Raw genomic sequence first — 55,863 nt, forward strand, 5'->3', positions numbered from 1 at the left:
AAGCGAATTGTTCGGTTATCGCGGTGGCAGCTTTACGGGCGCGCGCAAAGAAGGGATGCAAGGCAAGTTGCAGCAGGCTGATGGCGGCACCTTGTTTCTGGACGAAATCGGCGACATGCCACTGGCCATGCAAACGCGGCTGTTAAGAGTGCTGGAGGACCGCTTGGTGGTGCCGATTGGCGGCGAGCCACAAGCGGTCAACGTGCGCATCATCAGTGCGACTCACCGTAACCTGCTGGAGCGGGTGGCCGAGGGCAGTTTTCGCGAAGACCTGTTTTACCGGTTGAACGGGCTGGAAATCACCTTGCCGGCCTTGCGTGATCGCAGTGACAAGTCGCAGTTGCTGGATTTTCTGCTGGCCGAAGAAGCAGGGCAGGAGCCGCTGGTCATCCAGCACGAGGCGCGAGACGCCTTGCTGAACTTTGCCTGGCCGGGCAACGTGCGGCAAATGCGCAACGTACTGCGCACCCTGGCGGCGTTGTGTGAGGGTGGCGAGATCAAACTTCAGGATCTGCCGGCCAACGTGCGGATAGCGCCTGTCGGAGTGGTTGCGCCTTCAGAGCAGCCGCTGGAAGAGGCCGAGAAAATGGCCTTGCTGATGGCGCTGCAATTGCATCGCTGGCACATGACCCACACCGCGCTGCAACTGGGGGTCAGCCGCAATACGCTGTATCGCAAGCTGCGCAAACATGGGATCGAGCGTTAAGGCCGGCCCTCACCCTGCCCTCTCCCTGCATCAGAGTGCCAGGGTGAGGGTCAGGGGCTAATGCCCCCGAATCATCAGGTGCGAAAAAAAGCCCCCTACGCTACCCTTCGCCGATGATTTACGAGGTCGACTATGCACATTCATATTCTTGGTATTTGCGGCACTTTCATGGGTTCGCTGGCGGTATTGGCCAAAGAGCTGGGCCATCACGTCACAGGCTCCGATGCGAACGTCTACCCGCCAATGAGCACCCAGTTGCAAGCTCAAGGCATTGAGTTGACTCAAGGTTACGACCCGGCCCAGCTCGACCCCGCGCCTGACCTGGTGGTCATTGGCAACGCACTGTCGCGCGGCAATCCGGCGGTCGAGTACGTACTGAACAAGGGCCTGCCTTATGTGTCTGGCCCGCAGTGGCTGGCTGACCACGTACTCCAAGGTCGCTGGGTGCTGGCCGTGGCCGGGACCCATGGCAAAACCACGACCAGCAGCATGCTGGCCTGGGTGCTTGAGCACGCGGGCATGGCGCCGGGCTTCCTGATCGGTGGCGTACCGCAAAACTTTGCGGTCTCGGCCCGTTTGGGCGACACGCCTTTTTTTGTGGTCGAGGCCGATGAGTACGACAGCGCCTTCTTCGACAAACGCTCAAAGTTTGTGCATTACCGCCCACGTACCGCGATTTTGAACAACCTTGAGTTCGATCACGCTGATATCTTCCCGGATCTCCCCTCGATTGAGCGTCAATTTCACCACTTGGTCCGCACGATCCCGAGTGAAGGACTGGTGATTCACCCCACCACCGAGCCTGCGTTGCAGCGGGTCATCGAGATGGGGTGCTGGACGCCGGTGCAAACCACGGGCGAGGGCGGTCAATGGCAGGCGCGCTTACTCAGTGCCGACGGTTCGCGCTTTGAGGTGCTGTTTGACGGCACCGTTCAAGGCACCGTCGAGTGGGACATGACCGGGCAGCATAACGTCGCTAACGCCTTGGCGACCTTGGCCGCTGCGCGCCATGTGGGCGTGGTGCCGAGCATGGCCATTGAAGGCTTGAGTGCGTTTAAAAGTGTGAAACGGCGGATGGAAAAAGTCGCCGAGGTCAATGGCATCACGCTGTATGACGACTTTGCGCATCATCCAACGGCCATTGCCACCACGCTGGACGGCCTGCGCAAACGCATTGGCGATGCACCGCTCATCGCCGTCATCGAGCCGCGCTCCAACTCCATGAAACTGGGCGCCCACCGCGACGGTTTGCCGGGCAGTGTGGTGCAAGCCGATCACGTGGTCTGGTATGCCCCGGCCAATCTGGGGTGGGATCTGGCGGCCACGGTCGCATCCAGCCCCGTGTCCACGCAGGTGTGCGATTCGCTGGAGGCGATCATTGCGGACGTCAAAACCCACGTTAAACCGGGCGCGCATGTGGTGATCATGAGCAACGGCGGTTTCGGCGGGTTGCACGGCAAATTAGCGGATGCATTGCGATGAACGGCCCGGAACGCATCACGCTGGCCGTGACGGGCGCTTCGGGCATGCAATATGCGTTGCGCCTGCTCGATTGCCTGGTGCGCGAAGACCGCGAAGTGCATTTTTTGATCTCCAAGGCCGCGCAATTGGTGATGGCGACCGAAACCGACGTCAACCTGCCGCCTAAACCACAAGCCATGCAGACCTTTCTGACCGAATACACCGGCGCGGCTGCCGGGCAGATTCGCGTCTACGGCAAAGAAGACTGGATGTCGCCCGTGGCTTCCGGCTCTGGCGCGCCTGCTGCGATGGTGGTGGTGCCATGCTCCACGGGCACGCTGTCGGCCATTGCCACCGGGGCTTGCAACAACCTGGTCGAGCGTGCGGCGGACGTGACCCTCAAAGAGCGGCGCCAGTTGATTCTGGTGCCGCGAGAGGCGCCGTACTCCAGCATCCATCTGGAGAACATGCTCAAGCTGTCGAACATGGGCGCCGTGATCTTGCCCGCCTCGCCGGGTTTCTATCACCAGCCGCAAACCATCGATGACTTGGTCGACTTTGTAGTGGCACGGATTCTCAATCTGCTCAACATCCCGCAGGACATGCTCCCGCGTTGGGGCGAGCACCATGTGGGCGGCGATGAGTAAAGCGCTGCTGGCCTTGCTGGCGGTGATGCACATCGGGGGCTGCGCCAGCGTTCGAACGCTGGACGCGGCCAAGCCGGGCGCGCCGGTGGTGTACGCGGGCACGCGGCTGGATTGGTATGCAATGCAGGGCGGTTGTTGTGCGCTGGACCGGTTTGGCGCGCAAGCCCCGCGCTACCCGGGGCTGGATCTGCCGGCCAGCGCGTTGCTCGATACGGTGTTGTTGCCGCTGTCGGTGCTGACCGTTCTGGGCGTCGGGTTTCAGGCCAGCGGCGGGCTGTAGCCAGTGGGGTTACTTGCCCAACTTTCTCAGCTCGTCCGACTCAACCACGCGCACACCGTTGTCTTCTTCCAGTGCCAATCGCCACAGAGCACGGGCAAGCTCGCAGGCTTCAATACCGTGGTATTTGCCGGGCACCAGCTTGGACAGAGTGGCCGCAATTTTTTCCACTGGTCGCTCTTCCACGCGCTCACCAATCAGCACCGAGGGGCGTGCAAGGGTCAGTTGCGGCCAGCCTTGAGCGCGCAAAGATTGCTCCATCTCGCCTTTGACCCGGGTATAGAACACGGAAGATTTGGGGTCGGCCCCGATGGCGCTGACGACGATCAAGTGCCGTGCACCCATCTCCCGCGCACGCTTGCCAAATTCCACGACCATGTCGTGATCCACAGCGCGAAACGCTTGTTCCGACCCTGCCTGTTTGATCGTGGTGCCCAAACAGCAGAAGGCCACGTCGACCGGGCCGCTGAGCTGAGGCAAAAACACCGCAGGCTCACCCACCGGGTTGTCCAGGTGCGGGTGTTCGGCCAATGGCTTGCGCGAGGGGGCGAGCACGCGTTCGATGGTGGGTTCGTTAAGTAAGCGGTCGAGCAAAAGCTCACCGGTCAGACCGGTGGCACCAGCAAGCAAGATGTGCTTAGGCGTCAGGTACATGCGAGTTCTCCCTTAATACAGTCAGCTTAGTCACTCTGGGCGTGCATGCTGTTCAATCGGTTTAGTGCAGCGCCTGCCGGGCCTGGTGCTCGCGCAAGCGTTGCCAATGGTTCAATACACCTTTAGGGGCCCAGATTTGTGGCTCAGAAGGCTCGAAGTTATCGGTTTTTTCGCGTTCGGCGACGTACTGCCTGGCCAGTGCGAAAGCTTTTTGCAGGTCGTCAGTCTGGTTCAGGGCTTGGGCAAACAGGGCATTGCCGAAGTAAGTGAAGTCGGCTTCTTCCGAACACCCAAACGACACTTTGTTGGCCTCGGACGCGGTCATGATCAAGGTTCTTTCATCCTTGAGCGCCGGTATGAAACCGCCGGAGTAGCAGGCGGAAACCACAATGATTTTGTCGCGATGCTTGAGGGGGGCCAGAGCGGCTGCCAAATCTTCGGCGGGCAGATCGGCCAGTTCAAGGCGCGGCTGGTCCAGCACCAGTTCGTGATCGTGGGTGCCGTGGCTGGTCAGGTAAATGAAGACCAGGTCTTCGGGGCCGGAGCGCTCGGCCAGGGTTTTGGCGGCGCGGTGCAGGTTTTCGCGGGTGGCCATAGGGCGATCCATCAAGTGATCGCGATGGTTGACCAGGCTGATCTGGCCGCGGCTGCCGAAACGGCTGGCGAGCATGTCGCTGACGTAGTCGGCTTCACGCAAAAACACGCTTTGCTTGCCGTCGCCCCCCAGTACCAGGCTGTACAGCTCAATGGCCGGGGTGGACTGCGGCACCGCTTTAAGGGCCTTGTCCAGTAGCTTGCCCTGGTTGAGTAAACCCAGCTCCAGCGGGTCGGGCAACAGGTTGCCTTTATCGTCGCGTACCCGCAGGCCGTTGATCCAGTAGCCCTTTTCGACCGAGCCGTCGCTCAGCGTCAAGGTGCCGTAGCCCTGATAGGTGTCGTTGGCAAAGTCCCCGACGTAGGTGCTGCCGTCCGCAAGGCTGAGATGGCCGGGGCCGTTGAAGCGCCACTCGCTGAACTGGCCGCGATAATGACTGGCGTCGATGCCAATGAACTCGCCTTTGCCAGTGAGGGCGCCATCCTTGAACTCGCCGATCCACACATCGCCGTCTGCGTTTTCGTAGCGGCCTTTGCCATTGAGCTGGTTGTCTTTGAATTCGCCTTCGTACTGATCGCCTTCGGCACTGTTGAAAATGCCGCTGCCCTCAAGTTGACCGTTCACAAACGTGCCAGTGAATTCATTACCGCTGGCATCGCTGCGCTTGCCCTGGCCGTGGGGTTTGCCGCGCGCGAACTGGCCCTCATACTGGCTGCCGTCATCGAGTTCAAGGTGGCCGTTGCCCCAGAACTGGTCGTCTTTGAACTCGCCGCGATAACTCATGCCGCCTTCTTTAAGCGTGCCTTCACCTTCGCGCCGGCCCTGCTTGAAGCCGCCCATGTAATCGCTGTCGTGGGTGATCAGGCTGCCCTGGCCGCTGTATAAACCTTGCTCAAACGAGCCACGGTACACATCGCCATTGCTGGCGTGCCATTCGCCCTGGCCCTGGAACACCCCATTGCTGAAATTACCTGCGTACCAACTGCCATTCGGGTAGTCGATGCGCCCCGGGCCTTGCAGCAACCCATTGACCACTTCACCGCGATAGCGCCCGCCATCGGGCAGGCGCGCGTCCGGCGGCAACAGCGATTCACCGTCGCCACAGGCCGTCAGCAGCAGGGTCAAAGCGAGGGGGACAAATGGGCGCATGGCAGGATCCGCAAAGTTAGGCCACCGAGTATGCCGCAGCAAAGGAAGCCGCTCTAGAGGGCCACATGAAACATCCTGAGATATTCACCGGCCGATCATGGCGTTAGCCATGCCAGCGGGTTGGGAGCGTGCCTATAATGCGCCGCAAAAAAGATCGCTGGAGATGTGAAATGTTGTTACGCGGCCTGACCTGGCTGGTGCTGTTTCAATTACTCGGCACCGCCCTCAATCATGTGTTCATCCCCGTTTTGCCCGGCCCCATTATCGGGTTGCTGCTGCTATTGGCATTTTTGATGGTGCGCGGCGAAGTCTCCGAGCCGTTAAGTCAAGCCGCCAGTGGTCTGCTGCGCTACTTGCCCTTGCTGTTAGTGCCGCCCGCCGTGGGGGTGATGGTTTACGCGCGCGATATCGCGGCAGATTTTTGGGCCATTGCCGGGGCATTGGTATTGTCGCTTTTAATCTCGATGGCCTTCGTCGGTGTGTTGATGCAGCGTTTGCTCAAACGTCATCAGCACCCTGAGGAGCGGCCATGACCCTGGAATGGCAAGGTGCCTGGTACGCCGTGATTCATCACCCGCTGTTTGGTATCGGCATCACTTTGGGTGCTTATCAACTGGTGCTCGCAGCGTTTGAGAAAACCCGCTGGATCTTTCTACAGCCCGTGCTGGCCTCGATGTTGTTGGTGATTGGCGTGTTGCTCAGTTGTGGCCTGAGCTACGACGAGTACCGCAACAGCACTGACATTCTGAGCATTCTGCTGGGGCCTGCCACGGTAGCGTTGGCGGTGCCGTTGTACTTGAACCTGCGGCGAATCCGGCAACTGTTTTGGCCCATCTTTACTACGCTGGTGATTGGCGGGGTATTTGCGACCGGTCTCGTGGTGCTGTTGGGCGCCTGGTTCGGCACGGAGCACAGAGTGCTGATGACGTTGGCGCCCAAGTCGGTCACTTCACCGATTGCCATGCTGGTGGCAGAGCAAATTGGCGGTGTGGCGGCGTTGGCGGCAGTGTTTGTACTGATTACCGGGGTCATCGGTGCGATCGTCGGCCCAAGCCTGCTGAGCCTGTTACGCGTTCACAGCACCGAGGCGCGCGGCATGGCATTGGGTATGACGGCGCATGCGGTGGGCACATCGGTGGCCTTGCAAGAAAGCGAAGAGTGCGGCGCCTTTGCGGCGTTGGCGATGAGTTTAATGGGCGTGGGTACGGCGGTATTTTTACCGCTGGCCGTCAGCCTCATGGTGTAAGGACGTAGACATGACATTGCCGTTGTTTCCCCTCAATACCGTGCTGTTTCCGGGGTGTGTGCTGGACCTGCAAATCTTTGAGGCGCGCTACCTCGATATGATCGCCTGCTGCATGAAGCAGGGTGCAGGCTTTGGCGTGGTCTGCATTCTTGAGGGCAGCGAAGTGGGCGACGCCCCGCAAGATATCGCCCTGATTGGGTGCGAGGCACTGATCCGAGACTTCAAACAGCAGGACAACGGGCTGCTGGGCATTCGTGTCGAAGGCGGGCGGCGCTTTCAGGTCTTGAGCTCGCAGGCGCAACCCAATCAGTCATTGCTGGCCGAAATTGAATGGCTGGATGAAGTTGCCGAGCAACCGCTGGGTGACGAAGATCAAGACCTGCTGGCGTTACTCAAAGCGTTGGCAGAGCATCCCATGGTGGCGGCTCTGGAGATGAACACCGAGGTGTCGGGGCAGCAGTCACTGGGCAATCAGCTGGCGTATTTGTTGCCTTTTGCCGAAGAGGACAAGCTCCAACTGCTGCAAGTCGATGACCCGCAGCAGCGCCTTGATGGTATTCAAGTGCTGCTCGACGAGATGCAGGGTGAGGCCCTTAATTGAACCGTCGCTGATTTGGCGTGGCTGACGGGGCATAAGAGGCTGCGCCTGAACGCAGCCCCGTACCTCGGTGGCTCCTGCAAAATGAGCTGCGTTTTGGGCTATCAATAGGCGTAGCGCAGCAGCTCTTTGGACAGGTGCCCGAGCATAAAAAAGCCGTACAGCGCGGTGCAGGCGGGCAAAATCACCCACCAGACTTTTTGCGGGACCGGGCTGAGCGGCATAAAGCGTTGGCTCAGGGCGAGTGCAAACGCATTGACCGTAATCGCCAGTAATGCGCCGGCCATGATGTCTGTTGGCCAATGAGCGCCCAGGTAAACCCGTGACATGGCGACCGTGATCGCCAGCAGGCACCCCAGCAACACCCACGTCACGCGCATGCGTTGCGGTTGCTCGCGCCCGGCCAGAATCGCCAGCGCCACAAAAAATGCAAACGCCCCCGAACTGTGCCCGCTGGGCATGCTGTAACTGGTGAGCGGGTCGACCAATACGTCTGGGCGCATCCGTGCAAAGAAGTGTTTGGTCGTGGTGTTGGCCACAGCCGTAAACAGCGTGACCCCACCGAAAAAGAACATGGCGCGCCATTGGCGGGTCACCAGCAAAATGACGCAGACCACGGCGGCAGCCAGGAACTGGGTGCGGAAGTTGCCAATTTGCGTCACCAGGACCGCGGCCATGTCCATCGCGCTGCTGCGATGTTCTTGCACCAGTGCCGAGATGCCCCGGTCCAGAGCGCTGAGGTAGGGGTAGCCGACGAACACTGCCAGCAGCAGGCTCAGGCTCAGGGCACCGATCAGCACCGTGGCCCCGGATTGGCGCCGGATGCTGGCATTGATGCTCAGGCCCAGCAGCGCGGCCAGGCCGACAGCAACCACCGCGGCTTGCGGCCAGAACCCTTCGGGCAAGGGCAGGCGGATGGCGGCCCCGGTCGCCCAACCGGGCAGCAAGTACGCCACTGCCCAACCCATGCCGGCCAGCAGGCTGACACCAATAAAGCGCGGGATGGGCATGTCGCACATGCCCGCCACCATCGGCAGCATCGGGCGCAGCGGGCCGATAAAGCGGCCAATCAGCAAGCTGACAATGCCGTACTTGTGAAAGTAGCTCTCGGCGCCGTTCATCCATTGAGGATGGGTGCGTAACAGCGGTAATCGCCGAATGTTTTGGTGGAAGCGTCTGCCCAGTGCGTAAGACACCACATCACCGAGCAGGCCGCCGAGAAAACCCAATAACAGGGTTTCACCCAATGACAGGGCGCCGCTGCCGGCCATGACGGCAATCGCAAACAGCAAAACGGTGCCGGGCACGATGATCCCGGCAATTGCCAGGCACTCCACGCACGCCACAATAAATACCGCGAGGCCCAGCCACTGCGGGTTGGCTGTTAGCCAGCCAGTTACGCTATCGAGCCATGGGCCCATGTTTCAACTTCCTTTTGATCGTTATTTAATCGGCGGTGCAGGTGTGTTGCAGCGTCACATAGTCCCGGCCCTCAACCTGCCCGCGGCGTAGCGGGTTGCGTGTGCAGTGCGCGGCATAGTCGGCATCGACAAAGCGGTACATCAGGTGCTCGTCACGCCCGTGAGGGATGCCCAAACGCGTGGTTTGAATGATCTGCGAGGGTTGTTGTGCGACGTCATCGACCCGCAAACGTTCATGGTCGAAACATTTTGCATCCCATTCGCGCACTTTCAGCCCCAACGCTTTACACAGCAGCGTTTGCCCGGCGCAGAGCCTGGCAGCGGGGCGCGGATTGCCGTGTGTGTCCGGATTGTTGCGTTGCATCTGCGCCAAGCTTTCAGGGCCTGAGAGCGCGTCAACCCAGGGGTACGCCGACTTGATCAGTACCGCATTGCCGGGGCCGTGGGCGCTGAAGTTCAACGAATCACCGCCGCGAGCGTAGTACATGTAAATGTGCCCGCCATCCATAAACAGCGCTTTGCGTTTTTCGGTATAGCCCAATGACGCGTGGCTGCCCTTATCGACGCAGTAATAGGCTTCGGTTTCGATAATGCGCGCGCTCAGCCACAGCCCGTTGACTCGATGGCGGATGACTTTGCCCAGCAGTTGGCGGGCGACGCGCTGGGCGTCACGGTCAAAAAATGAATCCGGCAGTACGTTGGGCATCTTCGGATCGATTAATGGATGGCTGAAAAGGGGCAGATCATAGCAAGACCTGCTTAATCGAGGCTGAACGCGGTGTATTTACAGCCCATTTCGACCATCCGCCTGCCACCGCTGTGCGTGAGGCGGCGGGACCGCTATAATCGGCCGCTTTCCTCCCTGCCAAGACCATTGAGACCATGACTGAGTCCGTTCTTGACTACATGACCCGCCTGGGTCGCGCCGCTCGCCAAGCGTCCCGTGTGATTGGCCGTGCCAGCACCGGGCAAAAAAACCGTGCCCTGCTGGCGGCTGCCGCTGCATTGGATGCTGCCCGTCCCGAACTCACCGCTGCCAACGAGCAGGATCTGGCGGCGGGGCGGGCCAATGGTCTGGAGCCCGCGATGTTGGAGCGTCTGGCGCTGACCCCTGCGCGCATCGACGGCATGATCGTCGGTTTGCGTCAGGTGGCCAGCTTGCCGGACCCGGTCGGCGCGATTCGCGACATGAGCTACCGGCCTTCGGGCATTCAGGTGGGCAAAATGCGCGTGCCGCTGGGCGTGGTTGGCATTATTTATGAGTCGCGCCCCAATGTGACCATCGATGCTGCGAGCCTGTGCTTGAAGTCGGGCAACGCGACTATTTTGCGTGGTGGCTCCGAGGCCATTCATTCCAACCGTGCGATTGCCGCCTGTATCCAGCGAGGGCTGGCTGAAGCCGGTCTGCCGCCGGCAGTGGTGCAAGTGGTTGAGGTCACGGACCGTGCCGCCGTCGGTGCATTGATCACCATGCCCGAGTATGTGGACGTGATCGTGCCGCGCGGTGGCAAAGGCTTGATCGAGCGCGTGAGCCGTGACGCCCGTGTTCCGGTCATCAAGCACCTGGACGGCATCTGCCATGTATACGTGAGTGCCCAGGCGGACCTGACAAAAGCCCAGCGTATTGCGTTCAATGCCAAAACCTACCGTTATGGCATTTGCGGGGCGATGGAAACCTTGCTGGTCGATCAGGCGGTGGCGGCGCAGTTCTTGCCGGCAATGGCCGAAGAGTTTCGTGCCAAAGGTGTCGAGCTGCGCGGTTGTGAGCGCACGCAGGCGCTGATTGACGTGGTGGCTGCCACTGAAGACGACTGGCACACCGAGTACCTGGACGCGATTTTGTCGATCCGTATTGTCGACGGGCTGGACCAGGCGATTGAACACATCAATCACTACGGCTCCCATCACACCGACTCGATCGTGACCGAACACCAGGGCGACGCACGGCGTTTTATGGCCGAAGTGGACTCCAGTTCGGTGATGCTCAACACCCCAACCTGCTTCGCCGATGGATTTGAATACGGATTGGGTGCGGAGATTGGCATTTCTACTGATAAGCTGCACGCCCGCGGCCCGGTGGGTCTCGAAGGTTTGACCTGCGAGAAGTACATTGTGGTCGGTGATGGGCAGCTGCGCGGTCAGGAGCCGGCTTGAATTGGCCGACCTTGACGCGCCAATGATGGCACCGCTGAACGACGCGTTACCCCGGCGCATTGGCGTGTTGGGTGGAACCTTCGATCCGGTGCACATCGGGCATTTGCGCGGTGGGCTGGAAGTGGCGGAAATGATGGCGCTCGATGAGCTGCGTCTGACCCCCAACGCCAGGCCACCCCACCGCGACACCCCGCAAGTGTCAGCGCACGACCGTTTGGCGATGGTTGAGTGCGCCGTCGCCGGAGTGGCTACGCTGGTGGTTGACGCCCGGGAACTGCAACGGGACAAGCCGTCCTACACAATCGACACCCTGGAACTGATGCGGGCCGAGTTGGCCGCCGACGACCAGTTGTTTTTATTGCTGGGTTGGGACGCGTTTTGCGGCCTGCCCACGTGGCATCGCTGGGAAGAGTTGCTCCAGCATTGCCATATCCTGGTGCTACAGCGCCCGGATGCCGACAGCGAACCGCCGGATGCCTTGCGCAATCTGTTGGCGGCGCGCTCGGTAAGCGACCCGCTGGCCCTGAAAGGGTCGAGCGGACAGATTGCATTCGTCTGGCAGACACCGCTCGCGGTATCCGCCACCCAGATCCGTCAACTGCTGGCCAGCGGTAAGTCGGTACGTTATCTGGTGCCCGACGCGGTCCTGGCCTACATCGATGCGCACGGGCTTTACCGTGCGTCGAACTGAAAAAGGCGTGGTTCAAGGCACGATTTGACGTGTATTGAACCCCCCGAACATACGAGCAAAACGAGTTTTATATGACCAACAAAGATGTAAGCAAAGTAAAACGCAAAGGCACCTTCAAGAGCGCTCCGCTGCCAGAAAAAACCTTTAGCGCCGAGCCGCTCAAAGGCGACGAGCTGGTCAAGGTTGCTGTTGCCGCGCTGGAAGACGTCAAAGCCCAGGACATTCAAGTGATTGATGTGCGCGACAAGCACAGCATCACCGATTACATGATCATTGCCACCGGTACCTCGAACCGTCAGATCGGCGCAATGCTCGACAAAATCCGTGAAGCGGTGAAAGCCCTGGGCGTCAAGCCATTGGGTGAAGAAGGCAAGGGCGACAGCGATTGGGTACTGCTGGACATGGACGACGTGATCGTTCACATGATGACCGCCAGCGCCCGTCAGTTCTACGACCTGGAGCGTCTGTGGGCCGGTGCCGAGCAAAGCCGTGCAGGCAGCGCTGCTCACCACAGCCCGGAAAACACCCATGAGCATTTCCTCAAGCTCAACAAAGACCAGGAATAAGGGTTCGCTGTGCGCCTGCGTTTGATCGCTGTCGGTTCGCGTATGCCCAAGTGGGTGGAAGAAGGCTGGCATGAATATGCCAAGCGTCTGCCATCCGAGCTGGCGCTCGAACTGGTAGAAATACCGCTCAATACCCGTGGCAAGAATGCCGACGTGGCCCGTTTTATCCGTCAGGAAGGCGAGGCCATGCTGGCCAAAGTCGGCCCGGGCGAGCGGATTGTCACGCTGGAAGTGCACGGTAAGCCCTGGAGTACCGAGCAACTGGCGGTCGAACTCGACCGCTGGCGCCTGGACTCGCGCACGGTCAACTTCATGGTGGGCGGCCCTGAAGGGCTGGCGCCCGAAGTGTGCGCGCGTGCCGATCAACGCTGGTCGTTGTCGCCGTTGACGTTGCCGCACCCGTTGGTAAGGATTCTGATTGGTGAGCAGTTGTATCGCGCCTGGACGGTTCTGTCCGGGCACCCTTATCACAAATAGTCAGCGTCCTGAATGTCTCAGCCGATTCGCCTCAAAGACCACGAGAAAGACGCACGCCTTGTGCGCAGCCGCGTCGTGGTCGGCGCCTGTGTCGTGGTGGCGCTCATTTGTGCGCTGATCGCGCGCCTGTACTACTTGCAAGTGGTGCAGTACGAGTACCACTCGACATTGTCGGAAAACAACCGGGTGCACGTGCAGCCGATTCCCCCCACCCGTGGCCTGATTTTTGACCGCAATGGGGTGGTGATCGCCGACAACCGGCCAAGCTTCAGCCTGAGCATGACCCGCGAGCGCTCCGGCGACTGGCAACAAGTGCTCGACGTGATTGTTGAGGTGTTGCAACTCACCCCGCAAGACCGCGCACTGTTTGAAAAGCGCATGAAACAGGGGCGTCGGCCGTTTGAGCCGGTGCCCATTCTGTTTGAGCTGAACGAAGAGCAGATCGCCCGCATTGCCGTTAACCAGTTCCGCCTGCCAGGGGTGGAAGTGGTTGCGCAGTTGGTGCGCCACTACCCGCAAGGCGCGCACTTTGCGCACTCGGTGGGGTACATGGGGCGGATCAACGAAAAAGAGCTTAAAACCCTCGATCCGGTCAATTACAGCGGCACCCATCACATCGGTAAAACCGGCATCGAGCGCTTCTATGAAGCCGAGCTGCACGGGCAGGTGGGTTACGAAGAAGTTGAAACCAACGCCCGTGGCCGGGTGTTGCGCGTGCTTAAACGCACCGACCCGATCCCCGGCAAAGACATCGTGCTCAGCCTCGATATCAAGTTGCAGGAAGCCGCCGAGGAAGCGCTGGCCGGGCGCCGTGGCGCTGTTGTCGCCCTGAACCCGATGACGGGCGAGGTGCTGGCAATGGTCAGTCAACCCAGTTTTGACCCCAACCTGTTTGTGACCGGCATCAGCTTCAAGGCTTACGCCGAGTTACGCGACTCCATTGATCGCCCGCTGTTTAACCGGATTTTGCGCGGCCTGTACCCGCCGGGTTCGACCATCAAGCCTGCGGTGGCGATTGCCGGCCTCGACAGCGGCGTGATCACCGGTGCCTCGCGCGTCTACGACCCCGGTTATTACCAGTTGCCCAATTACGATCACAAATACCGTAACTGGAACCGCAGCGGTGATGGCTATGTGGATTTGGACACGGCGATCATGCGTTCCAATGACACCTACTTCTACGACCTGGCCCACAAGCTGGGCATTGACCGGCTGTCGACCTACATGAACCAGTTCGGCATTGGTCAGAAAGTCTCCCTCGACATGTTTGAAGAGTCGGCGGGGCTGATGCCGTCGCGCGAGTGGAAGCGCGCCACCCGACGTCAGGCCTGGTTTCCGGGTGAAACCCTGATTTTGGGGATCGGTCAGGGCTACATGCAGTCCACGCCTTTGCAACTGGCGCAAGCCACGGCGCTGATTGCCAGCAAGGGCAAGTGGATTCGCCCGCATCTGGCCAAGACCATTGAAGGCGTACCGCCCGTGGACCCGAATCCGATGCCTGATATCGTGCTGCGCGACCCCTCCAACTGGGCCAAGGTCAGCCACGGCATGCAGCAAGTGGTGCATGGCGCACGCGGTACGGCCCGGGTCGCCGGGGTTGGCGCGCAATACCTGATTGCCGGCAAAAGTGGTACGGCGCAGGTGGTGGCCATCAAGCAAGGCGAAAAGTATGACCGTTCCAAGGTTCAGGAACGCCACCGCGACCACGCTTTGTTCGTCGGTTTTGCGCCGGCCAATAACCCGCAGATTACGGTCTCGGTGATGATTGAAAACGGTGAGGCGGGCAGCCGCGTCGCCTCGCCAGTGGTGCGCAAGGTCATGGACGCCTGGTTACTGGATGCAGACGGCAAGCTCAAACCTGAGTACGCCAGCCCTTCAAAGGCGGAGGTTTCGGCCAGTGATGAGTAATTTTGATCGCATGCTCTCCAGTGAGGATGTGATGCGTCGGCGTGCCTCGCTGCTTCAGCGCTTGCACATTGATGGCCCGCTGCTGATTTTGCTGCTGACCCTGGCAGCTGGCAGTTTGTTTGTGTTGTATTCGGCCAGCGGTAAAAGCTGGGACCTGCTGAGCAAGCAGGCGACCTCGTTCGGTATCGGTCTGGTGTCGATGTTTATCATTGCCCAGCTTGAGCCCCGCTTTATGGCGCGCTGGGTGCCCATCGGGTACCTGGTCGGTGTGTTGTTGCTGGTGGTGGTAGACGTGATGGGCCACAACGCGATGGGCGCCACGCGCTGGATTAACATACCGGGGGTGATTCGCTTCCAGCCTTCGGAGTTCATGAAGATTTTGATGCCGGCGACCATCGCCTGGTATCTCTCCAAGCGCACCTTGCCCCCGCAGCTCAAGCACGTTGCTATCAGTTTGATGCTGATCGGCGTGCCGTTTGCGCTGATTGTGCGCCAGCCCGACCTTGGCACCGCGTTGCTGGTGCTGGCGGGCGGTGCGTTTGTGCTGTTTATGGGCGGTTTGCGCTGGCGCTGGATCCTCAGCGTATTGGCGGCCACCATCCCGGTGGCGGTGGCCATGTGGTTTTTCGTGATGCACGACTACCAGAAGCAGCGGGTACTGACCTTTCTCGACCCTGAAAGCGACCCGCTGGGCACCGGCTGGAACATCATTCAGTCCAAGGCGGCCATCGGTTCTGGCGGGGTGTTTGGCAAAGGCTGGCTGTTGGGCACCCAGTCGCATCTGGACTTTCTGCCCGAAAGCCACACCGACTTCATCATCGCGGTGATGGGCGAAGAATTCGGCCTGGTAGGGATTTGCGCATTGCTGCTGATCTACCTGCTGTTGATTGGTCGCGGCCTGGTGATTACGGCCCAGGCCCAGACGCTGTTCGGCAAATTGCTGGCCGGCAGCCTGACCATGACGTTTTTTGTTTATGTTTTCGTCAACATCGGTATGGTCAGTGGCCTGTTGCCGGTGGTGGGCGTGCCATTGCCGTTTATTAGCTACGGCGGAACTTCGCTCGTCACGCTGCTGTCAGCGTTTGGGGTTTTGATGTCGATCCACACGCATCGCAAGTGGATCGCGCAAGTTTGATTAAGGTGAATTATTCAATGCAAGTAATGCGTGGCTGGGCCGCTCGATACGCGTCATGGGTAGGCCTGTTGGGTCTGTTCGGGGCGGCGCAAGGCGCGGTGGCTGGCGACTATGACGGCTCACCCCAAGTGGCTGAGTTTGTCGGTGAAATGACCCGCGACTACGGGTTTGCCGGCGAACAGCTGATGGACGTGTTTCGCCAGGCTCAGCGCAAGCAGAGCATTCTCGACGCTATTTCGCGTCCTGCCGAGCGCGTCAAGCAGTGGAAAGAATACCGCCCCATCTTTATTTCTGATGCCCGTATTGCCCGTGGTGTCGATTTTTGGCGCGAGCACGAAGCCGTACTGGCCCGTGCCGAGCAGGAATACGGTGTTTCGGCACAAGTAATTGTGTCGATCATCGGCGTTGAAACCTTCTACGGTCGCAACACCGGCAATTATCGGGTGATCGACGCGTTGTCGACCCTGGGCTTTGATTACCCGCCACGCGCCGAGTTCTTCCGCAAGGAGCTGCGTGAGTTCCTGTTGTTGGCCCGTGAAGAGCAGGTCGACCCGTTGACCCTTAAAGGCTCGTACGCAGGTGCAATGGGCTTGCCGCAATTTATGCCGAGCAGCTTTCGCGCTTACGCCGTGGACTTTGACGGCGACGGCCACATCAACATCTGGAGCAACCCGGACGACGCGATTGGCAGCGCTGCCAGCTACTTTAAGCGTCATGGCTGGGTGGCCGGTGAGCCGGTGGTGATTCGCGCCGACGTACAGGGCGAGCGGGTCGATGAAGGCTTGACCCAAGGCATCGAGCCGGTGAAAACCGTCGGGGAGTTGCGAGCGCTGGGGTGGTCGAGTCATGATGCGCTGCCTGACGACATGCCGGTCACCGCGTTCCGTCTCGAAGGCGAAAACGGCCCCGAATACTGGATGGGCCTGAAGAATTTTTACGCGATCACGCGCTACAACCGTAGCGTGATGTACGCCATGGCAGTGCACCAACTGTCCGACCTGCTGGTTCAAGCACGGGGCAATAAGTAATGCCGTTTCTAGCGATCCGCACACCTCTTAAAGTCGCTGCCTGCGCCGCCCTTGCGTTGCTGGTGGTGAGCTGCTCCAGCAGCCGCACCGCCGCGCCACAAAAGTCGACCGCCGTTGTTCGCGCCACGCCGGGGCTGGACATCAACCGCGCGCACAAAGACGGCGCGCCGTGGTGGGACGTGGACGTCTCGCGCATCCCCGATGCCACCCCGACCCTGCACACCGGGCCCTACAAGGCCAACCCGTACACCGTGCTGGGTAAAACCTACTTCCCGATTCAAGAGTCCAAGACTTACGTCGCATCGGGTACTGCCTCTTGGTACGGCACCAAGTTTCATGGTCAAAACACCGCCAATGGCGAGGTGTATGACCTGTACGGCATGAGCGCCGCGCACAAAACCCTGCCACTGCCCAGCTACGTCAAAGTGACCAACCTGGACAACGGTAAAGCTGTAGTGCTGCGGGTCAACGACCGTGGCCCGTTCTACTCCGACCGCATCATTGACTTGTCTTATGCGGCGGCCAAAAAACTCGGCTATGCCGAAACCGGCACGGCGCGGGTCAAGGTTGAAGGCATTGACCCGCAAGCGTGGTGGGCGCAGCGCGGTCGCCCGGCGCCGTTGATGCTCAATGAGCCAAAAATGGCTCAGAATGCCCCCGGCCCTACGGTGTCGACCGGCAAGGTTGAACAATGGACGCCACCTGCGCAGCAGCACGCGAGTGATGTCGTACCGGTGCCAGGCATGGCCAGTGGCCACGGCACGTACTTGCAGGTCGGCGCATTTGCCAACCCTGACGCGGCAGAGTTGCTTCGCTCCAAGCTCAGTGGCATGGTCAGCGCTCCGGTGTTCATCAGTTCAATTGTGCGCAATCAACAAACCTTGCACCGTGTACGACTGGGGCCAATCGCCTCGGCCGGTGAAGTACAACAAGCGCAAAACAGCGTGCGTCTGGCCAACTTGGGCCAGCCAAGCGTTGTGACATCGGATCAGTAACACTGATTAACGCGTTGGGCCTTGAACCTTCGAGGCTCAAACGCAGTTGTGGCGGCGAAGAATAAAAGCCCTGCGAGGGCCACGCTGCAACTGAATACGCGACAGCCCGTCAAACGGCTGTCACAACAGTTTTGCCCGCGAGGGTAAGTTTCCATTAACAATTTCGAGAGACGGATGAACATCACCACCTTTGCCAAACGCCTGTGCCTGCTTGTCCCGCTGATCATTACGCCTGCTGCCTTTGCAGCCGAAATGATGCCGTCGCCGCCGCAGCTTGCCGCCAAGTCCTACGTACTCATGGATGCCAGCAGCGGTAACGTGCTGGTTGAGAACAATGGCGATCAACGCCTGCCGCCTGCCAGCCTGACCAAGCTGATGACTGCGTACATTGCGACCCTGGAAATCCGTCGTGGCCAGATCGGTGAAAACGATCCGGTAACCGTCAGCGAAAATGCCTGGCGTACCGGTGGTTCGCGGATGTTCATCAAAGTCGGTTCCCAGGTATCGGTCAGCGACTTGCTGCACGGGATCATCATTCAGTCGGGTAACGACGCCAGCGTTGCGCTGTCCGAGCACATCGCCGGCAGTGAAGACGCGTTCGCCGACCTGATGAACAAAACCGCGGGCGAGTTGGGCATGACCAACAGCCACTTCATGAACCCGACCGGCCTGCCAAACCCCGATCACTACTCGTCGGCGCACGACATGTCGCTGCTGGCTCGCGCGATCATCCACGAAGACCCGACTCACTATGCGATCTACTCGCAGAAGGAGTTCTTCTGGAACGGCATCAAGCAGCCTAACCGCAACCTGCTGCTGTGGCGCGACAAAACCGTTGATGGCCTGAAAACCGGTCATACCGATGAAGCGGGCTACTGCATGGTGTCGTCGGCTGTGCGTGATGGCATGCGTTTGATCGCGGTGGTGTTCGGCACCAACAGCGAGGCGGCCCGTGCTGCCGAGACGCAAAAGCTGCTGACCTACGGTTTCCGTTTCTTCGAAACCCAGACCTTCTACCAGAAGGGCACTGAGCTGGCACAAGCACCGGTCTGGAAAGGCACCACCAACCAGGTCAAAGCCGGTCTGGCCGATGACCTGACCCTGACCCTGCCTAAAGGCCAGTTGAAAAAGCTCGCGGCCAGCATGACCATGAACCCGCAACTGATGGCGCCGATCGCCAAAGGTGACGTGATCGGCAAGGTTGAAGTCAAACTCGACGATAAAGTTGTTCACAGTGCCGACTTGATCGCACTTGAACCCGTTGAGGAAGGTGGAATTTTCCGACGCGTGTGGGATAGCATCCGTCTATTCTTCTACGGGTTGTTCAACTGATTGCACCCACCTGTGTGACCCCGTGCCTACCCGGCACGGGGTCATGTCTGTAGTTCCGGGCTTACGAGGCCAATACGCCATGAGCGATACCGAAGTAAAGGCGCCAAAGATCGAATTCCCTAACGTGGATTACCCGGTTAAGGTGATCAGCGACACGGGTGTGGGCAACAAAGACAAGATCATCGACATCGTGAAGAAACACGCGACGGTCAATGATGAGCGTGTCGACGAACGTCAAAGCACCAATGGCAAGTACACAACGATCCAGTTGCACATCGTGGCAACCGATCAGGATCAGCTCTACAACATCAACAGCGAACTGCGGGCCACCGGCTTCGTGCACATGGTGTTGTGATGTCGCAGGTCTTGGGTATTCGCGAGCTGGGTCAGCTTGATTACGAGCGCACCTGGCTGGCGATGCAGCGCTTTACCGAAGCACGCAAGCAACAACCGGACACGCAAGATGAAGTCTGGCTGGTGCAGCATCCGCCGGTGTTTACCCAAGGTCAGGCAGGCAAGGCCGAGCACCTGCTGTTGCCGGGTGATATCCCGGTGGTCAAATCGGACCGCGGCGGGCAGGTGACGTACCACGGGCCCGGTCAGATGGTCGCTTATCTGTTGCTGGACGTCCGCCGGTTAGGGTTTGGTGTACGTGAGCTGGTCAGCCGGATGGAGCGCTGCCTGATCGAGTTGCTCGCCAGCTATGGCGTAAACGCTCAGGCCAAAGTGGATGCGCCGGGTGTCTATGTCGACGGCGCCAAAATCGCCTCACTGGGCCTGCGGATTCGCAATGGCTGCTCTTTCCACGGTCTGGCCCTGAATGTAGACATGGACCTGGAACCGTTTCGACGGATTAACCCCTGTGGTTATGCGGGGCTGGCGATGACCCAGTTGCGTGACCATGCAGGCCCGATTGAATTTGCCGAGGTGAGTGCCCGACTGCGTGCGCAACTCGTCAAACACCTCGACTATGCTGAGCAGACGACCCTCACGGGCGGAATCGATTGATATGACTACTGCGCAAGACGCTGTTCAAACCCTGATCCCTACGCTGGACATCTCCGAACGTGCAGCCCGCGCCAGCGAGGCCCGTTCCAAGGTTGAGACCGGCGTCAAATTGCGCGGTGCCGAGAAGGTTGCGCGTATCCCGGTCAAGATCATTCCGACCACCGAGTTGCCGAAGAAGCCTGACTGGATTCGGGTGCGCATCCCGGTATCGCCGGAAGTCGACCGCATCAAAGCGTTGCTGCGCAAGCACAAGTTGCACAGCGTGTGTGAAGAAGCCTCCTGCCCGAACCTGGGCGAATGCTTCTCCGGCGGTACGGCGACGTTCATGATCATGGGCGACATCTGCACCCGTCGCTGCCCGTTCTGCGACGTGGGCCACGGACGACCGAAGCCACTGGACGTCAATGAGCCAGAAAGCCTGGCGGTCGCCATTGCTGACTTGCGTTTGAAATACGTGGTGATCACCTCGGTCGACCGTGATGACCTGCGTGACGGTGGTGCGCAGCACTTTGCCGATTGCATCCGTGAAATCCGCAAATTGTCGCCGAACGTGCTGCTCGAAACGCTGGTGCCCGACTACCGTGGGCGCATGGACGTCGCGTTGGAAATCACCGCTGCCGAGCCGCCTGACGTGTTCAACCACAACCTCGAAACCGTGCCGCGCCTCTACAAGGCTGCGCGTCCGGGTTCCGACTACCAGTGGTCGTTGACCTTGCTGCAACGCTTCAAGCAAATGATGCCGCACATCCCGACCAAATCCGGCTTGATGCTGGGCCTGGGTGAAACGGACGAAGAAGTCATTGAAGTGATGAAGCGCATGCGTGAGCACGACATCGACATGCTGACGTTGGGCCAATACCTGCAACCGTCGCGCAGCCACTTGCCGGTGCAGCGTTTTGTTCACCCGGACGTCTTCGCCTGGTTCGCCGAGGAAGGCTACAAAATGGGCTTCAAAAACGTCGCCTCGGGCCCCTTGGTGCGTTCTTCGTACCATGCCGATGAGCAGGCCAAGCTGGTCAAAACCATGTTGATTGGTGAGTGAACGCATGAATAGCCGGCTTACCGCGCAGGTGTCCTACAAGGCCCACAGCGCAGTGCCCGCGCTACCCGCTGGCGGGGTGATCGGCCTGATCGCCCCGGCAGGCCCCGCCGAACTTGACCTGAGCCTTGCTACCCAATGGATACAAGCGCGCGGCTATCAACTGCGTTTGTTTCCTGGCGTGTGGGGAAAGGACGGTTATCTGGCAGGCGCTGATGCAACTCGCTTGCGCGATCTGCACGACGCGTTTACGGATGACAGCATTGACGCCATTTTGTGCATGCGCGGCGGCTATGGCAGCCCTCGCTTGCTCGACGGTATCGATTTTGAGCGACTTAAACGTCATCCAAAACCGTTCATCGGTTATAGCGACATCACCGCGCTGCACTTGGCGATCACCCGTTATGCAGGCTTTGTGACCTTTCACGGGCCGATGCTTAACGCTGACTTGCTGGGTGACAAACAGGCGCCCACCGAATCTTCTTTGCTGGACATGCTCAGCGGCCGTCAAGGATCACAGTTGGCCCACCCGGCTGCCTTTCCCTTGACCACCGTGGCGCCGGGCGTTGCTTGTGGTCGTTTACTGGGCGGCAATCTGGCGATGATCTGCGCCATGATGGGCACAGCGTTCGAACTGGATGCAGACGACATCATTCTGTTTATCGAAGACGTCAACGAGCCGCTGTACCGGATCGACCGCTTCTTGACGCAATTGCGCCTGGCGGGCAAGTTTGCCGGGTTGCGCGGGGTCTTGGTGGGGGATGTGGCGGGTGTTGAACACGAGGCGTTGATCCGACTGGTGGGGCAGACGTTTGAGCCTTTGGGCATTCCCGTGCTGGCAGGTTGGCGGAGTGGGCATTGCGACCCGAACCTTACGTTGCCGATGGGCGCTTTGGTGAGTCTGGATGCTGATCGCCAGCAGTTGGTGCTAGAGCAGTGCGTGGTTACGATCAACAACCATAAGGCTTGAAGCCCCTCACCCCAACCTCTCCAGGGAAACGGTTGGGGTGAGGGCGATGCCTACGGGTTACGCAAGCTTTCAAGCAGCTTATGGGATGGATAGCCATCTGCGGGCCAGCCCAAGGCTTGCTGCGCGCTACGGATCGCCTTACGGGTATTCGCCCCGATAATCCCGTCCGCTTTGCCCGCATCGTAATGGCGGTTGCTGAGCAGGGTTTGCAGTTCGACACGCTCTGAGCGGCTTAGTGGTCGCTCATCCTTGGGCCACTCCCCTTTGATCGTCCCTTGGCCTGCGAAGCGCTCAGACAACAAACCCACGGCCAGTGCATAGGACGATGAGTTGTTGTACCGAAGGATGGCGCGGAAGTTATCCAGCACCAAAAATGCCGGGCCACGGTAGCCGGCCGGTAGCAACAAGGTGGCGCTCAATTGATCAGCTCCCGCCGCGTTGGCTGGCACAATGACACCGATCTTTTGCCACTCGCCAACAGATTTGCGTACCGCGCCGTCAGCCAGTGCATAGTCGAAGCCGACTGGCAGGTTCACTTCAAAGCCCCACGGCTGACCTTGCTTCCAGCCGGAGCTTTGCAGGTAGTGAGCAGTCGAGGCCAGGGCGTCGGCCGAGCTGTTCCAGATATCGCGGCGACCATCGCCATCGAAATCGACCGCATGGGTTTCATAGGTGGTGGGGATGAACTGGGTTTGCCCCATCGCACCCGCCCACGAACCGAGCATTTTCTCGGGCGAAATGTCGCCCTCCTGAATGATTTTCAGCGCGGCGATCAGTTGGCTCTGGGCAAACTCCGGGCGGCGACCTTCATAGGCGAGGGTGGCCAGTGAACGAATCACCGACTTGTTGCCCTGAAACGTACCGAAGTTGCTTTCCATGCCCCACACCGACACCAGTGCCTGGCGGTCAACGCCATAGCGCTGTTCGATGCGGCTCAGCAATTGGGCATTCTGCTCCAGCAGGCGTTGACCGTTACGCACGCGCAAAGGGGAGAGGGCACCGTCAAGGTACTCCCACACCGGGCGGCTGAATTCAGGTTGGCTGCGGTCGGCCTTGATCACGCCCATGTCCGGGGTGATGTCTTTGAATGCGTTATCAAACACCAGCGGGCTGATCCCGGCTTTAAGGGCTTGAACGCGGAAATTGGCTTGCCACTCGCTGAAGCTTTGAGCGGGCTGGATGTCGAGGGTGTCTGCAACAGGCGCCGAGATCACCGCAGGTGCGGCAGGCGTCACAGGCAGGGGTTGAGCATCGGCTGCGGTGGGTTTCTCTGCGCAGGCGACTAAAAGGATGACGCTAGAAGCAGCGATCAGTTGGCGCATCGGCCAACGGCGTGTATGACTTGAGGGCATGCGCAGGTCCAGGTAATGCGAATCAGATGCAGACCTTAACATTCCCGTCGTCAGGCAGCCAGAAGGTAAAAAGCCTCCCGGTCTCTCGACTGGAAGGCTTCGCGGCGGTAGCTGCCTTTGCCTTTGGCGGGGCGTTCCTGGCGGCTGCGGAACAAGGGTTGGGCGACAATGGATTTGGCCTTGTTGGGGCGCTTGCTCATGGCGTTGACTCTCGCTGGATTAAACACGGGCAAATCATCGGCCAGTTTTTCAGCGTTGTCCAGAGGGCATGCTGCGCCCCAAAGTTCCTGCGGGGCGAGGTGTTTACTCCGCAGGCAGATTCAGACGTTGCCCACACATCAGCAGCGTTAATCGACTCAAGCTGCTCCAGGCAGAACCCGCCGCCTGGCCTTTTATTTGTGCATCAATACGTTGCGCGTCCATCAACAGGTGCGCCCAGCGTTGTGCGGAATAACGTTGCAAGGCTTTGCTCATCAGGGGTTTGCGTTTATCCCACACCGGTGGCCGGGCCTGGCTGAAGGCTTTGTCCAGCGGGGTGCCCTGGCTGTATTGCAATGCAATGTTGGCCAGCACCCGCAGTTCGCGCGCCAGTGCCCACAAGATCACAGGTGGCTCGACACCTTCGCCGCGCAAGCCTTCGAGCATGCGCAGCGCATGGGTGGCCTCGCCATTGAGTACCGCGTCGACCAGCCCGAACACATCAAAACGCGCGCTGTCCGCTACGGCCGCTTGCACGGTCTCGACGGTGATCTGGCCTTCTTCAGCCATCAGTTTGAGCTTTTCGATTTCTTGGGCGGCGGCCAGTAAGTTGCCTTCGACCCGAGCCGCGATCAGTTCGACAGCGTCATGCGTTGCTGAAAGACCGGCCTGAGACAAACGCTGACGAATCCATTGCGGCAATTGATTGGCGTCGACCGGCCAGATTTGCACGAACTGAGTGTGCGCACCTTCAACCAGTGCCTTGCCCCACTTGGTTTTCTGCGCGCTGCCATCGAGTTTGGGCAAGCTGATCAACAGCAGTGTGTCTTCGGCGGGGCGGGCGCAATACTCGATCAGTGCAGCAGCCCCTTTATCGCCCGGTTTGCCGGAAGGCAGGCGCAGTTCCAGCAGTCGCTTTTCAGCAAACAGTGACATGCTGGCGCCTGCTTGCAGCAGTGAACCCCAGTCAAAACTGGCGTCAGCGCTGAATACCTGGCGTTCGTCGTAACCTTGTTGGCGGGCGGTACTGCGAATGGCGTCTGCGGCTTCCTGGCACAGCAACGGGTCATCGCCGCTGATGATATAGACCGGCGACAGGTTGCCTTGCAGGTGTTTGGCGAGTTGAGCGGGGGCGAGTTTCATAGGACTTGATAGATGACGGGGCGCCTGAGCGCCCCGTATGCCTTACTGATTGGGTACTTCGAGTGGCGACTGTTGCGGGGTCGCCTCTTGCGCTTTGCGCGCGGCTTCGAGAGCGTCGGCTTCAGCCTTTGCCTTCTCGTCAGCCACTTGTTGCAATTTGGCCAACTGCTCAGGCGTGAGCTGCTCCAGGCGTAGCACCATCTGTTGCACCAGCTCGCGACGCATTTCGCCGCGAATCATGGTGGCTTCCTGGCCAGAACCAGTGATGTTGCTGCTGTCCTGCAAGTAGACCTTGTGCACTTCAATCTTGTTGTCGAGCAACGGCAGATTGTGTTCGCCGCGGATCTCGTAGTTCAGTACGTTGGTCAATTCGTACTCTACCGTGCCGCCATTGCCCGCATAGCTGGCTGCGCGCTGGGTTTCTTGCTCGTTGGTCAGGATCAGGTGATACGGCGCGCCGGCAGAGATTTTAACGCCGCTGTTTTCCAGTACCTGACGCAGTTGGCGCACGGTATCGCCATAGGCATTACGCGCGGTCACATCGAGTTCAGTAATGGACAACTGATTGGTGCCGGTGCCACGCAGCTGGAAGCCGCAGGCGCTCAGCAGTACCGCGAGGCCCATCACCAGCAAATTGCGTTTGATCATGTGTTGCTCCCCTTGAAACCAGATAGGCCGACTGAGCGGCCCGGAAGGTTTTATTGGGCGCCCGCACGTAGGGCGGGGCGCCTGTTCCAATTTAGCTGGCGACGATGTTGACCAGTTTGCCCGGCACAACGATGACCTTGCGGATCGTCAGGCCTTCGGTGAAGCGCAACACGTTTTCGTTGATACGGGCAGCCGCTTCAATGTCTTCGCGGCTGGCAGCGGCGGGCATGTCAATTTGCCCGCGCAGCTTGCCGTTGACCTGAATCACCAGTTGCAGCGTGTCTTGCACCAACGCGCTTTCGTCCAGTGTTGGCCACGGCGCGTCGATGATGGCGTCGATGTGACCCAGCTGATTCCACAGCTCATGGCTGATGTGCGGGGTGATCGGTGCCAACAGCAGCGCCACGGTTTCCAGGCCCTCTTGCAGCAGGGCGCGGTCTTGTTCGGTGGTTTGCGGCGCTTTTTCCAGCACGTTCATCACGGTCATCACTTGCGCGACGGCGGTGTTGAATTTGTGATGCTGGCCGACGTCCTGGCTCGCTTGTTTGATGGCCTGGTGAATGGCGCGGCGAATGACTTTTTGCTCGTCGTTCAGGGTGCCGATGTCCAGCGGGCCAGGCAGTCCCTGGCCAACGTGGGCATGGGCCAGGCGCCATACACGCTTGAGGAAGCGGTGCGAACCTTCAACACCTGCGTCCGACCATTCGAGGCTGGCATCGGGTGGCGAAGCAAACATCATGAACAGGCGGCAGGTATCGGCGCCGTATTGTTCGATCATCGATTGCGGGTCAACGCCGTTGTTCAGCGACTTGGACATTTTTTGCGTGCCGCCGATTTCAACCGGCAGACCGTCCGACTTCAGCGTAGCGCCGATGATCTTGGCCTTCGCGTCACGCACCACTTCTACGTCGTCCGGGTTGAAGTAGTCCTTGCCACCGTTGTCCAGCGTACGGAAATAGGTGTCGGCAATCACCATGCCTTGGGTCAGCAGGTTCTTGAACGGTTCGTTGGAGCCGACCAGACCCTCGTCGCGCATCAATTTGTGGAAGAAGCGCGCGTACAGCAGGTGCAAGATCGCGTGTTCGATGCCGCCGATGTACTGATCGACAGGCAGCCAGTGGTCAGCCGCAGCCTTTTCGACCAGGCCACCTTCATAGTGCGGCGAGGCGTAGCGGGCGTAGTACCACGACGACTCGACGAAGGTGTCCATCGTGTCGGTTTCACGCTTGGCCGGTGCGCCGCATTTCGGGCAGCTGCACTCATAGAACTCAGGCATGCGCGCCAATGGCGAACCGGCGCCATCGGGTACGACGTCTTCTGGCAACACAACAGGCAGTTGGTCTTCAGGGACCGGCACATCGCCGCAGGTGTCGCAATGCACGATAGGAATCGGGCAGCCCCAGTAGCGTTGACGGCTCACGCCCCAGTCGCGCAGACGGAATTGAGTGCGCGATTGACCCAGGCCTTTGGCTGTCAAGGCGGCTTCCATCGCAGCAAAGGCGGCGTCGAAGTCCAGGCCATCGAACTCGCCGGAATTGATCAGCGGGCCGTGTTCGTTGTACGCGTCCTGCCACGGTGAAGGCGAGGCATCGCCCGCGCTGGTGCGTACCACCGATTTGATCGGCAGGTTGTATCGGGTGGCGAATTCGAAATCGCGTTCGTCGTGTGCCGGCACGGCCATCACTGCGCCATCGCCGTAGTGCATCAACACATAGTTGGCGACCCACACCGGGAGCTTTTCACCGGTCAGTGGGTGCTCGACGAACAGCGAAGTAGGCAGGCCCTTTTTCTCTTGGGTGGCCATGTCGGCTTCAGCGACACTGCCGCCTTTGCATTCGGCGATGAAGGCTTGCAGCTCAGGATTGCCTTGCGCGGCCTGGGTGGCCAGCGGGTGTTCAGCGGCAACGGCCACATAGGTGGCGCCCATCAGGGTGTCAGGACGGGTAGTGAAGACTTTGAGCGTGCCTGCTTCGCCGATGGAATCGACGTTATACGGGAACTGCACTTCCATGCCGCGGGACTTGCCAATCCAGTTGCGCTGCATGGTTTTGACCTGCTCGGGCCAGCCCGGCATGTCGTCCAGGCCCTCAAGCAGTTCATCGGCGTAAGCGGTGATCTTGAAGTAGTACATCGGGATTTCGCGCTTTTCGATCACCGCGCCCGAACGCCAGCCGCGGCCGTCGATCACTTGCTCGTTGGCCAGAACGGTCTGGTCGACCGGGTCCCAGTTCACGGTGCCGTTTTTGCGGTAGATCACCCCTTTTTCGAACAGGCGGGTAAACAGCCATTGTTCCCAGCGGTAGTAATCAGGCTTGCAGGTGGTGATTTCGCGCGACCAGTCGACGGCCAAACCCAGGCTGCACAGCTGGGTTTTCATGTAGGCGATGTTGTCGTAGGTCCATTTGGCCGGTGCGACTTTGTTTTTCATCGCGGCGTTTTCGGCCGGCATGCCGAACGCGTCCCAACCCATTGGTTGCAATACGTTTTTACCGAGCATGCGCTGGTAACGGGAGATCACGTCGCCAATGGTGTAGTTGCGCACGTGCCCCATGTGTAGCTTGCCGCTTGGGTACGGGAACATCGATAGGCAGTAGAACGTTTCCTTGCCTAGATCTTCGCTGACTTCGAAGGACTTTTGGTTGTCCCAGAATGATTGGGCGGCGGCTTCTATTTCACGGGGCTGATATTGTTCGTGCATGGCTACTTGTACTAATAAAGGGTGGCCTAATCCTCTTCAACCTATGGCCGGCTATTGTGTTGCCCGGTCATGTTGGAGTAGGGGTTACAGGAAGTTCCGTAGCATACATGACCCCACTCTATCGAGGGAAACCCTGATTGCCTCTGCCTTCCGTTGGTCGCTGCAATGCACCGGCTTTGCGAGCGCAGCTAAGCTTGATCTCGGGGGTGATCTATTTCCTTCGATGAGGTGAACGGATGGCAGAAACGCAACGCACAGCAGTAACGTCACAGGTGTATGAGCGGCTGATTAATCGTTTGAGCGTGGCTCTTGATTCAGCAAAAACGGCAGTGCAGTTACGTGATGAGCGGCCTGCCGAACTGGAATTGCGAGGCCTGAGTCGTGCCGAGCTGGAGTTGATCAACGCATACTTGAACCGGAGCGAGCGCGAGGCCGATGGCCGTTCGCAAGGCAGCAGTAATGTGCAGCATGCACCCCCGACAGCCAAGGTCATCTGGCTCAAGGACAGGGTTAAGGGAGCAAAGGGGTAGCACGGCCATTCACGCTGTGCTCGTGAGTCATCGTTTGATGCAGTACGTGTCCCAGGGTTGATGAAGCAGGCCTTTTTATTCAGTCACTCACGTTGCCTGTTGTTGCATCGGTTCAACCCCCTTAGGCTTCGGGCATCTTTGGAGATGCTCGATGCCTATTCGATATTTCGTTAAACAACTTCTTTTACCGCCCGGCATTCTGCTGCTGATTTTGGTGCTTGCCTGGTGGCTGCGTCGTTCGCGTCCACGCTTGGCAGGCGCTCTGTTTGCCGTGGGTGTGGCTGGCTTTTGGTTGATGAGCTTGCCGGTGGTGGTGGAGTGGAGTGCGCGTGCACTGGAACGCGAACCGGCGTTGGCCCAAAGCGAATGGTCGACTTTGGCGCAGCGCGCCGACGCGATCGTGGTATTGGGGTCGGGCCGTGAGCGTGGCGATCCGGCGTGGGGCAGTGACCAGCCAACGGGCACCGGATTAGAGCGCCAGCGTTATGCGGCGCGGTTAGCTAAAGCATCGGGTTTGCCGCTGCTGACCACCGGCGGTTTGCACTACGGTACGCCGCCCAGTGAGGCTCAGTTAATGGCTGACTCTCTGCACGATGACTTTGGCGTGCAGGTGCGCTGGAAAGAAGAACAAAGCCGTACCACTTGGGAAAACGCTCAAATGAGCGCCGATATTTTGTTGCCGCAAGGCATCAAGCGCGTGGTCGTAGTGACGCAGGCCTGGCACATGCCGCGTTCGGTCTGGAGCTTTGAACAAGCCGGTTTCGACGTGGTGCCCGCGCCCGTCGGGTTTCTGGGACGAGACAACGCCCGGCCTTTGGGCGGCTGGATGCCAGAGTTCAAGTCGATCTGGCAGTCGGGTCAATTGCTGAACGAAGCCGCAGGGCAAGTGGCGTATCCGCTGTTTTACCGCTGATACGCACCCGCCATTACAGAGATGACCTTGCCAGGCGCTGCCCAGGTATGAGGTTGTGCTCAAGTCCCAAGCACCGGTAAATCCGCTCAACGCGCGGTAGTCGCTGTCGAGGTACGAGGCTGCGATCAGGGGCGCAGCAGCCGTCGATTCAACCGCTGCGATATGCCTGGGGTTGCGGGCTGAATGCCTTGGCGACGGCTACGCTGCCCGTCGCAACCGCGCAGTGTGCTTTCCAGCTTGATCGGTCTCAGCGTCTCGACCGGGCGCTTGCTACACCGTTTTGGCAATCCGGCTGGTGATCAACGCCCAGCCAATCAGCAGGCCGCACACAATGACCAACGGCCACGAGCGCCATTGCAGGTAAGGCGTGAGGTTGTGCATCGGCACCACTTCGCCGTACAAAATCCCGCGCTCGAATTGCGGGATCTGCGCGGTGATTTGGCCATACGGGTTAATCAACCCGGTGACGCCATTGTTAGTCGCGCGAATCATCCAGCGGCCCGCCTCCAGTGCGCGCATCTGCGCCATCTGCAAGTGTTGCAACGGGCCAATCGAGGTGCCGAACCAGGTGTCGTTGCTGATGGTCAGCAAAATGTCGCTCTTGGCCGCCAGGCTGGCTGCGAAATCCGGGTACACCACTTCGTAGCAAATAAACGGCGCGATCTGATAACCCTTGGCTTGCAGCAGCGCCTGCTCGGCCGGGCCGCGTGCGAAGTCAGACATCGGCAGGTCGAAGAAGGCGATCAGTCCACGCAACACATCTTGCAACGGCACGTACTCGCCAAACGGCACCAGTTTTTGTTTCAGGTAGGTGCCGTCCGCTTCGCCCACGGCCGTGATGCCGTTGAAAAAACGCGGCTCATGGCGTACTTCCTGGCGAATCGGTACACCGGTAATCAAGGCCGAATGCCGCTCGGCGGCGAAGCGACCCATCATGCTCAGGTAGCCTTCTGCGTTTTCCTTGAGCACGGGAATCGCTGTCTCGGGCCAGATAATCAGGTCTGCGCGTTTGGAGCTGAAGGTCATGTCACGGTACAAGGCCAACTGCGCATTCAGTTGTTCAGGGTCCCACTTCATGCTTTGTTCGATATTGCCCTGAATCGCCGCCACGCTCAGCGGGTCGCCCGAAGGGCTGGTCCACGCGTGGTGTTTGAGGGCGAGGCCGATGCACCACGGGCCGATCAGCAGTACGCAGCCTGCGCCGATAAACGCCGTGCGTTTGGCCTTGATCAGGCGCGGCAGGTTGCACAGCAGGGCTGCGGTCAGTGCCAGGGTGAAGGAAATCAGCCACATGCCACCCAGCGGTGCAAGCCCGGCCAATGGGCCGTCGAGCTGGCTGTAACCCGAATACAGCCACGGGAAACCGGTGAGGAACCAGCCGCGAAAGGCCTCTTGCGCAACCCACAGCGCAGCGAACGCCAGCGCGTCTGCCAGCGGGGCTTCATTGCGACGAATCCAGCGTGCCCACAACCAGGCGGGCAGGGCGAAAAACCACGCAATGGCCGCCGTGAACGCCAGCATTAACAACCCGGCCAGCAACACCGACGCGCCACCGAAGTTGTGGATGCTGTAGTAAATCCAGCTGGTGCCCGCGCCAAACAGGCCAAAGCCGAAACACCAGCCACGGCCCAGCGCCTGTTTGGGCGACAGGTCACGCAGGCCGAGGTAAAACATGGCCAGGGCAACCAGCGCCAGCGGCCAGATGTCGAATGGTGCCAACGCCAAGGTTGTCAGTGCGCCGGCCACCACGGCCAGCAAGTTACCGGGCCAGCCGGGGGAGGTTATCCAGCGCATTTCAATCCTTGGTGTGGGGGGTTTAGCGGGCGATAGGCGTCAGGCGAATCAAGTGAATTCGGCGGCTGTCAGCATTCAGGATGCGGAAGCGGTAGGGGCCGATTTCAGTGATTTCATTGCGTTTTGGCAAGTGCCCGAACGCACTCATGACCAAGCCGCCGACGGTGTCGAATTCATCGTCGGAGAAGTCACTGTCGAAGAACTCGTTGAAGTTTTCGATAGGGGTCAGGGCTTTGATCAGGAAGTCGCCGCTGGGCAGCGGCTTGATGTAGCTGTCTTCTTCGACATCGTGTTCGTCTTCGATATCGCCGACGATCTGTTCGAGAACGTCTTCAATCGTTACCAAACCCGCCACGCCGCCGTATTCGTCGATCACGATGGCCATGTGGTTGTGGTTGGCGCGGAACTCACGCAGCAACACGTTCAGGCGCTTGGACTCGGGGACAAACGTCGCCGGACGCAGCAAATCCTTGATGTTGTACTTGTCGCCGTTCTCTTGAAGGATCAGCGGCAGCAGGTCTTTGGCCAGCAGTACGCCGAGTACCTCGTCGTGGCTGTCGCCGATCACCGGGTAGCGCGAGTGGGCTGCGTCGATGATCGCCGGGAGAAATTCGCGGGGTGTCTGGGTCGCCTTGATGCTGATCATCTGCGAACGCGGCACCATGATGTCGCGTACTTGCAGGTCAGCCACTTGAATGGCGCCTTCGACGATGGCCAGCGCTTCGCTGTCCAACAACTTGTTTTGATGTGCTTCGCGCAGCAGCTCAAGCAGCTCCTGGCGGTTTTTCGGCTCATGGGCAAAGGCCTGGGTCAGCTTACCCAACCATGACTTTTGCCCGTTGCTCGATCGGTCTTCGCTCATAGCGATTTACTCGTATCCCTTGGTAATTTCAGTGGTGTTGATCAGTTTTCGTCGTCTGCGTACGGGTCCGGATGGCCCAGTTCAGCAAGCAACGTTCGTTCCAGTGCTTCCATCTCTTCGGCTTCTTCGTCTTCTATATGGTCGTAACCCAGAAGATGCAAGCAGCCGTGAATCACCAGATGCGCCCAGTGGGCTTCAAGTGCCTTGCCTTGCTCGGAGGCTTCGCGTTCAACCACGGCGATACAAATCACCAGGTCGCCCAGTAGCGGGATATCGAGGAACTCATCGGGCACGTCGGCCGGAAAGGACAGCACGTTGGTCGCGTAGTCTTTCTGGCGCCACGTGTGATTCAGTTCGCGGGCTTCAGGCTCGTCGACCAGGCGGATGGTCATTTCCGAATCGGCGCTGCGCTGGCGCAACGCCAGTTCGCACCATTGGCGGAACTGGGCTTCGGAAGGCGCGCCGGCTTCGCTCGCCAGTTGCAGGTCAAGCTCAAGCATCGTGGCGGTAATCCTTGGCGGCAGGCAGGGCGGCCAACTTGTCGGCAGCGTCCTGCTCATAGCGGCCATAGGCCTCTACGATGCGTTGCACCAGAGGGTGGCGCACGACGTCTTTGGACTGGAAGTGCGTAAAGCTGATACCCGGCACATCCTTGAGCACTTCGATGACATGGTTAAGCCCTGACTTGGTGCCTTTGGGCAGGTCGATCTGGGTGATGTCACCGGTGATCACGGCGGTGGAGCCGAAACCGATACGGGTCAGAAACATCTTCATTTGCTCGACGGTGGTGTTCTGGCTTTCGTCGAGAATGATGAAGCTGTTGTTGAGCGTACGACCGCGCATGTAGGCCAGCGGTGCGACTTCGATCACCTGGCGCTCGATCAGCTTGGCCACGTATTCAAAACCGAGCATCTCGTACAGGGCGTCGTACAGCGGGCGCAGGTACGGGTCGATTTTCTGCGACAGATCGCCGGGCAGGAACCCCAGTTTTTCGCCGGCCTCAACCGCCGGGCGCACCAGCAGGATGCGACGGATCTGCTCGCGCTCAAGGGCATCTACTGCGCAGGCCACGGCCAGATAGGTTTTACCCGTACCCGCCGGACCAATGCCGAAGTTGATGTCGTTGCCCAGGATTTCTTTGACGTAGCGCTGCTGATTGATGCCGCGCGGGCGAATCATGCCCTTTTTGGTGCGCAACGAAACACTGGCTTCGGCCACGGGGTCGTTGGCGAGGTCCTGTACCGCGGATTCCTGCAAGAACAGGTGCACCATGTCTGGCGAAAGCTCGGTGGCTTTGGCCTCGCGGTACAGACGGCGCAGCAGGTTTTCTGCGGATGACGTGATTTTTGGGTCGCCGATCAGTTCGAACTGATTGCCGCGATTGCGGATTTCGATCGCCAGGCGTTGTTCGATCAAGCGCAAATGCTCGTCCAACAGCCCGCACAGATTGGCGAAACGGCGAGCCTCAAAAGGCTCGAGGAGAAAACGATGTGGTTCGATGGGTGCGTTCAAAGTCGTTTTTAGCCGCCCTGAGGCAAATAAGATGGTTTGAAGGATAACGCTAGCAGGTCATGGGCGAAAGGACTTCGCTGCAAATCAACTGTAGCCGCTGCCCAAGGCTGCGTTCGGCGGCGAAGCCGTCGTGAAATCAGGCACACGGTGTATAAAACCGTGTGATCAGGATTTACGATCGCTCTGCAATCGAACGCCGCCTGCGCGGTGGCTACGTGAGGCAGGGGTCAGTTCAGCAAAGAACCGCGCAACGAATGCGGTTGGGCGGCATCGATGTGTACATCGGCAAACTGACCAATCAACTGCGGGTTGTCGCAGCGGAAGTTGACGATGCGGTTGTTCTCGGTACGGCCTTGCAGTTCACCGGGGTCTTTTTTCGAGTAGTCAGTGACCAAAATTCGCTGGGTTGAACCCACCATTTGTCGGCTGATTTCAAAACCTTGCTGATTCAGTCGATGCTGCAAGGCGTTGAGGCGTTCCTTCTTGCGCTCTTCTGGGGTGTCGTCTGTCAGGTCGGCGGCAGGAGTACCTGGGCGCTGGCTGTACACAAATGAATACGAGAAGTCGAAGCCGACGTCTTCGATCAGCTTCATGGTTTGCTCGAAGTCTTTTTCAGTCTCGCCGGGGAAGCCCACGATAAAGTCCGAACTGATGCAGATGCCCGGTACGGCAGCACGCAGTTTGCGCAGCTTGGACTTGTACTCCAGCGCCGTGTGGTTGCGTTTCATGGCCGACAAAATGCGGTCAGAACCCGATTGCACCGGCAAGTGCAGGTGCTTTACCAGCTCCGGTACTTCGGCATGCGCCTGGATCAGGCTGTCCGAGAACTCCAGCGGGTGTGAGGTGGTGTACCGGATACGTTCGATCCCGTCGATGGCGGCCACCACGCGGATCAGCTCCGCCAGATCAGCCAGGCGGCCGTCTTCGGTCAAACCGCGATAACCGTTGACGTTCTGCCCGAGCAGGGTGACTTCGCGCACACCGTTTTCAGCCAGGTGAATGACCTCGCCGAGTACGTCGTCGAACGGACGGCTGACTTCTTCACCGCGGGTATAAGGCACCACGCAGAAGGTGCAGTACTTGCTGCACCCTTCCATGACCGAGACGTAGGCGCTCGGGCCGTCGATGCGTGGCTCGGGCAAGTGGTCGAATTTTTCGATTTCGGGGAACGACACATCGACCTGCGGCAGCTTGGTGATGCGCGCCGCGTCAATCATTTCAGGCAGGCGGTGCAGGGTCTGCGGGCCAAATACCACGTCAACGTAGGGCGCGCGATCACGGATCGCGGCACCTTCCTGGCTGGCCACACATCCCCCGACGGCAATTACCATGTCCGGGTTGGCCAGTTTCAGCTCGCGCCAGCGGCCCAATTGCGAGTAAACGCGGTCTTGGGCGCGCTCACGAATCGAGCAGGTATTGAGCAGGATGACATCAGCGTCTTCAGCGCGCGCCGTGACTTCCAGGGCCTGATGTTCACCCAGCAGATCGACCATACGTGAGCTGTCGTACTCATTCATCTGGCAACCGTGGGTTTCGATGTAAAGCTTCTTGGCCATGGGTGTTCATCAAGTGGTTCAAAGAACCGCGCATTATAGGGGGCATAGCCGTTGCTTCCTAGCGCTGTGCGTCTGACGGCTATGCTATAGTTCGCGCCCTCTTTTATACCTTCAGATGTTTACCCGCCCACCATGACCAAACGTGAAGCTCCAATCTACAAGGTGATTTTCCTTAACCAGGGACAGGTGTTCGAAATGTACGCCAAGCAGATCTATCAAAGTGATCTGTGGGGTTTCCTGGAAGTAGAAGAATTCGTCTTCGGTGAGCGCACGCAAATGGTCGTTGATCCGAGCGAAGAAAAGCTCAAGGCTCAATTTGAAGGCGTGGTGCGCAGTTTTGTGCCGATGCATTCGATTGTGCGCATCGACGAGGTGGAGCGTCTGGGGACGCCGAAAATCAGCGAAGCCCGTGGCGTGAGCAATGTGATGCCGTTTCCGTTTCCGATGCCGGAGAAGTAGGGCTTAACCCCAGAGTTCTACTCGCTGGCTGGCGCTCGAGGGCGGTCAGTCAAGGCAGTGGCGAAAACGGCGAGCGGGCGTCCGTCGATTGCAGTTCCATCAGGTATTTGCGGAATATCTGCCCCAGCACCTGGGTCGCGGTTTCGAGTTGGTCACGGGGCATTTGCTCGGCCACTTCGTCGGCGGTATCCAGTGCATCTTCAGCGCCGTTAACGGCCGCCATCTTCAACACGATATACGCCTGAATGTTATTGGCCGGTACGCCTTCGCCCTTGAAGAACATGGTGCCCAGTTTGAACTGGGCCATGGCGTGGCCTTGCAGCGACGCTTGTTCGAAATAGCTGAGGGCTTGATTGAGGTCGCGCTTGGGGTTGTTAACGTCGTAGTAGAACTCGCCTAACTCGTATTCGGCTTCTGCATCCCCCTCTTTTGCTGCTTGCACGCACGCGGCAAGCGCCTCTTCCAGATTTTCTGGCTGAGTATTGAGGGTGCAGCGACCCATCGCCGGGATCAACAACGAGTTACCGCCTGCCTGAGCAAGCAGCGGTTGTAGGAGCAACAGGCAGCCCAGTGCAAGGGCGCGGCCGGTGCGGTTCATGGGAATCGACGTACCTCTGGAAAGACGGGCAAGCCCGACCAAGGGATGTATAGGCGCGCATTATGAAATAAGCAGAGGCAACCTTACAAAGTCTTTACTCGTTTTTCTGCGCGACTCGTGTGATATCGGTTGATTTAAGACGATTTTGGACGAGCGGGTTAAAAGATCCGCTCATTACGGGCATAAAAACGGCAAGAGCCATCACCCTTGCCGTTTTTTGTGGATCACTTCAGGGCGGCAAATGCGCGCTCGGCAGCGTCCAGCGTCAGTTTCAATTCGTCATCGCCGTGGGCAATCGAGGTGAAACCTGCTTCGAAAGCACTCGGCGCCAAGTAAACGCCGCCTTCGAGCATCAAGTGGAAGAAGCGCTTGAACAGGTCCGCATCGCTGGCCATGACGTCGTCGAAGGTAACGATGTCATCGGCGTTGCTGAAGTACAGGCCGAACATCCCGCCTGCTTGAGTCGTGACGAACGGGATGCCGGCTGCATCAGCGCGTTGCTGCAAGCCCTCGAGCAAGCGCGTGGTGTAGTCGCTCAGTTCGGCGTGGAAGCCGGGGCGGCTGATCAGGCGCAACGTGGTCAAGCCTGCCGCCATCGCCAGCGGGTTGCCCGACAAGGTACCGGCTTGATACACCGGGCCCAGGGGCGCAATGCATTCCATGATCTCGCGCTTGCCGCCGAAGCAGCCCACCGGCATGCCGCCACCGATGATTTTGCCGAATGTGCTCAGGTCCGGGGTCACGCCGTAGTGCGCTTGAGCACCGCCGAGGCCGACACGGAAACCGGTCATCACTTCGTCAAAAATCAGCACCACGCCGTGCTGGTCACACAGGTTGCGCAGGCCCTGCAAGAAACCGGGGGCCGGTGGCACGCAGTTCATGTTGCCCGCTACCGGCTCAACGATGATGCAGGCCACGGTGTCACCGACCTCGGCCAGCAGCTTTTCAACGGCGTCGATGTCGTTGAAGGTCGTGGTCAGGGTGTGTTTGGCAAAATCAGCTGGCACGCCGCCCGAGCTGGGGACACCCTGGGTCAGCAAGCCGGAACCGGCTTTCACCAGCAGGCTGTCGGAGTGGCCGTGGTAGCAGCCTTCGAACTTGAGAATGTTGTCGCGACCGGTGAAACCACGCGCCAGGCGAATCGCGCTCATGGTCGCCTCAGTGCCGGAGCTGACCATACGCACCATTTCCATCGATGGCACGATGGCGCACACCAGGTCTGCCATTTCGGTTTCCATGGCCGTTGGCGCCCCGTACGACAGGCCGTGCTCCAGTTGAGCACGCACGGCGTCCAGCACGTCGGGGTGGCTGTGGCCCAAAATCATCGGGCCCCACGAACCGACGTAATCGACATAACGCTTGTCGTCTTCGTCAGTCACGTAGGCGCCTTCGGCGTGCTTGAAGAACAACGGCGTGCCGCCCACGCTTTTGAAGGCACGAACCGGCGAATTCACGCCGCCGGGAATGTGTTTTTGAGCGTTGGCAAACAGGGTTTCGGAACGAGACATGAAGGGCTCTCTCTGAATCAGGAATCGGTATTTAAAGTGACATCAAAGCGTTGAACGCACGGGCGCGGCGGGTGACTTCTTGTGGGCTCTCGGCGCCAAACAGGCCGTGCACCACCGCCAGTAAGTCAGCTCCGTGGTCGATCAGCGGTGCCGCGTTGTCCAGAGTGATGCCGCCAATTGCACAGATCGGCAGTTTGATCCGCGCGCGGGCTTCATCGAGTACATCCAGGGTCGCGGTCGGTGCGCCGGGTTTGGTACTGGAGTTGAAGAAGCGGCCAAAGGCGACATAACTCGCGCCTTCTTTGGCCGCTTGTTCGCCCAGCTCAATTTGACTGTGGCAGGTCGAACCGATGATCGCCTGGCGACCCAGCAGGGCGCGGGCAGGGGTTAACGGGCCATCGGTTTGCCCCAAGTGCACGCCGACCCCCAACCGTGCCGCCAGTTCGGCATCGTCATTGATGATCAAGTGTGCGTTGTAGCGTGCACACATGTCGCGCAACGCCTCGGCTTCGCGCAGGCGGCGGGCCTCGTCACTGCTTTTGTCGCGGTATTGCAGCAGGGTCAGGCCGCCATCAAGGGCTGCCTCGATATACGGCATCCACTTGCCTGCCAGCAATTGGCTGTCAGTGATTGCGTAAAGACCACGCAGTTTCATAAGTCGAGCCTCATGGGTTACGAGCAGAAGTCTAGCGGCAAGCGGCGCGGTACAAATTGCCCTTGGCCCAGTTGCTCGGCATCACGCAAGGTGCGCCATGTGTAATTGAGTGCCGTTTCAACCGCGCTGACCAGGTGTTCGCCAATGGCCAGGCGGCCGGCCAAGGTACTGGCCAGCGTGCAGCCTGAGCCGTGATAGCTGCCAGGCAGGCGGTAGCAGGTGAAGGTATGACGGCTGCCGTCGCGGCTGTACAGACGGTTATGAACTTCGTGCTCATCGCCGTGACCGCCGGTGATGAGCAAATGCTTGCAATATGGCAGGAGTTTTTCAGCGCATTCATCGGCACTGCCTTCAGGCAATTCAGCCAGAATGCGGGCTTCGGGCAGGTTGGGCGTGGCGATGGTGGCCAAAGGCAGCAGGCGCTCGCGCATGGCATAACCCACTTCGTCCTTGCCCAGCCGTCCGCCACCGCCTGCGCGCAGTACCGGGTCGCAGACCATTGGCAAGTGCGGGTGGGCTTGAAGCAGTTCGACCACCGTGTCGACCATCGCAAGCGAGCCGAGCATACCCAGCTTGACGGCCGAGACGGGCGAGTCGCTGAGTACGGCATCGGCTTGAGCCAGCACCCACTCACGGTCCAGCACACGAAAATCGCGGACATTAACGGTGTTCTGCACAGTCAGGGCGGTGACCACCGGAGCGGCGTGACAACCTTGAGCCAGCAGGGCTTCGATATCTGCCTGCAAGCCGGCGCCACCACTGGGGTCATGGCCGGAGAGACAGAGGACAACAGGGCGAGAGCTGTAGATATTCATGGTGCGCGAGCTTACCACCAATCAGTTTTTACGGGCGGTTAGGACGCTGTGGAATTTTCTTTCGGATAATTCTGAAAAAACGCTGACTTACATCGTACTTAAAGTGTGCTCAAAATCGCTGTAATGCTTGATCTAGACGCTCTGTTTTGAATGTTTACGTGATGTGTATTTGCCATTAGCGGCTGTGCTAGAGTGACCGCCAAACGAATAACAGGTAATGCTGGTTTACGTCGTCTCAAAAGGAAAGGGGGCTTACAGACGCAATCAGGCAGGCCATTTTGGGGCTGTATGCGCTATTTTTTTATTGTTCTGATGGGCTGGCTGCCAATGCTGGCCTGCGCAGTCGCCTTTGATGAGACCACTCAGCGCTTGCCGTTGGGCCGCGAAATGCACGTCTTTGAAGACGTCGCAGGCCAGTCGACGATGGCCGACGTCATCGCCCACCCCGAACGGCTCAAACCCCATGACAAGGCCACGCTCAATGCGGGGTACTCGCATTCGGTGTTTTGGCTCAAAGTCGACCTCAGTTACCAGCCATTAGACCCGAGCGCCAATACCTCCTGGCTACTGGAGCTGGCGTACCCGCCGCTGGACCGTATTGACCTCTACCAGCAAAACGCCAGCGGTGAGTTTGAACTGACCCAGCGCACCGGCGATGGCCTGCCGTTCGACAGTCGCCCGGTAAAAGAAAACAACTACCTGTTCGAGTTGAATTTCACCCCCGGACAAACCCAGACCGTGTATTTACGCCTGGCCAGCGAAGGCTCTATCCAGGCACCGCTGACACTGTGGTCGACCAAGGCGTATCTGGAAGATCAGCCCGTTCGCATTTACATCCTCGGTCTGATTTACGGCGTGTTGCTGGGCATGCTGGTCTACAACTTGTTTATCTATGTCAGCGTGCGCGACACCAGTTACCTCTATTACATCTTCTATATCGCCTCGTTCGGCCTGTACCAGCTGTCAGTCAACGGTGCAGCCGTGCAGTATTTCTGGCCCAACAACCCGTGGTGGGCCAACGCCGCCACCCCATTTTTGATTGGCAGCGCCGCCTTCTTCGGCTGCCAGTTCGCCCGCACCTTCCTGCACACCGCCACCCACAGCCGCTGGCTCGACCGGGCGCTGATGGTGTTGATGGCGGTGGGTGTGCTGGTGATGGTGCTGGCGCTGACCACCAGTTACGCGACGTCGTTGCGTTTGGCCACGGGGCTGGCGCTGGCGTTTATCTTTACCATTTTCATTGCCGGCATCGTGGCCTGGTGCCGCGGCCTGCGGGTGGCGCGTTATTTTGTCATCGCCTGGACCGCCTTTTTGCTCGGCGGGCTGGTTAACACACTGATGGTGCTGGGCTATTTGCCGAATGTATTCCTGACCATGTACGCCAGCCAGATTGGTTCGGCCATTGAAGTGGGGCTGCTGTCGCTGGCGCTGGCGGACCGGATCAACGCCATGCGCGATCTGCAAGCCAGGACGCTGCAAGAGTCCGGGCAAAAACTGGCGGCAATGAACCAGCAACTGGCCCGCACCAACCAGCTCAAAGATGAGTTTCTGGCCACGGTGACCCATGAGTTGCGCACGCCCATGAACGGGGTGATTGGCTCGCTGGAGTTGATCAAGACCCTGGACATGACGCCTGAACTTGAGCAGTACACCCACACCGCCGAGGGTTCTGCCAAAGCCATGATGGGCATGGTCAATGGCATCCTGACCCTGACCGAGTTGCAGGCCGGGCGCCTGGCGGCCCGTGCCCGGCCTTTCAGTCTCAACGAGATGATGCACGGTTTGCGCGAGCAATTTGGGCCAAGGGCTGAAAGCCAGGGCCTGGCGTTTTCGTATGAAGTGGCGCGTGGCTTGCCGGATCAATGGATCGGGGATGCCGAGAAAATTCGCCAGTGCCTGGAATGTTTGCTGGATAACGCCATTAAGTTCACCCGCGAAGGTGGGGTGATTCTGCGCGTCACCGGCAAAACGGCCAGCCCCGGCCGTTGGACGTTGGCGTTCAATGTGATCGACAGCGGTATTGGCTTTGTTCATCAGGAAGATGCCGAGTTGTATCAGCACTTCTTCCAGGTGGATGGCTCCATGACCCGTGAATATGGCGGCTTGGGCATCGGGCTGTCGATTTGCCGACGTCTGGTTGAACTGCTCGGCGGGCGCCTGACTCATCATTCGCAGCCGGGGCAGGGGTCACAGTTTCAGCTCTCCCTTGAACTGGAATCGCCCCCTGAGTCGGCGATGGTCCCACAGCCTGTGGTGCGAACGCCTGAGCAATGCGTCGTTTTATTGGTGGAAGACAACAACGCCAACTCGCCGTTACTGCGGGGCATGTTGCTCAAATTGGGCTATCGCGTGTTGAGTGCCGAAAGTGGTCAGGTGGCCATTGAAACGCTACGTCGCGAGCGCGTGGATGCTGTGTTGTTGGCGTGCCCGTTCAGCCATGTGTCGGGCGACTCAATGGGCAGTCAATTGCTGACGTTGGCAGCGTGTGCGCGGTTGCCTGTGGTGGCGTTGTTCGAGTCAGAGCCTGCGGCCAGCACCGCGCGTTCTCAGGTAGACGCCATTACCGACTGCCTGATCAAACCACTGCGTTTTGAAGACCTGCAACAGGTCCTGGCGCAGCGCTTGTTGCGTGACGGCGAGGGCATAAGCGTCGAGCTTTAGGCGGTTATGCCACTTGTGAAGACCGCGATGCGTGCTTCACTGGCTCCATTGGCATGACCCACAGGAGCCCGCGCAATGAACCTGCATCAATACGCTGAAACCCACGCTGTGACCAATCAGCCGCCGTCACTGGACGGCGTTAACCTGTACCGCATCGACCTGCCCTTGCAGCAGTGGGGGCAGCGTTTTGGCGCGGGGTGGGCACAATCGCGGATTGATGCGTATGGCGCGCTGGCCGGTGGCCCGTTGATGGCGGCGGGCTTTTTGGCCAATGAAAACAAACCGGTGTTCGTCAGCCACGACCGCTTTGGTCATCGGATTGATCAGGTCGACTTTCACCCTGCCTACCATGAGCTGATGCGCACCGCGATTGAACACGGCTTGCCGTCTTTACCTTGGACCAATCCGCAACCCGGCGCCCACGTGGCTCGCGCCTCAATGACCTACTTGCACACCCAGGCAGAAGCGGGGAGTGGTTGCCCCCTGACCATGACGTTTGCCAGTGTGCCGGCGCTGCGTGTGCAGCCTGACGTTGCACAGGTCTGGCTGCCCAAGGTGCTCGCCACCGTGTACGACCCGCGTAATGTCGATATCAGTCAAAAGGGCGGTGTGACGCTGGGCATGGCCATGACCGAAAAGCAGGGCGGCACCGACGTGCGGGCCAATACCACGCGGGCTTACCCGGTCGGCGCGCGGGGGCCGGGGCAGGCCTATGAACTGCTGGGCCATAAATGGTTTTGCTCGGCTCCCATGTGCGATGGCTTTCTGACCCTGGCCCAGACCGACAAGGGGCTGAGTTGCTTTTTACTGCCGCGCCACCGTCCGGATGGCAGTCGTAATGAGTTCTATATCCAGCGGCTGAAAAACAAACTGGGCAACAGCTCCAATGCCTCCAGCGAAGTGGAATTTCGAGGCGCGCTGGCCTGGATGCTGGGTGAAGAAGGGCGTGGGGTGCCGACGATTATTGAAATGGTCGCCATGACGCGTTTTGACTGCATGGTGGGATCTAGCGCGTTGATGCGTCAGGCGCTGACCCAGGCCACTCATCATTGCGCTCACCGTTTGGTCGGTGGCCGGCTGCTGGCCGAGCAACCGTTGATGCAAAACGTGCTCGCGGATCTGGCGCTTGAAAGCGAAGCAGCGCTGGCCTTGAGTTTGCGCATGGGACAAGCGCTGGACCACCTGGACGATCCGCAGCAGGCCAAGTTCTCGCGACTGGTAACCGCCGTGGGCAAATACTGGATCTGCAAACGGGCGCCCGCGATGATCAATGAAGCGGCCGAGTGCATGGGCGGCGCAGGGTATGTCGAAGACAGTATTTTGCCGCGCCTGTACCGCGAAGCGCCGGTCAACTCTACCTGGGAAGGCTCGGGCAACGTGCAATGCCTTGATGTGCTGCGGGCACTGTCCAAAGAGCCGGGTGTGCTGGAGGCATTGTTTATCGAGCTGGGTGACGGGCATGGCCATACAGGCTTGGCGCAGCACATTGCACAGCTTAAAACGGCGTTTAAAGACACCGACGACATTCAGTACCGCGCCCGCCAACTGAGCGAAGACATCGCCCTTGGGCTACAGGCCAAATTGTTGCTGGAGGCAGGAAACAGCGACGTGAGCGACGCCTTTATTGCCAGCCGCTTACAAGGCAGTGGCCGGGTGTACGGCACGTTGCCACGCGGTCTGAACGTGGCCGCCCTCGTCGCGCGCTCAACCCCGCCAGTGGCCTGAGTCAGTGGCAGGTTTGACGGCCGCTACGTGCCCGGGCGCAGCCTCGCGTGACGCCTCATCCGCCAGGGCAATGACGGGATTGGCTAGTGCCTTTGGCCAACGATGCAGGCAAGATAAGCGCCTGCCCGTTCAGAAGAGAGGATGCTCATCGTGACCGAAGCTTTCATTGTCGTTTCAACCGCGCAAGAGGCCGTTGATCGCCTCGCCGCCCTGCACGAACGCGCAACCACGGCCTTGAGCCAGGCCCTCAAACGTTACCTCAAAGACCGCATCGAACCTTCGGCAGAGGAGCGTGCGCTGTTTCGCTACCCAGAGCTGCGCTTGACCAACACCATTCATGGTGAAACGCCGACCCTGACCCGCGCCTACGCCAAGGTTCAATTGCCCGGCACCTACAGCGTGACCGTGACCCATCCTGCGGCGTTTCGTAACTACCTGCTGGAGCAGTTGGTGCCGCTGATGCGTGACTTCACCGTTGAAGTCGAAGTGGGCCTCAGTCAGCAGAATATTCCTTACCCGTACGTGGTTGAGCAGGGCGACGAACTCGCAGGCTCCGGCGTGACGGCGGCCGCGCTGGCGCGGGTGTTCCCCAGCACCGACCTGTCGGCGGCCACCGACGGTATTGCCGACGGCCTCTACGATTGGGCTAACACCGACCCGCTGCCGCTGGCACTGTTTGACGCCGCGCGCGTGGACTTCTCACTGCGTCGTCTGGTGCATTACACCGGTAGCGACTGGCGTCATGTGCAGCCGTGGATTCTGCTGACCAACTATCACCGTTACGTTGACCAGTTCATCCTCCACGGCCTGGAACAACTGCGTGATAACCCGCGTTTTGTACGCATGGTGCTGCCCGGCAATGTGCTGATCGAAAAGAGCATGGACTACGGTGAAGCGCAGGCGATTGCGGCGGGCGTGGTGTGGCACCGCTATCAAATGCCCGCGTACCACTTGCAGGCCAACGATGGCCACGGCGTGACCTTGGTGAACATCGGCGTCGGTCCCTCCAATGCCAAAAACATCACCGACCACCTGGCCGTGTTGCGTCCGCACTGCTGGTTGATGATTGGTCACTGTGGTGGCCTGCGGCAGTCGCAAACCATTGGCGACTACGTATTGGCCCACGCCTATATGCGCCGCGACGGAATCCTCGACCGGGTTGTACCGCCCAACATTCCGATCCCGGCCCTGGCCGAGGTGCAGTTGGCGCTTCAGGAAGCGGCAGCGCAAGTCACCGGTGAGCGTGGTGAAGAGCTGAAAAAACGCCTGCGCACCGGCACCGTCCTGACGTATGACGATCGCAACTGGGAATTGCGCTGGGCACAGGAGCGCCCGCTGATCAACCTGTCGCGTGCCGTGGCCGTGGACATGGAAAGCGGCACCATCGCCGCGCAGGGTTATCGTTTGCGGGTGCCGTACGGCACGTTGCTGTGTGTGTCCGATAAACCCCTGCACAGCGAAATCAAGCTGCCAGGCTCGGCTAACGCGTTTTATGAGCGCGCGGTGAGTCAGCATTTGAAAATCGGTATTGCGGCCGTGGACTTGATGCGCAGCCAGCTCAACTCATTGCACTCGCGCAAACTGCGCAGCTTTGACGAACCGCCATTCCGTTGATGGGACGTGGCATTTAGCGATCAGGCAGTTGGGGCGCTTGCACTTAAATGGCAACAGCCCCTAGCATTGCCGGCCTTGATCGCTAGATGTCCGGTTTGCCATGTCCCGTCCTGTTCGTCCCGCCGCACACCGTCCGGCGTCCAAAGCGCCCGCTACTCAAGCGGCCAGTCGGCGCGTGGCCAAAGCGCCACCGTCAGATCCAAAACTGTATCTGTTCAATAAGCCGTTTGATGTGCTGACCCAGTTCAGCGATGAAGGCGGGCGGGCGACGCTCAAGGACTTTATCCCGATTCCCGGTATATACCCGGCCGGGCGTCTGGATCGCGACAGTGAAGGGTTGTTGCTGTTGACCAACGATGGCCAGTTGCAGGCGCGAATTGCAGACCCCAAGCACAAGTTGCCCAAAACTTATTGGGTGCAAGTGGAAGGTGAGCCGACTGAGGCGCAATTGCAGCAATTGCGCGAGGGCGTGGAACTCAACGATGGCAAAACCCTGCCGGCCGAGGCGCGCGCCCTTGAAGAGCCGCAGTTGTGGCCGCGCAACCCGCCGGTGCGTTTTCGCAAAAGCATACCCACGGCCTGGCTGGAACTGGTGATTCGCGAAGGGCGAAACCGTCAGGTCAGACGCATGACCGCAGCCGTGGGGTTGCCGACCTTGCGTCTGGTGCGTGTGCGCATCGGTGACTGGAGCATTGAAGGGCTGGAGCAGGGGCACTACAGGGAAGTGCCGGCGCGGCTATAGCGCGCCCGACTCGATCAGGCCGATGACCACGCTTTTGATGATGAAAGCGGCCACGCCCAGGCCCAGCACAAAAAACAGAATGAACGAGCCGAAACGTCCGGCCTTGGACTTCTTCGCCAGATCCCAGACGATAAACGCCATGAAAATGATCAGGATGCTGACCAGGATCGTCATCATCCACTCTTCAAGCAAGGCAGGATCCATCGGTGTTCTCCAGCGTGATCGGGGATTAAAAACCGGGGGAGTATACGCCAGAGCGTGCGCATGGTTGTTGATCTGGGTGGTGTACCCCCACAGCGAACTCATGGCCGAAGGCAGCGAAGGGGTGCACCGCAACCCGTTTTCTTGAGCTCACCACAGCTCCTTCGCAGCCTGCTTATGTCCGCAGATGAGTCAGCGGCAACTCAGTGCTGTTGAGCACCTGATTAAGCACGAAGCTGGAACGCACGCTGGTCACCCCGTCAATACGGGTCAAATGGCCCAATAACAATTGTTGATAGTGGTCCATGTCCGGCACCACTACTTTCAGTTGGTAATCGGCGTCCACCCCCGTTACCAGGCTGCACTCCAGCACTTGCGGCAGGCTGCGAATGGCCGCTTCGAAGTTCTCAAAGCGCTCAGGCGTGTGACGGTCCATGCCGATCAATACGTAGGCGGTGAGGGTTAATCCCAGTTTTTTACGGTCCAGCAGTGCCACTTGGCGCGAAATGTAGCCGTCGTCTTCAAGCTGTTTGACGCGCCTTGAGCAGGGCGAAGGCGACAAGCCAATGCGTTCGGCCAGCTCCTGATTGGAGATGCGTGCATCACGCTGCAATTCCGCCAAAATACTCAAGTCGTATCGGTCGAGTTTGCTCACGAAGTAACCCTTTGTAATAACTATTGCGTGAAAGTATCCACCTTAAGGCAAAAATTGCGCAAGTACTGTTTTATTGAGCAATCTTCGCAATCGCCTGCCGCACGCCAACGCCTATTCTTACTACCAGAATCACTGCCCGGACATAGAGTCCACTGCGGCCCGCCGAATCAGGCCAGCCGCGACCGCCAACCCCACAGGGTTGCCCCGGTCCCCGGGCTACGCACTGTCCAGAAGACGGCGCGAGGTGAGCCAACACCACAAGTGTTGAGCCAGGACGAAAAATTCTAAGGGCGGCCGACGGGTCGCCCTTTTTTATTGGCCGAAAATAAGCACCGTAACTGCTAACCTGCCGCCGAACCGGTTCTCGGATTTCCAGTCTTATGTGTACGCCCCAACCCGCAGTGAGGAACATCATGAAATCGCGTCTTTGGCGTTTGGCTGCCGTTAGCTTGCTCAGTGTAAGTATCAGCGCTCAGTTATTGGCCGATGAACGAGGTGATGGTAACCCTCAGCAAGGTCGTCCCAACGGTGGTGAGCACCGGCCGCAAGGGCAGGGCGCGAATAATCAACCGCGCCCGGACAATCAGGGTCATCAAGCCCGGCCTCCGTCATTTGAGGGCCAGGGTCGGCCACAAGGCGGGCAATGGCAAGCCCGCCCCCAGGGCGCGGGCAACCCTCAAAATCGCCCGGCGCAACCGGCTAATCACCTGAGCATCCAGCCACGTCCCGATTCGGTGCAGCAAACTCAGCCGCCACGTCGTGGTTACTATCAGGATATTCCCCGGCGTCCCGGCGACTATTCGCACTGGCAAGGCAACTCCAGGCCCGACTATGGCCGCAACCCCGGTTTTAATAATGGCCGCCCCTATGACAATCGCTGGCAAGGTCGCCCGAGCGGGCAGGGCAATGGCTGGGGGCCGGGTCCGCAATACCGGCCCGGTTATGTGGTCGACCGGTTTCCCGGTCAGCATTGGCAAGTGCCCTATCGCGGGCAGAACTACTTCTTTTCCGGTGGTTATTGGTATCGCCCGCAAGGTCCGCGTTACGTCGTGGTGCAGCCACCCTACGGGATTCGCGTAGGTTACTTGCCCGATTACGCGCGGGAAGTGTGGATCGGCAGTTCGTTGATGTTCCTGGCCGCGGGTGCGTACTACGCCTATCAGCCCGCTACGCAGGACTACATCGTGGTCCAGCCACCGGCGCCTGTTCCCGTGGCTGCGCCGCAACCGGTGAGCAACGGCTATGACGTCGTGGCCTACCCGGCGAATGGTCAGACACCTGCGCAGATTAATCAGGACCGCTACGATTGCTATCGCTGGGCCATCGAGCAAAACGGGTTTGACCCGGCTAAAGCCACCTACGCGCCTTCGCCTGCCGTGGTGCAAACCTACCGGCAAGCGCAGGGCAACTGCCTCAGCAGTCGGGGTTATCAGGTCACCTATTAACAAGCCTTGGGTTTGACCACTTCCTGCGGGTCGGCGTGCACCAGCACTTCGGCGCGCGGGTAGGCTTTTTCAATCGCCTCGGCGGCCCGGTCGCTGAGGGCGTGGGCGACTGACAACGTCAGTTCGCCGGGCAACTCCAAGTGCAATTGCACATACCAGATGCTGCCCGAAATGCGCGTACGCAAATCATGGGCGCCCAGCACGCCGGGTACGCTACAGGCCAATTCCAGCATGTGCTGACTGACCTCGGTGGGTAACTCTTCGTCCATCAACACCGAAAAGCTCTCGCGGGCGATCTGGATCGCGCTCCACAGGATGTAACCCGCAATTCCCAAGCCAAACCAGGCATCCAGTTGCGGCCAGCCGAAGCTGGCCAGCACCAGCGCAACCAAAATGCTGCCATTGAGCAACAAATCGGAGCGGTAGTGCAGCGAGTCCGCCCGCACCGCGTTGGAGCCGGTGGCTTTGATCACGCGGTGTTGCAGCATCAGCAGGGCGACGGTCATCACCAGCGAGAACACAATCACGCCAATGCCGATCCACGGCGCACCTACCGGTTCGGGGTTTTTCAGGCGTTCAATGGCCTGGAATGCAATCAATACGGCACTCACGGCGATAAACAGCGCCTGCGCCATGCCTGCCAACGACTCCGCCTTGCCGTGCCCGTAACGGTGATCGTCATCGGCAGGGCGCAAGGCGTAATGCACGGCCAGTAAGTTCAGAAACGACGTCACACCATCGAGCAGCGAGTCGGTCAACCCGGCCAACATACTGATCGACCCGCTGAGCCACCAGGCGATGGCCTTGGTCACAATCAAAAGGCTTGCCACTGCCACCGATGCGCGGGTGGCCAGGCGTAACAGACGTGCGTGTTCCGGGCTGCTGCTCATGACGCTTCCTTGTCTCAGGCGGCGGGTACAAGACCGTACAACGCCAATTGCTGCACGCTGCCTTTGTGCTGGATCAGGCGCGGGTCGTTCAGCGGAAAGCTGCCACCCAGTTCGCTTTCAAGAATGGCTTGCAGCTTGCTGTTATCCACCTTGCCGTCAGCACCGATGGTTTCTTGCAATTTTTGCGGGTCGATGTGTGCGGTTTTACCGGGCGGGAAATAAATAGCACCAGTGGCGAAGTCGACACCAAACGCAATCAGCCCCGGAATCACATAAAACAGCAGCCCCACGGCATCCAGTACGGCAATCATCGGATCGATTTTGCCGTCGATCTGACCTCGGCGATCCGGGAAGAAAATACTGCCGCAGGCAGTCAGTTGGGTGAACAGGGCAGCAACCACAATGCCGCCAATGACGCGCGAAGACCTACGCATACCAAAACCTCATAAACGCTTGAAGGGCCAAACCAAACATTAAGACCGCGCTTAATGCCGAACTGTTCGCCGTTATACTCGCCGCACAGTTCTGGAGCCACCATGATTTCTTTGCCGATTGATGAAGTTTTACCTGCGCTGCGCTGCGCCTTGGCTGAACGGCACGAAGCCGTGCTCGAAGCGCCGCCTGGCGCCGGTAAAACCACCCGTGTGCCGCTGGCCTTGCTCAATGAGCCGTGGCTCGCCGGGCAGACGATTGTGATGCTCGAACCGCGGCGCCTGGCCGCCCGCGCTGCGGCGGAGCGGTTGGCCAGTGAGCTGGGAGAAAAAGTCGGAGAAACCGTCGGCTATCGGATCAGACTCGATAGCAAAATCGGGCCCAACACGCGTATCGAAGTCGTCACCGAAGGCATCCTCACTCGGCGCCTGCAGCAAGACCCGGCGCTCGAAGGCGTAGGGCTGCTGATCTTCGATGAGTTCCATGAGCGCAGTCTGGACGCCGATCTGGCACTGGCATTGAGCCTTAATGGGCGTGAGTTGTTTCGCGACGAGCAGCCGCTGAAAATTTTGCTGATGTCCGCCACCCTTGAGGGTGAGCGTTTGGCCAGCGTGCTCGACGATGCCCCGGTGTTGCGCAGCGAAGGGCGCATGTACCCGGTGGCCATGCGTTGGGGGCGGCCGTTTGTGCCCGGTGAGTTTGTTGAACCACGGGTGGTGAACACCGTGCTGGAGGCGATCAACGATGAGACGGGCAGCGTGTTGGTATTCCTGCCCGGTCAGGCAGAAATCCGACGCGTTAATCAACAGTTGGCTGACGCGCTGGGCTCGCGCACAGACATCCTGTTGTGCCCGCTGCACGGCGAGTTGGAGTTGAGCGCACAACGGGCCGCCATCGAACCTGCGCCCAAGGGCCTGCGCAAAGTGGTGCTGGCCACCAACATTGCCGAAACCAGCCTGACCATTGATGGCGTGCGCGTGGTGATTGATGCCGGACTGGCACGGGTGCCACGCTTTGATCCGGGCAGCGCCATGACGCGCCTCGACACCCAGCGCATCTCCCGGGCCAGCGCCACCCAGCGTGCAGGCCGCGCCGGGCGGCTGGAACCGGGCGTGTGTTATCGGCTGTGGTCAGAAGACCAGCACGCGCAACTGGCCGCCTATGGCAGCGCTGAAATGCTGCAAGCAGATCTGGCAGGGCTGGCGCTGCAATTGGCGCGTTGGGGGGTGACCCCGAACGAACTGATCTGGCTTGATCCGCCGCCTGCGGCAAGTTATGCACAGGCCCAGCAGTTGCTGGAACGTTTGGGCGCACTGCGCAAGCAAGTGGATGGCGGCTGGAAACTCACCGGGCATGGCGAAGCGATGGCCCAGTTGCCCGCACACCCACGTATCGCGCACCTGTTGTTGCGCGGGCATGACGTGGGCCTGACTGAGATGGCGTGTGATGTCGCCGCGCTGTTGGGTGAGCGCGATATTGTGCGCGGCGCCGGGGCCGACGTTCACAGTCGCCTGGCGTTGTTATCGGGCGATACCCGTGCCGCGCGGGGTGGGCAGGGCGGCGTACAGCGCGCCAAACAATTGGCTCGCCAATACCGCTCTAGCCTGCGGGGTAAGCCGACTCAAGCCGTCGTCGACCCTGATCACCCGCGCTGGCTGGGCGCCTTGCTGGCGCTGGCGTATCCCGATCGTATCGCGCAGCAGCGCAAGCCGGGTGGCGCCGAATATCGCCTGGCGAACGGGCGGGCTGCGTTGTTCAGCGAAGTGGACGCGCTGATGAAACATCCCTGGCTGGTGATCGCCGACTTGGGCAGCCGCCAGGGCCAGCGAGAAGAGCGCATTTATCTGGCGGCGGAGTTCGATCCCGGGTTGCTCGACGGCGTGTTGAGCGAGCAGGTCAGCGTGGTGGATCAACTGGATTGGGACGAGCGCGAAGGGGTATTGCGTGCCGAGCGCCAGCGCAAAGTCGGCGAACTGGTGTTGAGCCGTGAACCGCTGACAGGTCTCGATGAAGCGGCCCGCACTCAGGCGCTGATCAATCTGGTACGGCGCAAAGGCCTGGAACTGTTGCCGTGGACGCCTGAACTGCGTCAGTGGCAAGCGCGGGTGGCGTTACTGCGTCAGCTGGATCTTGACGCGCACGGCCAGAGCGAATGGCCGGATGTCACTGATGCCGCGTTACTCAATGGGCTTGAGCAGTGGCTGGCGCCTTACTTGGGGCGGGTCTCGCGGCTCAGCCATTTTGCCAGCCTCGACCTGTCGAGCATTGTGCATAACTTATTGCCCTGGCCTTTGCCGCAGCGTCTGGAAGAGCTGGCGCCCCATCACATCAAAGTGCCGTCGGGTTCTTCGGTGCGGGTGGATTACAGTGAGCACCCGCCGATTTTGGCCGTTCGCCTGCAAGAGCTGTTCGGTTTGGCTGACACCCCGCGCATTGCGGGCGGCCGCCAAGTGGTCAAATTGCACCTGCTGTCGCCCGCGCGGCGCCCGGTGCAAGTGACGCAGGATCTGGCCAACTTTTGGCGCAGCACCTACGCCGAAGTGAAAAAAGACCTCAAAGGCCGTTACCCCAAACACTACTGGCCAGACGACCCGCTGGTGGCCGAAGCCACCGCCCGGATCAAACCCCGAAAGCCTGCCTCTTCGTAGTCGCTGCCAAAGGCTGCGAAGGGTTCGCAGCCACCCGTTTGATTAAACGCCCACGCACCCATGGCGCTTTTTTCAGCCTGCGGCAGCGACTCCTGCAAGGCGAGTCAATCCAGCGGCAACAAAAACCGGCCCACCACGGGTAAATGATCGGAAAGGGTCAGGGTGTCTTCCTGACGTACATAGCCCTCGATACGTTTGAGCTTGGGGCTGTAAAACAAGTAATCGAGGGTACGGTCGGGTTCTTCGACACGCGGGTCGTTGGGGAAGTGGGTGAGCCACAATTCGCGGTCGATGCCTGTGGCTTCAGGGTTGCTGGGGATCATCGGGTACTTCTCCCACAGCTGATGCAGCTCGCTGTCAGGCGAATAACCCGCTCGCTGCTCGGCGGGCAGGCGCAGATACTGGCCAATCGGCAACAGATTGAAATCGCCGCCGATCAGCCACGGGGTGCCGTAACTTTCAAATCTGTTCAGCGCCGCCGCGGTGGCCTGCATTTGTTGGCGCAGGTTGCTGTTGTCCTGTGTGGGGCTATCAAGCTGAGTGTTGATGGCCACGAATTGCCCGCCGTCATTGAGGGGCAGGTAACTGACCAGCAACGCAGGCTTGGGTGCAAACTGACGGCTGATCAGGTTGGCCTCGGCCACGGGCAGTTGCAGGCGCTCGGCGTGCTCGATCTGGAAGCGGCTGAGGGTCACCAAGGTGCGGCCCACACTGCCGAAAATGTGACGGTCGGGCACGAAGTCGGCCTGCCAGGTGACCGCCTGCGCGCTGCACGGGTAGAGGTCGACCAGCCGCTCTTGCAACAACGTGAGCTGATCCTGATAGCCACTGGCCTTGGCGTTTTTATCGACTTCCTGCAACAGCACCAGGTCCGGTTGCTCGTCGCGAATCACCCGCGTCACCTGATCCAGACTGAACGCCATGTCCTCTGCGGTCGGGCGTGTATCAGGCCCGCTGCCATCAGCCAGGTTGTACCAGAACACATAACGCTTGCCCGCCAGGTATTGCACGTTCCAGGTCATGACCTTGAGCGCCTGCCCCGGCACCAGCACGGGGGCGGTGGTGGGGCAACTGACGGTCAGCACTTCTTTGGCTTCAGGGCGCCACGTCAGGCTATAAATCAGGCTCGCCAACAGCGCGGCTGTCAGCGCGGCTGTCAGCAGCAAACCCAATACGGTATTACGCAAAAGACGTGGCATGGCGTCGGCTTATTAAGTTTCAAGATGTAAGCGAGCATACGCGACCGCTGCCTGGCATCCCAATGGATGATACGTAGGAGGGCGTTTTATCGACTGTCAGGCTCGTCGCTAATCAGCATGAATAAACGGAATAGAACTACAGACAAGAACAACTGCAAGAAGCTGTTGATACTTTCCAACGCTAACGAAAGCAGGGGGTTTTCAGCTTTTGGGTACACCGAAAAGCTTAATTCCTTGAGCAGCATGAGCGGCCCCAGCACCGCCAAAATGCACACGAAAATACGCCAGAAGTGGCCCTTGCTCAGTCCAAAACTAGACTTCAGCGCGGCCAATGGCGCCTCGCCGCGCAGCACTAAGCGGTACTCGGCAAATGCGAACACTACGGTGAGGTAAATACCCGGCACAAAGAACATCGACAACCCGAGCACAATCAGCAGCGTGCTGATGGCGGCCAGCAGCGCAAATCGCGGCCACAGGTACAGGGCGCGGGCCAGCAGGTCACGGTTGCGCGGGCTTTCGCCCCGGCTGCGGGCGTCGAGAAACAGAATCAGAGCCGCGGTGTAAATCGGGTACACCAGCAACCCGACGATCAAACTGTAGCCGGGCGATGCATCCGGGCCCGTGGCATTGTTGACCAGTTGTTGCAGCACAGCCTCAAGAATCACCAATGGCAGGCACAGCGCCACAATCTGGCCCAGGTTGCGCTGGAAGAAGTACAGGGAGTCGCGAATAACAGTCAGCGGGTTCATGGTTCGGTATCAACAGTCAAAAGCGGTGCGCCACTTTAACCGATCAAACCCTGCACCAAGCAAATGTCCGTGTTGAACTGCGTGTGTGCTCGCGCGTTGGGCGGTTAATCCGCGCAAAGTCTCAGCAGGCTGGCATACTGCGGCCTTGTTTTCAGTTGCGTGCCCGCTTGCTTGGGCGCCTTGAGGTCTCCCGGTGAAAAGAATTGCGGTCTTCGCGGATGTGCAGAACCTCTACTACACGGTTCGCCAGGCTTATGGCTGCCATTTTAATTACGCTGCGCTGTGGGCGGATATCAGCCAGCGCGGTGAGATTGTCGAGGCGTACGCGTATGCCATCGACCGGGGCGACAGCAAGCAACAGCAGTTTCAGCAGATCCTGCGCAACCTCGGTTTCACCGTAAAGCTCAAACCGTACATCCAGCGCAGTGATGGCTCGGCCAAGGGCGACTGGGACGTGGGCATCACCATCGACATCATGGACGCTGCCGCCAATGTGGACGAAGTGGTGCTGGCCTCGGGCGATGGCGACTTTGACCTGTTGCTCGAACGCATCGCCAGCAAGCACGGTGTACAAACCGTGGCTTACGGCGTGCCCGGCCTCACGGCCAACTCGCTGATTCGCGCGGCGACCCGTTATGTGCCGATTGAAGGCAGTCTGCTACTCAAGTAACGCTCACTTTTTTACAGGATTGACCTCGTTTGGAACGTATCGCCGTCATCGACTTTGAAACCACAGGCATCTCCCCGAGCAGCACCTGCCGGGCCACCGAAATCGCGGTGGTGATTCTGGAGCAAGGGCGCATCGTTGAGCGCTATCAAAGCCTGATGAACGCGGGCGTACGCGTACCGGGCTTTATCGAGCAGTTGACGGGTATCAGCAACGCCATGTTGCGCACCGCGCCCTCGGCAGAGCAGGTGATGAACGAGGTTAACGAGTTTGTCGGTATCACCCCTTTGCTCGCGCACAATGCAGCATTTGACCAAAAGTTCTGGGATTTCGAGATGGGCCGCATCAAGCGCACCCGTTTGCAGAACTTCGCCTGTTCGCTGTTGCTGGCGCGCCGTTTGATGCCCCAGGCGCCCAACCACAAGCTGGGGACGCTCACCACCTTTGCCGACTTGCCCCACACCGGCAAGGCTCACCGGGCGATGGCCGATGCCGAGATGGCAGCTAACCTGACCACACACTTGGCTGAGCAACTGCGCCAGCAGCACGGGTTGCGCGAGCTCAACCACGACCTGTTGCGCAGCTTGCAAAAAGTGCCTGCGGCCAAAATCAACGAGCATCTCAAGCGCTATCGCGAGTTTTAAACACCCTGCCTGCGTATAAGAGCCGCCAAAGTGTACGGCCACTTTTGGTGCGTTCTGTTACTTCTGCTGATAGCGACTCTTGTCTACACTTCCCGGTCCCCTGCCTCTGCCTTTGAGCTGAACCATGCCTGCCGCACGTCGTTTCCCGCTGCAACTGATCGGTGCTTTTTTTGCCTTGTACGTGATTTGGGGGTCGACCTACCTGGTGATCCGCATCGGTATTGAGTCGTGGCCGCCGCTGATGATGGCCGGGGTGCGCTTCCTCGTGGCGGGCAGTTTGATGTATGCCTTTA

General features: G+C 59.6%; 56 protein-coding genes (2 of these 56 running past the window's edge). 32 read left to right on the plus strand and 24 right to left on the minus strand.

The features are described from left to right. From ACP7A4_RS00585 to ACP7A4_RS00600, 4 genes are all read left to right on the plus strand, one after another. Positions 1–706 carry the 3' portion of a sigma-54-dependent Fis family transcriptional regulator gene (locus ACP7A4_RS00585; RefSeq protein ID WP_426245101.1) on the plus strand. 1,181 nt of this gene lie to the left of the window's left edge, so the window shows 706 of its 1,887 coding nt (coding positions 1,182–1,887); its start codon lies off the left edge, out of view; the stop codon is at positions 704–706. A gap of 132 nt (positions 707–838) precedes the next feature. Continuing rightward, positions 839–2,188 (plus strand): UDP-N-acetylmuramate:L-alanyl-gamma-D-glutamyl-meso-diaminopimelate ligase, encoded by a 1,350-nt coding sequence (gene mpl / locus ACP7A4_RS00590; protein WP_059763807.1) that lies wholly within the window; start codon positions 839–841, stop codon positions 2,186–2,188. Further along, on the plus strand, positions 2,185–2,814 hold the full coding sequence (ubiX, locus tag ACP7A4_RS00595; protein WP_059763809.1) for a flavin prenyltransferase UbiX: 630 nt from the start codon (positions 2,185–2,187) through the stop codon (positions 2,812–2,814). The genes mpl and ubiX overlap by 4 nt, the downstream gene beginning before the upstream one ends. After that, the gene (locus ACP7A4_RS00600; RefSeq protein ID WP_048362361.1) at positions 2,807–3,094 is read left to right on the plus strand and encodes a YceK/YidQ family lipoprotein; all 288 of its coding nucleotides are present in this window, start codon (positions 2,807–2,809) and stop codon (positions 3,092–3,094) included. The genes ubiX and ACP7A4_RS00600 overlap by 8 nt, the downstream gene beginning before the upstream one ends. A gap of 9 nt (positions 3,095–3,103) precedes the next feature. Here ACP7A4_RS00600 and ACP7A4_RS00605 read toward each other — a convergent pair whose 3' ends face one another. Continuing rightward, positions 3,104–3,745, minus strand: a complete 642-nt coding sequence (locus ACP7A4_RS00605) for an oxidoreductase (protein WP_426245104.1) — start codon at positions 3,743–3,745, stop codon at positions 3,104–3,106. Between the two features lie 61 nt (positions 3,746–3,806). Continuing rightward, the gene (locus tag ACP7A4_RS00610; protein WP_426245106.1) at positions 3,807–5,489 is read right to left on the minus strand and encodes a C13 family peptidase; all 1,683 of its coding nucleotides are present in this window, start codon (positions 5,487–5,489) and stop codon (positions 3,807–3,809) included. A gap of 170 nt (positions 5,490–5,659) precedes the next feature. Here ACP7A4_RS00610 and ACP7A4_RS00615 point away from each other — a divergent pair, with 170 nt between their 5' ends. Genes ACP7A4_RS00615 through ACP7A4_RS00625 form a run of 3 tightly spaced genes read left to right on the plus strand, consistent with a single transcriptional unit; the run spans position 5,660 to position 7,336 of the window. Then, positions 5,660–6,022 carry a CidA/LrgA family protein gene (locus ACP7A4_RS00615; RefSeq protein ID WP_059763816.1) on the plus strand — a complete coding sequence of 121 codons (363 nt, stop codon included), beginning with the start codon at positions 5,660–5,662 and terminating at the stop codon, positions 6,020–6,022. Further along, positions 6,019–6,735 (plus strand): LrgB family protein, encoded by a 717-nt coding sequence (locus ACP7A4_RS00620; RefSeq protein WP_059763818.1) that lies wholly within the window; start codon positions 6,019–6,021, stop codon positions 6,733–6,735. Before ACP7A4_RS00615 ends, ACP7A4_RS00620 begins: the two co-directional genes overlap by 4 nt. A 10-nt stretch (positions 6,736–6,745) precedes the next feature. Beyond that, the gene (locus tag ACP7A4_RS00625; RefSeq protein ID WP_203302196.1) at positions 6,746–7,336 is read left to right on the plus strand and encodes an LON peptidase substrate-binding domain-containing protein; all 591 of its coding nucleotides are present in this window, start codon (positions 6,746–6,748) and stop codon (positions 7,334–7,336) included. Between the two features lie 101 nt (positions 7,337–7,437). Here ACP7A4_RS00625 and ACP7A4_RS00630 read toward each other — a convergent pair whose 3' ends face one another. Continuing rightward, entirely contained in the window at positions 7,438–8,754 is a 1,317-nt protein-coding gene (locus tag ACP7A4_RS00630) for a bifunctional DedA family/phosphatase PAP2 family protein (RefSeq protein WP_059763822.1), read from the minus strand. Between the two features lie 25 nt (positions 8,755–8,779). Beyond that, positions 8,780–9,460: a DNA-3-methyladenine glycosylase gene (locus tag ACP7A4_RS00635; protein WP_426245109.1), complete on the minus strand. Its 681-nt coding sequence runs from the start codon at positions 9,458–9,460 to the stop codon at positions 8,780–8,782. 176 nt (positions 9,461–9,636) lie between these two features. Between ACP7A4_RS00635 and ACP7A4_RS00640 the strand changes: the two genes are divergently transcribed. The 13 genes from ACP7A4_RS00640 (at position 9,637) to ACP7A4_RS00700 (ending at position 22,057) form a co-directional block, all read left to right on the plus strand. Beyond that, positions 9,637–10,908, plus strand: a complete 1,272-nt coding sequence (locus ACP7A4_RS00640; RefSeq protein ID WP_059763826.1) for a glutamate-5-semialdehyde dehydrogenase — start codon at positions 9,637–9,639, stop codon at positions 10,906–10,908. A gap of 25 nt (positions 10,909–10,933) precedes the next feature. Beyond that, positions 10,934–11,599 (plus strand): nicotinate-nucleotide adenylyltransferase, encoded by a 666-nt coding sequence (gene nadD, locus ACP7A4_RS00645; protein ID WP_162207794.1) that lies wholly within the window; start codon positions 10,934–10,936, stop codon positions 11,597–11,599. Positions 11,600–11,670: 71 nt separating this feature from the next. After that, the gene (rsfS, locus tag ACP7A4_RS00650; RefSeq protein ID WP_048362371.1) at positions 11,671–12,165 is read left to right on the plus strand and encodes a ribosome silencing factor; all 495 of its coding nucleotides are present in this window, start codon (positions 11,671–11,673) and stop codon (positions 12,163–12,165) included. Between the two features lie 9 nt (positions 12,166–12,174). Next, positions 12,175–12,642 (plus strand): 23S rRNA (pseudouridine(1915)-N(3))-methyltransferase RlmH, encoded by a 468-nt coding sequence (gene rlmH / locus ACP7A4_RS00655; protein WP_003444191.1) that lies wholly within the window; start codon positions 12,175–12,177, stop codon positions 12,640–12,642. 12 nt (positions 12,643–12,654) lie between these two features. Further along, positions 12,655–14,550, plus strand: a complete 1,896-nt coding sequence (mrdA, locus tag ACP7A4_RS00660) for a penicillin-binding protein 2 (protein ID WP_059763828.1) — start codon at positions 12,655–12,657, stop codon at positions 14,548–14,550. A 31-nt stretch (positions 14,551–14,581) separates the two neighbouring features. After that, positions 14,582–15,685: a rod shape-determining protein RodA gene (gene rodA, locus ACP7A4_RS00665; RefSeq protein ID WP_048363005.1), complete on the plus strand. Its 1,104-nt coding sequence runs from the start codon at positions 14,582–14,584 to the stop codon at positions 15,683–15,685. Between the two features lie 17 nt (positions 15,686–15,702). Continuing rightward, complete coding sequence (gene mltB / locus ACP7A4_RS00670) at positions 15,703–16,713, plus strand: lytic murein transglycosylase B (RefSeq protein WP_426245112.1); 1,011 nt, start codon at positions 15,703–15,705, stop codon at positions 16,711–16,713. Further along, on the plus strand, positions 16,713–17,708 hold the full coding sequence (locus ACP7A4_RS00675) for a septal ring lytic transglycosylase RlpA family protein (protein WP_048362374.1): 996 nt from the start codon (positions 16,713–16,715) through the stop codon (positions 17,706–17,708). Before mltB ends, ACP7A4_RS00675 begins: the two co-directional genes overlap by 1 nt. Before the next feature lie 174 nt (positions 17,709–17,882). After that, entirely contained in the window at positions 17,883–19,040 is a 1,158-nt protein-coding gene (locus ACP7A4_RS00680) for a D-alanyl-D-alanine carboxypeptidase family protein (RefSeq protein WP_048362375.1), read from the plus strand. Between the two features lie 79 nt (positions 19,041–19,119). After that, positions 19,120–19,395: a DUF493 domain-containing protein gene (locus tag ACP7A4_RS00685; protein ID WP_048401480.1), complete on the plus strand. Its 276-nt coding sequence runs from the start codon at positions 19,120–19,122 to the stop codon at positions 19,393–19,395. Continuing rightward, the gene (gene lipB, locus ACP7A4_RS00690) at positions 19,395–20,048 is read left to right on the plus strand and encodes a lipoyl(octanoyl) transferase LipB (protein WP_048362377.1); all 654 of its coding nucleotides are present in this window, start codon (positions 19,395–19,397) and stop codon (positions 20,046–20,048) included. The genes ACP7A4_RS00685 and lipB overlap by 1 nt, the downstream gene beginning before the upstream one ends. Before the next feature lies 1 nt (position 20,049). Continuing rightward, positions 20,050–21,090, plus strand: a complete 1,041-nt coding sequence (lipA, locus tag ACP7A4_RS00695; RefSeq protein WP_048401478.1) for a lipoyl synthase — start codon at positions 20,050–20,052, stop codon at positions 21,088–21,090. A gap of 4 nt (positions 21,091–21,094) precedes the next feature. Then, positions 21,095–22,057, plus strand: a complete 963-nt coding sequence (locus tag ACP7A4_RS00700) for a S66 peptidase family protein (RefSeq protein ID WP_426245116.1) — start codon at positions 21,095–21,097, stop codon at positions 22,055–22,057. 50 nt (positions 22,058–22,107) lie between these two features. On the opposite strand, the gene ACP7A4_RS00705 is transcribed toward ACP7A4_RS00700, so the two are convergent. The 5 genes from ACP7A4_RS00705 to leuS all read right to left on the minus strand — a co-directional run bounded on the left by ACP7A4_RS00705 (position 22,108) and on the right by leuS (position 28,096). Then, a complete protein-coding gene (locus ACP7A4_RS00705; RefSeq protein ID WP_426245118.1) occupies positions 22,108–23,409 on the minus strand; it encodes a lytic murein transglycosylase in 1,302 nt (433 codons plus the stop codon). 50 nt (positions 23,410–23,459) lie between these two features. Beyond that, entirely contained in the window at positions 23,460–23,609 is a 150-nt protein-coding gene (gene arfA, locus ACP7A4_RS00710) for an alternative ribosome rescue factor ArfA (RefSeq protein ID WP_048362381.1), read from the minus strand. A 103-nt stretch (positions 23,610–23,712) separates the two neighbouring features. Next, the gene (gene holA, locus ACP7A4_RS00715; protein ID WP_426245121.1) at positions 23,713–24,750 is read right to left on the minus strand and encodes a DNA polymerase III subunit delta; all 1,038 of its coding nucleotides are present in this window, start codon (positions 24,748–24,750) and stop codon (positions 23,713–23,715) included. A 42-nt stretch (positions 24,751–24,792) separates the two neighbouring features. After that, on the minus strand, positions 24,793–25,398 hold the full coding sequence (gene lptE, locus ACP7A4_RS00720) for an LPS assembly lipoprotein LptE (RefSeq protein WP_059763844.1): 606 nt from the start codon (positions 25,396–25,398) through the stop codon (positions 24,793–24,795). 91 nt (positions 25,399–25,489) lie between these two features. Then, complete coding sequence (leuS, locus tag ACP7A4_RS00725) at positions 25,490–28,096, minus strand: leucine--tRNA ligase (protein WP_203302202.1); 2,607 nt, start codon at positions 28,094–28,096, stop codon at positions 25,490–25,492. A 236-nt stretch (positions 28,097–28,332) separates the two neighbouring features. On the opposite strand from leuS, the gene ACP7A4_RS00730 reads away from it, so the two are divergent. Continuing rightward, complete coding sequence (locus ACP7A4_RS00730) at positions 28,333–28,626, plus strand: hypothetical protein (RefSeq protein ID WP_059763848.1); 294 nt, start codon at positions 28,333–28,335, stop codon at positions 28,624–28,626. 151 nt (positions 28,627–28,777) lie between these two features. Next, the gene (locus tag ACP7A4_RS00735; protein ID WP_426245124.1) at positions 28,778–29,539 is read left to right on the plus strand and encodes a YdcF family protein; all 762 of its coding nucleotides are present in this window, start codon (positions 28,778–28,780) and stop codon (positions 29,537–29,539) included. A gap of 270 nt (positions 29,540–29,809) precedes the next feature. Here ACP7A4_RS00735 and lnt read toward each other — a convergent pair whose 3' ends face one another. The 5 genes from lnt to miaB all read right to left on the minus strand — a co-directional run bounded on the left by lnt (position 29,810) and on the right by miaB (position 35,263). Beyond that, positions 29,810–31,333, minus strand: coding sequence for an apolipoprotein N-acyltransferase (lnt, locus tag ACP7A4_RS00740; RefSeq protein WP_059763853.1), 1,524 nt, complete (start codon positions 31,331–31,333; stop codon positions 29,810–29,812). A 22-nt stretch (positions 31,334–31,355) separates the two neighbouring features. After that, positions 31,356–32,195 (minus strand): HlyC/CorC family transporter, encoded by an 840-nt coding sequence (locus tag ACP7A4_RS00745; protein WP_048362388.1) that lies wholly within the window; start codon positions 32,193–32,195, stop codon positions 31,356–31,358. Positions 32,196–32,236: 41 nt separating this feature from the next. Then, complete coding sequence (gene ybeY / locus ACP7A4_RS00750; protein ID WP_426245126.1) at positions 32,237–32,695, minus strand: rRNA maturation RNase YbeY; 459 nt, start codon at positions 32,693–32,695, stop codon at positions 32,237–32,239. Next, positions 32,688–33,707 carry a PhoH family protein gene (locus ACP7A4_RS00755; protein ID WP_048362390.1) on the minus strand — a complete coding sequence of 340 codons (1,020 nt, stop codon included), beginning with the start codon at positions 33,705–33,707 and terminating at the stop codon, positions 32,688–32,690. The genes ybeY and ACP7A4_RS00755 overlap by 8 nt, the downstream gene beginning before the upstream one ends. A gap of 227 nt (positions 33,708–33,934) precedes the next feature. Next, entirely contained in the window at positions 33,935–35,263 is a 1,329-nt protein-coding gene (miaB, locus tag ACP7A4_RS00760) for a tRNA (N6-isopentenyl adenosine(37)-C2)-methylthiotransferase MiaB (RefSeq protein WP_048362391.1), read from the minus strand. Between the two features lie 132 nt (positions 35,264–35,395). Between miaB and ACP7A4_RS00765 the strand changes: the two genes are divergently transcribed. Next, complete coding sequence (locus ACP7A4_RS00765) at positions 35,396–35,722, plus strand: DUF1820 family protein (RefSeq protein WP_019411970.1); 327 nt, start codon at positions 35,396–35,398, stop codon at positions 35,720–35,722. A gap of 49 nt (positions 35,723–35,771) precedes the next feature. Here the strand turns inward: ACP7A4_RS00765 and ACP7A4_RS00770 are convergent, their stop codons facing one another. The 4 genes from ACP7A4_RS00770 to ACP7A4_RS00785 all read right to left on the minus strand — a co-directional run bounded on the left by ACP7A4_RS00770 (position 35,772) and on the right by ACP7A4_RS00785 (position 39,298). Beyond that, positions 35,772–36,320, minus strand: a complete 549-nt coding sequence (locus ACP7A4_RS00770) for a tetratricopeptide repeat protein (protein WP_048362392.1) — start codon at positions 36,318–36,320, stop codon at positions 35,772–35,774. Between the two features lie 224 nt (positions 36,321–36,544). Continuing rightward, a complete protein-coding gene (gene hemL, locus ACP7A4_RS00775; RefSeq protein ID WP_426245130.1) occupies positions 36,545–37,828 on the minus strand; it encodes a glutamate-1-semialdehyde 2,1-aminomutase in 1,284 nt (427 codons plus the stop codon). Between the two features lie 31 nt (positions 37,829–37,859). Further along, entirely contained in the window at positions 37,860–38,483 is a 624-nt protein-coding gene (gene thiE / locus ACP7A4_RS00780) for a thiamine phosphate synthase (protein ID WP_426245132.1), read from the minus strand. A 17-nt stretch (positions 38,484–38,500) separates the two neighbouring features. Further along, complete coding sequence (locus tag ACP7A4_RS00785; RefSeq protein ID WP_059763863.1) at positions 38,501–39,298, minus strand: hydroxymethylpyrimidine/phosphomethylpyrimidine kinase; 798 nt, start codon at positions 39,296–39,298, stop codon at positions 38,501–38,503. A 288-nt stretch (positions 39,299–39,586) separates the two neighbouring features. Between ACP7A4_RS00785 and ACP7A4_RS00790 the strand changes: the two genes are divergently transcribed. The 4 genes from ACP7A4_RS00790 to ACP7A4_RS00805 all read left to right on the plus strand — a co-directional run bounded on the left by ACP7A4_RS00790 (position 39,587) and on the right by ACP7A4_RS00805 (position 46,040). Continuing rightward, positions 39,587–41,959, plus strand: a complete 2,373-nt coding sequence (locus ACP7A4_RS00790; protein ID WP_426245134.1) for a hybrid sensor histidine kinase/response regulator — start codon at positions 39,587–39,589, stop codon at positions 41,957–41,959. A gap of 75 nt (positions 41,960–42,034) precedes the next feature. After that, complete coding sequence (locus tag ACP7A4_RS00795; protein ID WP_426245136.1) at positions 42,035–43,684, plus strand: acyl-CoA dehydrogenase family protein; 1,650 nt, start codon at positions 42,035–42,037, stop codon at positions 43,682–43,684. A gap of 141 nt (positions 43,685–43,825) precedes the next feature. After that, complete coding sequence (amn, locus tag ACP7A4_RS00800; RefSeq protein ID WP_165599940.1) at positions 43,826–45,298, plus strand: AMP nucleosidase; 1,473 nt, start codon at positions 43,826–43,828, stop codon at positions 45,296–45,298. A 175-nt stretch (positions 45,299–45,473) separates the two neighbouring features. Beyond that, a complete protein-coding gene (locus ACP7A4_RS00805; RefSeq protein ID WP_426245869.1) occupies positions 45,474–46,040 on the plus strand; it encodes a pseudouridine synthase in 567 nt (188 codons plus the stop codon). On the opposite strand, the gene ACP7A4_RS00810 is transcribed toward ACP7A4_RS00805, so the two are convergent. Together ACP7A4_RS00810 and ACP7A4_RS00815 are read right to left on the minus strand one after the other, a co-directional pair. After that, positions 46,035–46,244 (minus strand): DUF2788 domain-containing protein, encoded by a 210-nt coding sequence (locus ACP7A4_RS00810; RefSeq protein WP_003444116.1) that lies wholly within the window; start codon positions 46,242–46,244, stop codon positions 46,035–46,037. The genes ACP7A4_RS00805 and ACP7A4_RS00810 overlap by 6 nt on opposite strands. A gap of 172 nt (positions 46,245–46,416) precedes the next feature. Beyond that, on the minus strand, positions 46,417–46,896 hold the full coding sequence (locus ACP7A4_RS00815; protein ID WP_048362399.1) for an Lrp/AsnC family transcriptional regulator: 480 nt from the start codon (positions 46,894–46,896) through the stop codon (positions 46,417–46,419). Between the two features lie 413 nt (positions 46,897–47,309). Between ACP7A4_RS00815 and ACP7A4_RS00820 the strand changes: the two genes are divergently transcribed. After that, positions 47,310–48,341: a DUF6515 family protein gene (locus ACP7A4_RS00820; protein ID WP_426245139.1), complete on the plus strand. Its 1,032-nt coding sequence runs from the start codon at positions 47,310–47,312 to the stop codon at positions 48,339–48,341. On the opposite strand, the gene ACP7A4_RS00825 is transcribed toward ACP7A4_RS00820, so the two are convergent. Next, a complete protein-coding gene (locus ACP7A4_RS00825) occupies positions 48,338–49,231 on the minus strand; it encodes a cation diffusion facilitator family transporter (protein WP_426245141.1) in 894 nt (297 codons plus the stop codon). The genes ACP7A4_RS00820 and ACP7A4_RS00825 overlap by 4 nt on opposite strands. Positions 49,232–49,245: 14 nt before the next feature. Continuing rightward, complete coding sequence (locus ACP7A4_RS00830; RefSeq protein ID WP_059763878.1) at positions 49,246–49,665, minus strand: hypothetical protein; 420 nt, start codon at positions 49,663–49,665, stop codon at positions 49,246–49,248. A 102-nt stretch (positions 49,666–49,767) separates the two neighbouring features. Here ACP7A4_RS00830 and hrpB point away from each other — a divergent pair, with 102 nt between their 5' ends. Next, positions 49,768–52,311, plus strand: coding sequence for an ATP-dependent helicase HrpB (hrpB, locus tag ACP7A4_RS00835; RefSeq protein ID WP_426245143.1), 2,544 nt, complete (start codon positions 49,768–49,770; stop codon positions 52,309–52,311). A gap of 104 nt (positions 52,312–52,415) precedes the next feature. Here hrpB and ACP7A4_RS00840 read toward each other — a convergent pair whose 3' ends face one another. Then, positions 52,416–53,510 carry an endonuclease/exonuclease/phosphatase family protein gene (locus ACP7A4_RS00840; RefSeq protein WP_426245145.1) on the minus strand — a complete coding sequence of 365 codons (1,095 nt, stop codon included), beginning with the start codon at positions 53,508–53,510 and terminating at the stop codon, positions 52,416–52,418. An 86-nt stretch (positions 53,511–53,596) separates the two neighbouring features. After that, positions 53,597–54,259, minus strand: coding sequence for a hypothetical protein (locus ACP7A4_RS00845; protein ID WP_059763884.1), 663 nt, complete (start codon positions 54,257–54,259; stop codon positions 53,597–53,599). Positions 54,260–54,452: 193 nt separating this feature from the next. Between ACP7A4_RS00845 and ACP7A4_RS00850 the strand changes: the two genes are divergently transcribed. The 3 genes from ACP7A4_RS00850 to yedA form a co-directional block, all read left to right on the plus strand. Then, a complete protein-coding gene (locus ACP7A4_RS00850; RefSeq protein WP_048362406.1) occupies positions 54,453–54,929 on the plus strand; it encodes an NYN domain-containing protein in 477 nt (158 codons plus the stop codon). 29 nt (positions 54,930–54,958) lie between these two features. After that, positions 54,959–55,570 carry a 3'-5' exonuclease gene (locus tag ACP7A4_RS00855; protein WP_426245148.1) on the plus strand — a complete coding sequence of 204 codons (612 nt, stop codon included), beginning with the start codon at positions 54,959–54,961 and terminating at the stop codon, positions 55,568–55,570. A gap of 124 nt (positions 55,571–55,694) precedes the next feature. Further along, positions 55,695–55,863 carry the start of a drug/metabolite exporter YedA gene (yedA, locus tag ACP7A4_RS00860; RefSeq protein ID WP_059763891.1) on the plus strand. It continues 722 nt past the right edge of the window, so only the first 169 of its 891 coding nucleotides appear in the window; its start codon is at positions 55,695–55,697; its stop codon lies off the right edge, out of view.

It is taken from the genome of Pseudomonas sp. TWR3-1-1, assembly GCF_049896545.1.
In the GTDB taxonomy this organism is placed as follows: Bacteria; Pseudomonadota; Gammaproteobacteria; order Pseudomonadales; family Pseudomonadaceae; genus Aquipseudomonas; species Aquipseudomonas weihenstephanensis.

Excerpts from the sequence above, each read along its gene's own strand:
- mpl (WP_059763807.1), top strand. The coding sequence starts at position 839 with ATGCACATTCATATTCTTGGTATTTGCGGCACTTTCATGGGTTCGCTG.
- ubiX (WP_059763809.1), top strand. The coding sequence starts at position 2,185 with ATGAACGGCCCGGAACGCATCACGCTGGCCGTGACGGGCGCTTCGGGC.
- ACP7A4_RS00600 (WP_048362361.1), top strand. The coding sequence starts at position 2,807 with ATGAGTAAAGCGCTGCTGGCCTTGCTGGCGGTGATGCACATCGGGGGC.
- ACP7A4_RS00605 (WP_426245104.1), bottom strand. The coding sequence starts at position 3,745 with ATGTACCTGACGCCTAAGCACATCTTGCTTGCTGGTGCCACCGGTCTG.
- ACP7A4_RS00610 (WP_426245106.1), bottom strand. The coding sequence starts at position 5,489 with ATGCGCCCATTTGTCCCCCTCGCTTTGACCCTGCTGCTGACGGCCTGT.
- ACP7A4_RS00615 (WP_059763816.1), top strand. The coding sequence starts at position 5,660 with ATGTTGTTACGCGGCCTGACCTGGCTGGTGCTGTTTCAATTACTCGGC.
- ACP7A4_RS00620 (WP_059763818.1), top strand. The coding sequence starts at position 6,019 with ATGACCCTGGAATGGCAAGGTGCCTGGTACGCCGTGATTCATCACCCG.
- ACP7A4_RS00625 (WP_203302196.1), top strand. The coding sequence starts at position 6,746 with ATGACATTGCCGTTGTTTCCCCTCAATACCGTGCTGTTTCCGGGGTGT.
- ACP7A4_RS00630 (WP_059763822.1), bottom strand. The coding sequence starts at position 8,754 with ATGGGCCCATGGCTCGATAGCGTAACTGGCTGGCTAACAGCCAACCCG.
- ACP7A4_RS00635 (WP_426245109.1), bottom strand. The coding sequence starts at position 9,460 with ATGCCCAACGTACTGCCGGATTCATTTTTTGACCGTGACGCCCAGCGC.
- ACP7A4_RS00640 (WP_059763826.1), top strand. The coding sequence starts at position 9,637 with ATGACTGAGTCCGTTCTTGACTACATGACCCGCCTGGGTCGCGCCGCT.
- nadD (WP_162207794.1), top strand. The coding sequence starts at position 10,934 with ATGGCACCGCTGAACGACGCGTTACCCCGGCGCATTGGCGTGTTGGGT.
- rsfS (WP_048362371.1), top strand. The coding sequence starts at position 11,671 with ATGACCAACAAAGATGTAAGCAAAGTAAAACGCAAAGGCACCTTCAAG.
- mrdA (WP_059763828.1), top strand. The coding sequence starts at position 12,655 with ATGTCTCAGCCGATTCGCCTCAAAGACCACGAGAAAGACGCACGCCTT.
- rodA (WP_048363005.1), top strand. The coding sequence starts at position 14,582 with ATGCGTCGGCGTGCCTCGCTGCTTCAGCGCTTGCACATTGATGGCCCG.
- mltB (WP_426245112.1), top strand. The coding sequence starts at position 15,703 with ATGCAAGTAATGCGTGGCTGGGCCGCTCGATACGCGTCATGGGTAGGC.
- ACP7A4_RS00675 (WP_048362374.1), top strand. The coding sequence starts at position 16,713 with ATGCCGTTTCTAGCGATCCGCACACCTCTTAAAGTCGCTGCCTGCGCC.
- ACP7A4_RS00680 (WP_048362375.1), top strand. The coding sequence starts at position 17,883 with ATGAACATCACCACCTTTGCCAAACGCCTGTGCCTGCTTGTCCCGCTG.
- ACP7A4_RS00685 (WP_048401480.1), top strand. The coding sequence starts at position 19,120 with ATGAGCGATACCGAAGTAAAGGCGCCAAAGATCGAATTCCCTAACGTG.
- lipB (WP_048362377.1), top strand. The coding sequence starts at position 19,395 with ATGTCGCAGGTCTTGGGTATTCGCGAGCTGGGTCAGCTTGATTACGAG.
- lipA (WP_048401478.1), top strand. The coding sequence starts at position 20,050 with ATGACTACTGCGCAAGACGCTGTTCAAACCCTGATCCCTACGCTGGAC.
- ACP7A4_RS00700 (WP_426245116.1), top strand. The coding sequence starts at position 21,095 with ATGAATAGCCGGCTTACCGCGCAGGTGTCCTACAAGGCCCACAGCGCA.
- ACP7A4_RS00705 (WP_426245118.1), bottom strand. The coding sequence starts at position 23,409 with ATGCCCTCAAGTCATACACGCCGTTGGCCGATGCGCCAACTGATCGCT.
- arfA (WP_048362381.1), bottom strand. The coding sequence starts at position 23,609 with ATGAGCAAGCGCCCCAACAAGGCCAAATCCATTGTCGCCCAACCCTTG.
- holA (WP_426245121.1), bottom strand. The coding sequence starts at position 24,750 with ATGAAACTCGCCCCCGCTCAACTCGCCAAACACCTGCAAGGCAACCTG.
- lptE (WP_059763844.1), bottom strand. The coding sequence starts at position 25,398 with ATGATCAAACGCAATTTGCTGGTGATGGGCCTCGCGGTACTGCTGAGC.
- leuS (WP_203302202.1), bottom strand. The coding sequence starts at position 28,096 with ATGCACGAACAATATCAGCCCCGTGAAATAGAAGCCGCCGCCCAATCA.
- ACP7A4_RS00730 (WP_059763848.1), top strand. The coding sequence starts at position 28,333 with ATGGCAGAAACGCAACGCACAGCAGTAACGTCACAGGTGTATGAGCGG.
- ACP7A4_RS00735 (WP_426245124.1), top strand. The coding sequence starts at position 28,778 with ATGCCTATTCGATATTTCGTTAAACAACTTCTTTTACCGCCCGGCATT.
- lnt (WP_059763853.1), bottom strand. The coding sequence starts at position 31,333 with ATGCGCTGGATAACCTCCCCCGGCTGGCCCGGTAACTTGCTGGCCGTG.
- ACP7A4_RS00745 (WP_048362388.1), bottom strand. The coding sequence starts at position 32,195 with ATGAGCGAAGACCGATCGAGCAACGGGCAAAAGTCATGGTTGGGTAAG.
- ybeY (WP_426245126.1), bottom strand. The coding sequence starts at position 32,695 with ATGCTTGAGCTTGACCTGCAACTGGCGAGCGAAGCCGGCGCGCCTTCC.
- miaB (WP_048362391.1), bottom strand. The coding sequence starts at position 35,263 with ATGGCCAAGAAGCTTTACATCGAAACCCACGGTTGCCAGATGAATGAG.
- ACP7A4_RS00765 (WP_019411970.1), top strand. The coding sequence starts at position 35,396 with ATGACCAAACGTGAAGCTCCAATCTACAAGGTGATTTTCCTTAACCAG.
- ACP7A4_RS00770 (WP_048362392.1), bottom strand. The coding sequence starts at position 36,320 with ATGAACCGCACCGGCCGCGCCCTTGCACTGGGCTGCCTGTTGCTCCTA.
- hemL (WP_426245130.1), bottom strand. The coding sequence starts at position 37,828 with ATGTCTCGTTCCGAAACCCTGTTTGCCAACGCTCAAAAACACATTCCC.
- thiE (WP_426245132.1), bottom strand. The coding sequence starts at position 38,483 with ATGAAACTGCGTGGTCTTTACGCAATCACTGACAGCCAATTGCTGGCA.
- ACP7A4_RS00785 (WP_059763863.1), bottom strand. The coding sequence starts at position 39,298 with ATGAATATCTACAGCTCTCGCCCTGTTGTCCTCTGTCTCTCCGGCCAT.
- ACP7A4_RS00790 (WP_426245134.1), top strand. The coding sequence starts at position 39,587 with ATGCGCTATTTTTTTATTGTTCTGATGGGCTGGCTGCCAATGCTGGCC.
- ACP7A4_RS00795 (WP_426245136.1), top strand. The coding sequence starts at position 42,035 with ATGAACCTGCATCAATACGCTGAAACCCACGCTGTGACCAATCAGCCG.
- amn (WP_165599940.1), top strand. The coding sequence starts at position 43,826 with ATGCTCATCGTGACCGAAGCTTTCATTGTCGTTTCAACCGCGCAAGAG.
- ACP7A4_RS00810 (WP_003444116.1), bottom strand. The coding sequence starts at position 46,244 with ATGGATCCTGCCTTGCTTGAAGAGTGGATGATGACGATCCTGGTCAGC.
- ACP7A4_RS00820 (WP_426245139.1), top strand. The coding sequence starts at position 47,310 with ATGAAATCGCGTCTTTGGCGTTTGGCTGCCGTTAGCTTGCTCAGTGTA.
- ACP7A4_RS00825 (WP_426245141.1), bottom strand. The coding sequence starts at position 49,231 with ATGAGCAGCAGCCCGGAACACGCACGTCTGTTACGCCTGGCCACCCGC.
- ACP7A4_RS00830 (WP_059763878.1), bottom strand. The coding sequence starts at position 49,665 with ATGCGTAGGTCTTCGCGCGTCATTGGCGGCATTGTGGTTGCTGCCCTG.
- hrpB (WP_426245143.1), top strand. The coding sequence starts at position 49,768 with ATGATTTCTTTGCCGATTGATGAAGTTTTACCTGCGCTGCGCTGCGCC.
- ACP7A4_RS00840 (WP_426245145.1), bottom strand. The coding sequence starts at position 53,510 with ATGCCACGTCTTTTGCGTAATACCGTATTGGGTTTGCTGCTGACAGCC.
- ACP7A4_RS00845 (WP_059763884.1), bottom strand. The coding sequence starts at position 54,259 with ATGAACCCGCTGACTGTTATTCGCGACTCCCTGTACTTCTTCCAGCGC.